This window comes from Microcoleus sp. A003_D6 (genome assembly GCF_036702825.1).
GTDB lineage: Bacteria > Cyanobacteriota > Cyanobacteriia > Cyanobacteriales > Microcoleaceae > Microcoleus.
Genome location: NZ_JAUBWA010000023.1, coordinates 1 through 45,910 on the forward strand (window position 1 = coordinate 1; position 45,910 = coordinate 45,910).

43 protein-coding genes, 1 tRNA gene and 1 pseudogene are annotated in these 45,910 nt (G+C 44.0%); 23 read left to right on the forward strand and 22 right to left on the reverse strand.

The window, feature by feature from the left end; all coding sequences use genetic code 11:
• Positions 1 to 428: pseudogene (locus QUB70_RS09090) on the reverse strand (photosystem II q(b) protein); the annotation flags it as partial.
• Positions 429 to 788: 360 nt separating this feature from the next.
• On the opposite strand from QUB70_RS09090, the gene cofG reads away from it, so the two are divergent.
• Positions 789 to 1,745 carry a 7,8-didemethyl-8-hydroxy-5-deazariboflavin synthase subunit CofG gene (cofG, locus tag QUB70_RS09095; RefSeq protein WP_332979773.1) on the forward strand — a complete coding sequence of 319 codons (957 nt, stop codon included), beginning with the start codon at positions 789 to 791 and terminating at the stop codon, positions 1,743 to 1,745.
• Positions 1,746 to 2,003: 258 nt separating this feature from the next.
• On the opposite strand, the gene QUB70_RS09100 is transcribed toward cofG, so the two are convergent.
• From QUB70_RS09100 to cpdA, 3 genes are all read right to left on the reverse strand, one after another.
• Positions 2,004 to 2,780 (reverse strand): SDR family oxidoreductase, encoded by a 777-nt coding sequence (locus tag QUB70_RS09100; protein WP_332979776.1) that lies wholly within the window; start codon positions 2,778 to 2,780, stop codon positions 2,004 to 2,006.
• Positions 2,781 to 2,979: 199 nt separating this feature from the next.
• Complete coding sequence (locus tag QUB70_RS09105; protein WP_332979777.1) at positions 2,980 to 4,458, reverse strand: alpha-amylase; 1,479 nt, start codon at positions 4,456 to 4,458, stop codon at positions 2,980 to 2,982.
• 190 nt (positions 4,459 to 4,648) lie between these two features.
• Positions 4,649 to 5,530 (reverse strand): 3',5'-cyclic-AMP phosphodiesterase, encoded by an 882-nt coding sequence (cpdA, locus tag QUB70_RS09110; protein ID WP_332979778.1) that lies wholly within the window; start codon positions 5,528 to 5,530, stop codon positions 4,649 to 4,651.
• 74 nt (positions 5,531 to 5,604) lie between these two features.
• Between cpdA and QUB70_RS09115 the strand changes: the two genes are divergently transcribed.
• From QUB70_RS09115 to QUB70_RS09135, 5 genes are all read left to right on the forward strand, one after another.
• Positions 5,605 to 5,675: transfer RNA gene (locus QUB70_RS09115), tRNA-Cys, on the forward strand.
• Positions 5,676 to 5,992: 317 nt separating this feature from the next.
• Positions 5,993 to 6,973, forward strand: coding sequence for an HNH endonuclease (locus QUB70_RS09120; protein ID WP_332979779.1), 981 nt, complete (start codon positions 5,993 to 5,995; stop codon positions 6,971 to 6,973).
• Positions 6,966 to 8,798 (forward strand): hypothetical protein, encoded by a 1,833-nt coding sequence (locus QUB70_RS09125; protein ID WP_332979781.1) that lies wholly within the window; start codon positions 6,966 to 6,968, stop codon positions 8,796 to 8,798. Before QUB70_RS09120 ends, QUB70_RS09125 begins: the two co-directional genes overlap by 8 nt.
• Complete coding sequence (locus tag QUB70_RS09130; protein WP_332979782.1) at positions 8,773 to 9,600, forward strand: hypothetical protein; 828 nt, start codon at positions 8,773 to 8,775, stop codon at positions 9,598 to 9,600. Before QUB70_RS09125 ends, QUB70_RS09130 begins: the two co-directional genes overlap by 26 nt.
• 153 nt (positions 9,601 to 9,753) lie before the next feature.
• Positions 9,754 to 11,643 (forward strand): RNA-binding domain-containing protein, encoded by a 1,890-nt coding sequence (locus QUB70_RS09135; protein WP_332979783.1) that lies wholly within the window; start codon positions 9,754 to 9,756, stop codon positions 11,641 to 11,643.
• A gap of 1 nt (position 11,644) precedes the next feature.
• Here the strand turns inward: QUB70_RS09135 and QUB70_RS09140 are convergent, their stop codons facing one another.
• Positions 11,645 to 12,181 carry a hypothetical protein gene (locus QUB70_RS09140; protein ID WP_332979784.1) on the reverse strand — a complete coding sequence of 179 codons (537 nt, stop codon included), beginning with the start codon at positions 12,179 to 12,181 and terminating at the stop codon, positions 11,645 to 11,647.
• A 116-nt stretch (positions 12,182 to 12,297) separates the two neighbouring features.
• Entirely contained in the window at positions 12,298 to 12,768 is a 471-nt protein-coding gene (locus tag QUB70_RS09145) for a DUF4079 domain-containing protein (protein WP_332979785.1), read from the reverse strand.
• 96 nt (positions 12,769 to 12,864) lie between these two features.
• On the opposite strand from QUB70_RS09145, the gene QUB70_RS09150 reads away from it, so the two are divergent.
• Entirely contained in the window at positions 12,865 to 14,346 is a 1,482-nt protein-coding gene (locus QUB70_RS09150) for an ankyrin repeat domain-containing protein (RefSeq protein WP_332979786.1), read from the forward strand.
• Between the two features lie 281 nt (positions 14,347 to 14,627).
• Here QUB70_RS09150 and QUB70_RS09155 read toward each other — a convergent pair whose 3' ends face one another.
• The gene (locus QUB70_RS09155) at positions 14,628 to 15,557 is read right to left on the reverse strand and encodes a 2OG-Fe(II) oxygenase (protein WP_332979787.1); all 930 of its coding nucleotides are present in this window, start codon (positions 15,555 to 15,557) and stop codon (positions 14,628 to 14,630) included.
• A 335-nt stretch (positions 15,558 to 15,892) separates the two neighbouring features.
• Complete coding sequence (purH, locus tag QUB70_RS09160) at positions 15,893 to 17,437, reverse strand: bifunctional phosphoribosylaminoimidazolecarboxamide formyltransferase/IMP cyclohydrolase (protein ID WP_332979788.1); 1,545 nt, start codon at positions 17,435 to 17,437, stop codon at positions 15,893 to 15,895.
• A 541-nt stretch (positions 17,438 to 17,978) separates the two neighbouring features.
• Here purH and QUB70_RS09165 point away from each other — a divergent pair.
• Positions 17,979 to 19,871, forward strand: coding sequence for a PAS domain S-box protein (locus tag QUB70_RS09165; protein ID WP_332979789.1), 1,893 nt, complete (start codon positions 17,979 to 17,981; stop codon positions 19,869 to 19,871).
• Positions 19,872 to 19,911: 40 nt separating this feature from the next.
• Here QUB70_RS09165 and glcD read toward each other — a convergent pair whose 3' ends face one another.
• The 3 genes from glcD to QUB70_RS09180 all read right to left on the reverse strand — a co-directional run bounded on the left by glcD (position 19,912) and on the right by QUB70_RS09180 (position 22,738).
• Positions 19,912 to 21,387 (reverse strand): glycolate oxidase subunit GlcD, encoded by a 1,476-nt coding sequence (gene glcD, locus QUB70_RS09170; RefSeq protein WP_332979790.1) that lies wholly within the window; start codon positions 21,385 to 21,387, stop codon positions 19,912 to 19,914.
• A 69-nt stretch (positions 21,388 to 21,456) separates the two neighbouring features.
• Positions 21,457 to 22,317 (reverse strand): DUF6671 family protein, encoded by an 861-nt coding sequence (locus QUB70_RS09175; protein ID WP_332979791.1) that lies wholly within the window; start codon positions 22,315 to 22,317, stop codon positions 21,457 to 21,459.
• A 28-nt stretch (positions 22,318 to 22,345) separates the two neighbouring features.
• Positions 22,346 to 22,738: a transporter gene (locus QUB70_RS09180; protein WP_332979792.1), complete on the reverse strand. Its 393-nt coding sequence runs from the start codon at positions 22,736 to 22,738 to the stop codon at positions 22,346 to 22,348.
• Between the two features lie 155 nt (positions 22,739 to 22,893).
• On the opposite strand from QUB70_RS09180, the gene QUB70_RS09185 reads away from it, so the two are divergent.
• A complete protein-coding gene (locus QUB70_RS09185) occupies positions 22,894 to 24,072 on the forward strand; it encodes a glycosyltransferase family 2 protein (protein ID WP_332979793.1) in 1,179 nt (392 codons plus the stop codon).
• 265 nt (positions 24,073 to 24,337) lie between these two features.
• Complete coding sequence (locus tag QUB70_RS09190) at positions 24,338 to 25,009, forward strand: class I SAM-dependent methyltransferase (RefSeq protein WP_332979794.1); 672 nt, start codon at positions 24,338 to 24,340, stop codon at positions 25,007 to 25,009.
• 139 nt (positions 25,010 to 25,148) lie between these two features.
• On the opposite strand, the gene QUB70_RS09195 is transcribed toward QUB70_RS09190, so the two are convergent.
• On the reverse strand, positions 25,149 to 27,104 hold the full coding sequence (locus QUB70_RS09195; protein ID WP_332979796.1) for a hypothetical protein: 1,956 nt from the start codon (positions 27,102 to 27,104) through the stop codon (positions 25,149 to 25,151).
• 490 nt (positions 27,105 to 27,594) lie between these two features.
• On the opposite strand from QUB70_RS09195, the gene QUB70_RS09200 reads away from it, so the two are divergent.
• The 4 genes from QUB70_RS09200 (at position 27,595) to QUB70_RS09215 (ending at position 28,979) form a co-directional block, all read left to right on the forward strand.
• Entirely contained in the window at positions 27,595 to 27,855 is a 261-nt protein-coding gene (locus QUB70_RS09200) for a hypothetical protein (RefSeq protein WP_332979798.1), read from the forward strand.
• 99 nt (positions 27,856 to 27,954) lie between these two features.
• Positions 27,955 to 28,305 (forward strand): hypothetical protein, encoded by a 351-nt coding sequence (locus tag QUB70_RS09205; RefSeq protein WP_332979800.1) that lies wholly within the window; start codon positions 27,955 to 27,957, stop codon positions 28,303 to 28,305.
• Between the two features lie 72 nt (positions 28,306 to 28,377).
• Positions 28,378 to 28,632: a hypothetical protein gene (locus tag QUB70_RS09210; RefSeq protein ID WP_332979801.1), complete on the forward strand. Its 255-nt coding sequence runs from the start codon at positions 28,378 to 28,380 to the stop codon at positions 28,630 to 28,632.
• Positions 28,629 to 28,979 (forward strand): type II toxin-antitoxin system PemK/MazF family toxin, encoded by a 351-nt coding sequence (locus tag QUB70_RS09215; protein ID WP_332979802.1) that lies wholly within the window; start codon positions 28,629 to 28,631, stop codon positions 28,977 to 28,979. Before QUB70_RS09210 ends, QUB70_RS09215 begins: the two co-directional genes overlap by 4 nt.
• A gap of 32 nt (positions 28,980 to 29,011) precedes the next feature.
• Here QUB70_RS09215 and QUB70_RS09220 read toward each other — a convergent pair whose 3' ends face one another.
• Together QUB70_RS09220 and QUB70_RS09225 are read right to left on the reverse strand one after the other, a co-directional pair.
• Positions 29,012 to 29,269 (reverse strand): BrnA antitoxin family protein, encoded by a 258-nt coding sequence (locus QUB70_RS09220; protein ID WP_332979803.1) that lies wholly within the window; start codon positions 29,267 to 29,269, stop codon positions 29,012 to 29,014.
• Positions 29,244 to 29,528, reverse strand: coding sequence for a BrnT family toxin (locus QUB70_RS09225; RefSeq protein ID WP_332979804.1), 285 nt, complete (start codon positions 29,526 to 29,528; stop codon positions 29,244 to 29,246). The genes QUB70_RS09220 and QUB70_RS09225 overlap by 26 nt, the downstream gene beginning before the upstream one ends.
• A 187-nt stretch (positions 29,529 to 29,715) precedes the next feature.
• On the opposite strand from QUB70_RS09225, the gene QUB70_RS09230 reads away from it, so the two are divergent.
• From QUB70_RS09230 to QUB70_RS09245, 4 genes are all read left to right on the forward strand, one after another.
• The gene (locus QUB70_RS09230; protein ID WP_332979805.1) at positions 29,716 to 29,931 is read left to right on the forward strand and encodes a hypothetical protein; all 216 of its coding nucleotides are present in this window, start codon (positions 29,716 to 29,718) and stop codon (positions 29,929 to 29,931) included.
• Positions 29,932 to 30,048: 117 nt separating this feature from the next.
• Positions 30,049 to 30,219 carry a hypothetical protein gene (locus QUB70_RS09235; protein ID WP_332979806.1) on the forward strand — a complete coding sequence of 57 codons (171 nt, stop codon included), beginning with the start codon at positions 30,049 to 30,051 and terminating at the stop codon, positions 30,217 to 30,219.
• Between the two features lie 86 nt (positions 30,220 to 30,305).
• The gene (locus tag QUB70_RS09240) at positions 30,306 to 30,587 is read left to right on the forward strand and encodes a hypothetical protein (protein ID WP_332979807.1); all 282 of its coding nucleotides are present in this window, start codon (positions 30,306 to 30,308) and stop codon (positions 30,585 to 30,587) included.
• Between the two features lie 103 nt (positions 30,588 to 30,690).
• Positions 30,691 to 30,933 (forward strand): hypothetical protein, encoded by a 243-nt coding sequence (locus tag QUB70_RS09245; protein WP_332979809.1) that lies wholly within the window; start codon positions 30,691 to 30,693, stop codon positions 30,931 to 30,933.
• 61 nt (positions 30,934 to 30,994) lie between these two features.
• Here the strand turns inward: QUB70_RS09245 and QUB70_RS09250 are convergent, their stop codons facing one another.
• Entirely contained in the window at positions 30,995 to 31,885 is an 891-nt protein-coding gene (locus tag QUB70_RS09250) for a GTPase (RefSeq protein WP_265236867.1), read from the reverse strand.
• A gap of 220 nt (positions 31,886 to 32,105) precedes the next feature.
• Between QUB70_RS09250 and QUB70_RS09255 the strand changes: the two genes are divergently transcribed.
• A complete protein-coding gene (locus tag QUB70_RS09255) occupies positions 32,106 to 33,482 on the forward strand; it encodes an NACHT domain-containing protein (RefSeq protein ID WP_332979810.1) in 1,377 nt (458 codons plus the stop codon).
• A 315-nt stretch (positions 33,483 to 33,797) separates the two neighbouring features.
• Here QUB70_RS09255 and QUB70_RS09260 read toward each other — a convergent pair whose 3' ends face one another.
• From QUB70_RS09260 to QUB70_RS09285, 6 genes are all read right to left on the reverse strand, one after another.
• Complete coding sequence (locus tag QUB70_RS09260) at positions 33,798 to 34,454, reverse strand: Uma2 family endonuclease (RefSeq protein WP_332979811.1); 657 nt, start codon at positions 34,452 to 34,454, stop codon at positions 33,798 to 33,800.
• Positions 34,455 to 34,524: 70 nt separating this feature from the next.
• Positions 34,525 to 34,731, reverse strand: coding sequence for a type II toxin-antitoxin system HicB family antitoxin (locus QUB70_RS09265; RefSeq protein ID WP_332979812.1), 207 nt, complete (start codon positions 34,729 to 34,731; stop codon positions 34,525 to 34,527).
• Complete coding sequence (locus tag QUB70_RS09270) at positions 34,731 to 34,946, reverse strand: type II toxin-antitoxin system HicB family antitoxin (RefSeq protein WP_332979813.1); 216 nt, start codon at positions 34,944 to 34,946, stop codon at positions 34,731 to 34,733. Before QUB70_RS09270 ends, QUB70_RS09265 begins: the two co-directional genes overlap by 1 nt.
• Positions 34,947 to 35,035: 89 nt before the next feature.
• Positions 35,036 to 35,239 carry a DUF6887 family protein gene (locus tag QUB70_RS09275; protein ID WP_332979814.1) on the reverse strand — a complete coding sequence of 68 codons (204 nt, stop codon included), beginning with the start codon at positions 35,237 to 35,239 and terminating at the stop codon, positions 35,036 to 35,038.
• 38 nt (positions 35,240 to 35,277) lie between these two features.
• Entirely contained in the window at positions 35,278 to 35,457 is a 180-nt protein-coding gene (locus tag QUB70_RS09280) for a DUF6888 family protein (protein WP_332979816.1), read from the reverse strand.
• A 64-nt stretch (positions 35,458 to 35,521) separates the two neighbouring features.
• Positions 35,522 to 39,544 (reverse strand): magnesium chelatase subunit H, encoded by a 4,023-nt coding sequence (locus tag QUB70_RS09285; protein WP_332979818.1) that lies wholly within the window; start codon positions 39,542 to 39,544, stop codon positions 35,522 to 35,524.
• A 531-nt stretch (positions 39,545 to 40,075) separates the two neighbouring features.
• Here QUB70_RS09285 and QUB70_RS09290 point away from each other — a divergent pair.
• The 3 genes from QUB70_RS09290 (at position 40,076) to QUB70_RS09300 (ending at position 43,897) form a co-directional block, all read left to right on the forward strand.
• Complete coding sequence (locus tag QUB70_RS09290) at positions 40,076 to 41,062, forward strand: calcium-binding protein (RefSeq protein ID WP_332979820.1); 987 nt, start codon at positions 40,076 to 40,078, stop codon at positions 41,060 to 41,062.
• 613 nt (positions 41,063 to 41,675) lie between these two features.
• Positions 41,676 to 42,728: a calcium-binding protein gene (locus QUB70_RS09295; RefSeq protein ID WP_332979821.1), complete on the forward strand. Its 1,053-nt coding sequence runs from the start codon at positions 41,676 to 41,678 to the stop codon at positions 42,726 to 42,728.
• 119 nt (positions 42,729 to 42,847) lie between these two features.
• On the forward strand, positions 42,848 to 43,897 hold the full coding sequence (locus QUB70_RS09300; protein WP_332979822.1) for a calcium-binding protein: 1,050 nt from the start codon (positions 42,848 to 42,850) through the stop codon (positions 43,895 to 43,897).
• A 145-nt stretch (positions 43,898 to 44,042) separates the two neighbouring features.
• On the opposite strand, the gene QUB70_RS09305 is transcribed toward QUB70_RS09300, so the two are convergent.
• Positions 44,043 to 44,516 carry an ankyrin repeat domain-containing protein gene (locus QUB70_RS09305; protein WP_332979824.1) on the reverse strand — a complete coding sequence of 158 codons (474 nt, stop codon included), beginning with the start codon at positions 44,514 to 44,516 and terminating at the stop codon, positions 44,043 to 44,045.
• 36 nt (positions 44,517 to 44,552) lie between these two features.
• Between QUB70_RS09305 and QUB70_RS09310 the strand changes: the two genes are divergently transcribed.
• On the forward strand, positions 44,553 to 45,818 hold the full coding sequence (locus tag QUB70_RS09310; RefSeq protein WP_332979825.1) for a lipid-A-disaccharide synthase: 1,266 nt from the start codon (positions 44,553 to 44,555) through the stop codon (positions 45,816 to 45,818).
• The last annotated feature ends 92 nt before the right edge of the window (positions 45,819 to 45,910 follow it).

The window sequence follows — 45,910 nt, forward strand, 5'->3', positions numbered from 1 at the left end:
ATCCAAGGACGCATACCTAAGCGGTAAGACAGTTCCCATTCACGTCCCATGTAGCAGAAAATGCCGATCAGGAAGTGGAAAATTACCAATTGGTAAGGGCCGCCGTTGTACAGCCACTCATCGAGGGAAGCTGCTTCCCAGATTGGGTAGAAGTGCAAGCCGATCGCGTTTGATGAAGGAACAACAGCACCTGTGATGATGTTGTTACCGTACATCAAGGAACCTGCTACTGGTTCGCGGATGCCGTCGATGTCCACTGGAGGGGCAGCGATGAAGGCGATGATGTAGCAGATGGTGGCGCTGAGCAAGGTAGGAATCATCAGGACGCCGAACCAACCTACATAAATGCGGTTGTCGGTGGATGTGACCCACTCACAGAACCGTTCCCAGACATTGGCGCTTTCGCGCTGCTGTAAGGTTGTTGTCATGTTTTTATGATTGCTTTATTTGGTTTTCAATGTTCTTGACGGCTTTGTGTTCCGCCATGTAAATAAACATAAACCTTTTATTTCAGTTTGTAAAGGGGTTTTAAGCGCAATTTTTGTAATGACTGTCATAAGCAGAGCTGATGAGAAGCTATAAAGCTTGCTGTCTGGGGATTTTGAAAGCAAAATGCGGAATTTGCGGGCGATCGCACGAGAAGCAGAATGCTCATAATTTAGCTGGACAACCAGATTCGGGACGGGCGTCAATGTTAAGATAGATGAAGGGTTGCGATCGCCAACCGCAAAACTCGTACTGACAGATATATGTTGTTGCCTAAGTCCGATCGATAAAAATCCCAAGGAATGTCCCGCACCGCCACCTACAGCCCTGCTTACACTCTGGTTCCTACTTACGAGTGTTTTAACCGCTGCACCTATTGCAATTTTCGGGCAGAACCCCTGCAAAGTCCTTGGCTGACACTCGCAGAAGCCGAAAAACAGCTCAAGTTGCTGCTTCCTCAAGGTGTAATTGAAATTCTCATCCTCAGCGGCGAGGTACATCCTCAAAGTAAACGGCGAAAAGCTTGGTTGCAGCGGATTTACGATTTGTGCGAACTGGCACTTGCTCTGGGATTTTTGCCGCATACTAATGTGGGGCCGCTCAGCTTTGAGGAGATGGCACTGTTAAAACAGGTGAATGTATCGATGGGGCTGATGCTAGAACAGCTTGCCCCAGATTTGTTGCAAACGGTTCACCGACACGCACCGAGTAAAGTGCCGGCGCTGCGGCTGCAACAGTTAGAATGGGCTGGGAAATTGAAGATTCCTTTCACAACTGGTTTGCTGCTGGGAATTGGGGAGAGTGAGGCAGATTGGATGGAGACATTAGAGGCGATCGCCCGGATTCATTCGCGCTACAATCACATTCAAGAAGTTATCCTCCAGCCTCACAGTCCGGGAAATCAACAAAGTTGGGACGGTCAAGTTTTTGATACTACAAAAATGCCAGAAGTAATTGCGATCGCCCGCAGCATTTTACCTCCTGAAATCAGGCTGCAAATTCCCCCCAATTTAGTTGCACAGCCAGAAATATTACTGGCTTGTTTAGAAGCAGGTGCTAGAGATTTAGGAGGAATTGGGCCGCGGGATGAAGTTAATCCCGATTATCCTCACCTGCAACACCACACTTTAACAAAAATTTTAGCAGCAGCGGGATGGCAACTCGTGCAGCGTTTGCCTGTTTATCCTCAGTACGATAAGTGGCTGCCCCAGACATTGCAAACTGCTGTCAAACAATGGAGACTTGGGAATATTTATTAAATAGACCTCTTGCAAAAATAACTAGGACGGGCTCTCCGGCCCATCCCACAAAATTTTTTTTCTTGTGGAATGGGCCGGAGAGCCCGTTCCAGAATTTGATTAAAAGGATTTTTGCAAGAGGTCTAATATGAATTGCGCGCGCCCGGTTAGAAACCGGGTTTCTTAGAAAAATTAGGGTTTAGTAGCGAATAATTCGGGAAGAAACCCGGTTTCTCGACACCCATGTGTAAGTCCTATAAACTTGCATACTATCAGATTTTAAATCAAAGAACCGCCACCATCAATCCACACTTCAGTACCTGTGATGAAGCTGGAGGAATGCGATACCAGAAATAACACTAATTGGGCGACTTCTTCGCTAGAACCTGCCGTATTATCCGTCAAAGGAATCATGTCTTGAATAGAATCAGGCGCGACTGGAATGCGATCGAGATGGCGCTTAACGGTGCTTTCTTCAATGGCAGTCAGCACCCCGCCCGGACAGATCACATTGACTCTAATTTGGCAGGCTGCGAGTTCTAGCGCCAGCATTTTTGCAAAGGCTACTTGGGCAGCTTTTGAACAAGCGTAGGCCGTGGCACCAACTTTCCTGAAACTTCTGGTGCCATTAATTGATGATGTAATGACAATCGAACCTCCTTGTTTTTTCAGATAAGGAATAGCATACTTAACAGTCAAAAATGTTCCTCTGAGGTTGGTGTTAATTGTCCGATCCCACTCCTCGGGTTCTATTTCTTCTACTGGCGACCAGACACCGTTAATCCCCGCATTGGCGAACACAATATCAATTCTTTGATATTTGTCAAAAATTGTTTCAAATGCCTGCTGCATATGCTCAGAATCAGCCACATCTGCGGCAATCGCCAGCCCGCAACCTCCTTCACTGATTAACTGGCGGACAGTTTCTTGTGCTGTTTCTAAAGTGCGATCGATAATAGCAACTTTGGCGCCTTCCTTGGCCATTAAAATTGCTGCTGCACGACCAATTCCCGACCCGCCGCCGGTAATAACGGCAACTTTTTCTGCAAGTTTCATATTTTTTTATGTAAATATTTTTGGGGGGACGCCTATAAATATAAGTATAAAGAGAGAGGACTGAAGTCATCACTACGAATAGGCTTGAGTCATCAAAAACAGCTAAGTAAAAATTTGTTTGATGCGATCATCATAGCGGTAAGGTGCGCCTCGCGCACCCTACTTTAGACAGAGGATTCCGTCAAGATTACGGTCATGCTTACGGCTGCGGAACCCAGACTGAAACTGAACCGGCGTTACACCGAAAATCACCCCAACCATCGTCATTAGTTGCGATCGGTTCTTTGATGTGTTCGGTGATGTCAATATAAGTTCGATTCGGTTGTCCTACTTCCATAAACTTAGTGCCATCGCCTCCGTTACTGAGTACCACAGCCATGCCGCCCGGATGTTCTTCATCTCCGAGTCGCGTCCAGCCAATAGTGTTGGCGTGGTCGAAGTAATCGTACTGATTGCCGTAGGAATAAGTTTGGCGCGCTAACAAGAATTTATCGAGAATAAACTGATGTTTGTCTAACCAAATCTCGTATTCGTTGCCATCGTTTGCTGTATCCTTATAGTTAGCGCCGTAATAATCCGGGTAAAAAATGCACGGATATCCTTCGCTTCGCAGCAAGATTAAAGCGTAGGCAAGGGGTTTAAACCAAGCCTCGACAACTGATTCTAGGGATTGCAAGGGTTGCGAATCGTGGTTGTCAACCAAAGTAACGGCAAGGGTTGGTTGGTCTTTAACCAGGGTGTTATCAAAAATTGTTCGTAAGTCGTAGCTGTTGCCGGCCTTGCTAGCAGCGTGGAAGTTGTAATGGAGAGGGGCATCAAATAAGGATACTTTACCGTCCGTTTCTTGGATGAAGTTGTGCAAAGCTTCCACTTCGTAAGACCAATATTCGCCGACGGCAAATAGCTCGCGTTTGGCATAGTTACGAACGTGTTCCAACCATTCTTGGAAAAATTCTGCTTTAACGTGTTTGACGGCATCGAAGCGAAAGCCGTCAACATTTGTTGTATCGACATACCACTCACCCCAGTATTTTAATTCGCCTGTGACTTCTGGGTTGTCCATATCTAAATCGCAACCCATGAGGTAGTCAAAATTACCTTTTTCTAGGTCTACTCCTTGATCGAATTCTTTGCCTTTCAGTAGGTAAATGGCATGGGTTTCGGTGTCGTAAACGTTGTAATCAATGGCGTCAAAATGCCACCAATGCCACTCCATGCTGGAATATTTTTTGTCGCGGCCTGGGAAAGTAAAATGCGTCCAAGCCTTGATTTTTTGATATTCGCCTACGGTGTCATTCCGGTTGTCGGGATTGAAGGGTGTGGCTTCAGCTTCTTCTTCTCCATCGGCCCCTAATTTGTGGTTGAAGACAACATCGGCATAAATCCGAATTCCTGCATCTTGGGCAGCTTTAATCGCGCGCAAATACTCATCTTTTGTGCCGTATTTAGTGCGTACCGACCCTTTTTGGTCGAATTCGCCTAAATCGAATAAGTCGTAGACGCCATAGCCGACATCCATACCGCCGCCCGTTCCTTTATAAGCGGGTGGCAACCAAAGAGATGTAACGCCAATTTTTGCTAAATCTTTTGCAGATTCCGCTAGCTGATTCCACAGGCTGCCGTCATCGGGATTGTACCAGTGGAAATACTGCATCATCACGCCATTGACTTCAGACATATATTTAGTTTTTCCTGTTTTGTAATGTTGCGATCGACATTTATGTTCGTAGCTTGCTACTTTACTTATGTCTGCAATCTATTGTCAATAAATATCATAAAAGATGGGGTTGCTAAAAAAAATCTATCTGTTGATGTATTGACAACCGAAGGTAAATTTGATATAAAAAATTGAGACCTACAGAAAAAAATTAATTGGGTGGCGATTGTGCGGCAACTCGCTCAACTCTGGTATTCCAAGTACCGTCGATCGCCAATTCAAGCAATCTAAATCCCGGGGGGATTTCGTCAAGGATAATCGGATGGCTTTTGGGTAAAAGTTGGATGCAGGTGCTGGGTGTCCCCAAGTAGGTAACTGAGCCCCGCTGTTGTTGAAATTCTTGGTGAATGTGACCGCAAAGAACGATTTTGATTTGAGGGTATCGATCGACAATTGCCAAAAATTCATCGGCATTGTGCAGCATCATTCCATCCATGATTTCACAGTCGATCGGCAGCGGATGATGGTGCAAAGCAATCATAACAGGTCGATCGCCCGTTTGTTGCAATTCAGAGTCCAGCCAATCCAAACTTTCTGGGGAAAGCCGCCCGCCGTCGCATCCGGCTTCCACACTCGAAAGCAATAGAAATTGCCAGTTTCCTTCCTTCCAGGATTTTTCTGGGGAAATCGGCGGCTTATCTAAGATTTGCTGCATTACTAATACGTTATCGTGATTTCCAGGTATCCAATAAGCTGGGATTTTGAGGGAGGAAATCAGGGAGGCTAGGAGCTCGTAGGATTCGGGTGTTTCGTCTTGAGACAAGTCGCCTGTCAGCAGCAGTAAGTCTGGCTGGGGCCGGATCTGTTGCAGGCGATCGAGAACTGCTTGCAGGGTGCGGGCTGTTGAGAGGCCTTTCCATTCTCGATCGAGCTCTGCAAACAAGTGTGTGTCGGTGATTTGGGCGACGAGTAGGGGAGAAGCTGGTGTCATGGCTGGTGTTGCGGGCGATCGAAGTATTTCTACAATAACCTCGGATGGGTTTTGGAGGTGTGGGAAAACAGGGCGATTCCCTAGGGGATAGCTGCGCTTCACGAAATTTTTGACAGGTATGTTAAAATTTTCGAGATTTGGTGTACTATAAGAAAACGTCAAATTTCAGACGTAACGGCGGCATAGCCAAGTGGTAAGGCAGAGGTCTGCAAAACCTCCACCCCCAGTTCAAATCTGGGTGCCGCCTTTTTTAATTTCTACCGTAACAAATTCTTTGTCACTGATGACAGATTTTTTTCCATTTAGGCGATCGCTATCTGGTAGAGTTTGATATGGGAAGGGCGATCGCTTCCTTAAAATCTGGCGAGCCTGTGATTCCGGTTTGGTGCGATCGGATAGATCAGCAGTTGGCGGGTAGGTTGAAGGGGTAAGTGCGATATCAACAGGAAGGAAATTAGTGAATGGGAAATGAGTGACAGGAAATTAGTAAATGAGTACAATTGAACTATTCACCTTTATCATCGGTTAGACCATTAACCTTAATCAATTTTTTGGTAAACGCTTATGTCAATAAAAAAACCAGCTTGGCTGAAACGGGAAAATTTTCTACGGATGCTAGAGCAGAATGATTTTCCAGAGTGTGCAGAGTGTAAGATACGCCTAGATTTAACTATTGATCATCGAACACCTCGCTCAAGAGGCGGATCTGATGAACTATCTAACTTACAGTTTCTCTGTTTTACTTGCAATAGAAAAAAATATACTAAACCCGATTCTTATTGGGCTAACACTCCATTTTATTGGGACAAAGAACCTGATGAGGTGAAGTTTAATACTGCTCAATTAGAAGAGGTTTATTTAAAACTACTAGATAATAAATTTGATAATCCCTACATTAAACTATTTACTCGTCCTTGGAGTTCTATATCAGGAGTGATATATTTACTTGCTTGGATAGTAGGGGCTGGCAAAACAATGGCTGTTCCTGCACTAGCTTTTGCTTTAAATCGGTTAATATTACGCGAATTAGGTAAAGGTTATCAAAGAGTAGACAGGGTGCTAGTTCTGACTAAAGAAAAAGGAATTCGCGACCAAATTGCCAGAGATTACGAGCAAAAAATCACAAAATTTGGTATATGTCAGGAGCCTCCCAGAGTCCAGATAATGGAAGATTTTTCTATGTTCTTAGATAAATCTATAGTAAGTTCGGCTGATATTTGTATTAGCTGTGTCCAATCTTTATGGGATAAGGAAGCAGATCCAAGATTGGCAAGTATACTCAAAGATTTTCCTTTGATAGTTTTTGATGAACCTCATTTTGGAAAAGATAGATATCTTCAAATTACTGAGTATGCTTACTCATCTTTATGTTTTGGTTTGTCTGGAACACCAATAGAGGCAGATGGCAGTTTAATGAATAAATTTGTCCTCTTTTCAGTTTGGGATTATAGGGACGCTGTTGTTAACGATCACCGTCTGAAGTTTATTGATAACGATTCTCAAGTTTTAGGAATTAATAACACAGAGGAGATACTAAATGCCTAATACCTACAATGGCTCGGTTGACTCACTCAACGATGTAGAGCCTATTAAAAGCGAGTCACCATTAATAGAACTGATTCATCCTGGAAAAATTGAAGCTGACATACAAGGAATTATATCGGATCTGAAACCGAGTGAAATCGATCGTATTAGTAATTATTCTAATAATTTACTACCACGGTTAGCGGTTGGCTGGGCTTTAATTAACAATCTTAAACTTCAAGATAGTCTCACTAATTCAGGAAACGCATTAGCTAGGCATCGTTTTCCAGAAATAGAAGTTAAAGGCAAGATTGTCAAAGTAGAACCTTCTTATATCTATCCTGTTCATGCACTTTTGGTAGTGGATGGGATCGAAATAGGAGTAATGATTCGAGATTTACTCAATCAGCTTTTGGAACAGCGGCGCCCTCAATTTCCTTTAGAACAAGGATATCGTGTTGTCTTGGCAGTCGGCCAAGGAGATAGACGTGGCGACTACCCAAATCTGACGCTAGGTGACTCTAAGCATCCTTGGATGTTAGCTAAGGAAAATGCTGGTAATCCAGTAGTTACTAAATTTTCAAAAGGGGTCAAAGCTGGCCGTATTGACTTGGATAAAACTTGGGCAAGGATTTGCATCGTTGATAATTTAGCTAAAGAAGGTATCGATAATCCCCTGTGTGGCGTTATTGGCTTTGCTGCAACTTGTAACTCTCAACAAGAAGCTGTCCAAAGAATAGGTAGGGTTCTAAGATCTTATATTGATGATTCTCAGGTTCAATCTTCTGGCTTACTTTTAGTTCCACCTAAGAGCCTAGATGAAATAAAAATATTTCTCCACAGTCAATTAACCCAAGAGGGTAAAACACTCAAAAGCATAGTTGCTGCTATAGATTATATGATTAATATGCGCCTACGCCTTGAGCAGCTTACAACAATCGACGATTTAATCGATAATCAAGGTGGTAACAGTGCAGGAGAAATGAATACTCCCGATGCTTTGAATACTGCCGAAAGGTTAGCTATTGCCTATGATTTGGGAGAATATATTATTGCCTCTCCGAAGATTTCAAGAGAAGAAGCGATTGAATTAGGCAGAGACAATATCTTAAGAACCCGTATAAATAACAACCCTAAAAAGAAAGACAAGGCTAACGATTGGATTGCTCAGATAAAACAAAATCCCGAGGCAGCTAGTTCCCAACTTCACTTAATTGGCACTATCACTACTCAAGATATCATCCGTCATGAGTCAAGAGATTTAAAAGAAGAAAATATAACCAATGAGCAGTTGGTTAATTGGCTAAAAGCTCACAAACCTGATCAGTTGGGAATGGTTAAGTATTTGCACCATCCAGAGTTTAGAAAGTATCTAGCAGCCGACTATGCGGAAACCTATCGATTGCTTGAAAGCTTACCAACAAAAAATAAAAATGAGATGCAGCAAGACTTAGATAATGCTCGCGAAGCTTTGTTAAAATTGGTTTGGTATAAAATCAAAGACCCTGATGGTAATCTTTATTATTCTTTGAACCAAATAGATCCTAAGAAATTAGCAGGGATTATTAAAAAAAGATTGAATACTGCGATTAAAATTAAACTCATAGGCTATAATAACAAAGAGGCTTCTGTCAGTAAGAAAAGCAGGTATATTCAGCCTCAGTATGTTGCTGTTTTGAGGTTAGAAAATGTACAAAGAGAGTTAGTTGGCTATACTGTCCGTTCCATCCTTTCGGAGTATTGCCCTCAACTTAAAGCATCAATGAATTGGTGTTATGTTCAAGATGAAAATGATGAAATAGAAACTATAGAACTAGATTATGGTGAAGCACCAGCGCAGAACTGAAGATTCAGTAAGACAAGGGATGGGTTTAGCTATGATCCGTTTTCACTCAGTTCATGGCGACATAAATGCTGTTGCCGAAATGATGAATAGTCTTAACTCACCAGGGGCTCAAGCAGCGTTTGCTGATACATGGCTGAGGAAAGCTGCTTATACCTTAACAACTTGTTGGCAGATAGTCTACGAGTTGTGTCGAGTAATTATAGAAGAAGAAATTCATCTCCATCCAGAATGGCTTCAAGGTCAATCTTTTTCGTCATTTAAGGAATATTTTTATTCCAGGCTTAACACATCTCTCGAAACATTGGTTGATTTAGAAGAAACTTATCATTTATTCCAAAAATACAAGCCAGATGTAATAGCAAAGCTAGCTTTATTGACAGAGGAAGAAGATGGCAACCAAAATATAGAACAGGAAAATTTAAAGTCTTGTAGTACAACAGAGATACAGCAGCAAAGGGAGGATAAAAAATCACATGATAACGAGATTTTAAAATTTCGCGATCAATTTATCGAGGAACTATGCCAAATAGCAAGAGACGAAATAGAAAAAAACAACCAACTGATGATTGTAAAAATGTCTGATTACGAAGAGCTGAAAGCAATACTACCCCAAATGAATTCACTAAAACATTGGGAAGAATTAGAGAAAGCCGTTGACAAAGAGTGGCTTTTATCTACTTCTGAAATTAAGCAACTAATAGGGGTAAAGCCCAGAAAATCGCCCTATATTAGGGGCGCTTTCAAATTCACAAAAGACGGTAAAATTGGTAATCAATCCGCTTGGCGTGTTGAAAAAAATTAGGTTCTCCTATTTATATTAACTGTTGTTAAAAAAGGCAGGAATAAATAAAAATCCAACCCCACAGATGGCGGGAATGAATAATCGAGGTAAAGCTAATCGAATTATGCTGACTTACATCACAGAGGTTTTGACATTTCGGAGGGTATAAAGGTAATGGATTTAGAAACATTACTTGAGCGCATAAGCCTTGGAGAAGACCAAGACATTGAATTTAAGTCTGCTGAGGGTGGTTTCCCCAATGAAGTTTGGAAAACTGTATCAGCATTTGCAAATACAGATGGTGGCTATATTGTTCTAGGTGTCACGGAAAATCGAAATCGGTTCGAAATTTCAGGTGTCCGCAATCCAAACGTTTTACTTAAAGAGTTTTGGAATAATCATAATAATCTGCAAAAACTGAGCTTCTCCATTTGCGGCAATTCTGACGTACAAACTTTGAAGATAGAAGATCGTAATTTAGTTATTATTAAAGTTCCCAGAGCAACAAGAACGCAACGCCCAGTTTATATTAATAAAAATCCCATGATGGGAACCTATAAACGTAACCATGATGGGGATTATCCTTGCACTGATGATGAAGTTCGCCAAATGTTGCGCGATGCCAGCAACGATCCTCAAGATATCCAAATTTTAGATAAATTTGACCTTGGCGACCTCGATCCAGAAACTTTAAAATCTTTTCGCCAACGGTTTAGTTCCAGAGAACCAGATCATCCTTGGCTCGGATTCGACGATCGCAATTTATTGATTCAGTTAGGCGGATGGAGGCGCGATAGAAATACTGATCGAGAAGGGTTAACTATAGCTGGTTTACTGATGTTTGGGAGAGGAAATAGTATTTTAGATGCACTTCCCCGCTATCAACTAGACTATCAAGAACGACTGTCTAACGATCCAGAAGTTCGCTGGACATATCGGCTGACACTTGATGGCAAGTGGGAGCCGAATCTTTTCAATTTTTATTATCGCGTCTATAGTCGTTTAGTTAATGATTTAGATATTCCCTTTAAACTAGATAAAGATGCCGTGAGACGAGGAGAAACTCATGTCCATGAAGCTGTTCGAGAGGCTCTGGTAAATACTTTAATTCATGCCGATCATTTATCTTCTCGTCCTGTTGTAGTAACTAAGTTTCCTAATGGTTTTTTATTCAATAATCCAGGTCGCTTAAGGATTTCTCTTTTGCAACTTTATGATGGGGGAATCAGCGATCCGCGCAATCCTAAACTGCAAACAATGTTTCAAATGCTTGGTTTAGGTGAAAAAGCCGGATCGGGTTTTAGAAAAATTCTACGAGCCTGGAAAGAACAGCAATGGTTTAGGCCACTCGTCTCTGAAAAATTTGATTTAGAAATGACATCAGTTGCCCTACCAATGCTTAGTTTAATTCCCGAAGACGTTGAGCAAGAACTAAAAGAAATAGTGGGAGATAATTACTGTGAACTAACAGAATTAGATCGGATTATTTTGGTACTAGCGCATCAATTTGGAGAAATTAGTAATAGTGACATTCAGTGTTACAGACAGGAACATCCTAGAGACATAGGAGAGTGCCTAAAGCACTTGGTCAATAACGGCTGGTTGGCGCAATCAGGACGTGGGCGTGGAACGCAGTACGCTCTACCAAATAAAGGTCAATCGGATTTGCTTTCACTGCTTCCAAGCTCCGTGCATAATGAGCCTAGCTCCGTGCATAATGAGCCTAGCTCCGTGCGTAACGCTCCTAACTCCGTGCATAATGAATCAAGCTCCGTGCATAAGGAGCCTAACTCTGTGCATAATGATGAAAACTTATTTTTACTAGAAATAGCTGCTCATATTCGAGAAAAGCAACGGGTAAGTCCTGAGTTGATGAGAAATACTATTCTGAAACTTTGCTCGGAAAGATATTTAACTGTCAAAAGATTAGCTGAACTATTGAATCGCAGTTCTGAAACAATTAGGACTCATTTTATTAATCCAATGTTGTCAGAAAAATTACTAGAACTCAAATATCCTGACGAACCAACTCATCCTCAGCAAGCATACAGAACCTTACTCTAGCTTACCACTCATAACCGTGTTCTTTGCCCCATTGTATCCAGGCTTCGGCCATAAGCTTCATTCGGCCGCGCTGTTCGGGTTTTACCGGATTGTCACCAGTAATTGCCCTCAACGCCCAAAACCAATGGTCTGGTTTTTGTTCGAGGTCACGCAAAATCAAGGGGATAGCTGGCTGTCCCATGCCGATAATTCTCTGATAAGCCTGGTGCATTGATTTCTGTGTAATTAATGATAGCATCCCCGTTTCGACGCGCCATTCTTCGGCGAACTTCTTAAACTCTGCTTCCAGTTCTACCTGCCTTTCTAAAACATTTTTTGCTTTTGATGGAGATTCTAAAAAATTAGGCATCAACAAATCATTCAGTCTTTGGCAAAAACGCTCTTTCTCTTCTTGTGATAAGTTAGAGAGTTCTTCAGATTCGTCAACAGCATTAATCAGCTCATTCGCTAATTCTTTGGGTGTTAAAGTCGAACTTTTATTTAAGGCATATATAGGAACAATACTCTCTAGTATCTTGACTAAATCATCATGGTTCATGTTTTTTACCGATAACTCAACGCTGGGCTAGTCAAACCTCTAAGAAATATGACAATTAAATTGCCAATCACTAACCGCTCCAAAGCAATTAGCAATTAGCAATATTACCCAAATCATCACATTTGACTGATAATTTTCTGCACGATTCCCACGCCTGTTACCGCTTGCCAGCCAAACAGCCCCAAGAGCACAACATTCAGAAAGATGTGGGTGTACCTCGCCAAATCATTGCCTTTTTGCATGAAAGGAGTCAGCGAGGCTGAAATGGCAATTATTGCCGTCATTCCCAACCCTGCTACTAAGTGCGGGGCGACAAATAGCTTGCCGTTGTTGATGTAGGTGACGGCCATTCCGCCGATCGCCCCCGTTACCATCAAGGCTAGCAGCAAAGAACCCATTTGGTGGTGCTTGATGTTGAATTTGCCCTTAATTAACTCTTTTTTGACTTCGCCTTCGGCGCTTCTGGTACGGCGGATTTGAACGCCGAGATACAAAGCATACAATGAGATGGCCAGCAGTACCCACATTAACACTGGGTGAAAGAATTGGCTCCAAACTTTAACTGACTGGGGAATTTCGAGATTCATAGTGTTCTGAGGATTAGCAAACATACTTCATAAAACTTAGCATACCAGTAAGTCCGTATCATGCGACGGTACAAATATATGAAATGAGACACTGTTATGCCTGCTACTAAACAAGACGCTGTATTGATTCAAGCCGCCAAGACTGGCAACATTATTCACGTACAAGCTTTGCTCGCTAAGGGCGTTAACGCTAATGCCAAAGACTCTGAGGGGACGACGGCTTTGATGTTTGCGGCCCAAAAAGGCTATGCGGAAATTGTGCGCATCTTACTAAACAATGGCGCTAATGTCAACCTCGCGAGCAGGCGTTTTGGGCTGACGGCTTTGATGCTGGCGGCGGCTCACAAGCAGGCTGACTCGGCGCGGCTGTTGCTGGCTGCGGGTGCTGATGTTAATGCTAAAAATGATGATGGAAGTACGGCTTTGATGGCGGCTTCACTCAAAGGCGATATCAATGTGGTGCGGCTGTTACTTGATGCTAATGCTGATGTGAATGTCCGAGATAAAGATGGAGATTCAGCTCTAAAAATAGCTGCTTTATCAGGTCATCAAGTTGTTGTCAAAGCTTTAGCCGATGCGGGAGCTGTTGCTGACAATTCTATGCTGTTTTTAGCTGTCAGTCAAGGTCGCGCTGAAATTATCCGAATTTTGCTTACTTGCGGCGCGGATGTTAATGTTAAAAATCTAGAGAGCAAAACTGCTTTGATGCAGGCACAGGTGGCGGGCAATTTGGCTGTTGTCGAAGCGCTGTTGGCTGCTGGTGCTGATGTCGAAATTCGGGATAAAGACGGCGAAACTGCTTTAACTTTGGCTGCGGATTTTGGCAATATTCATGCGGTGCAAGCTTTGTTGGGTGCGGGCGCTAATCCGAATGTGAAAAATGGAGATGGAGGCACGGCTTTGATGGCGGCTGCTGCTGGGGGAAATTTGCCGATCGCCAATATCTTACTCGATGCTGGCGCGGATATCAACGCTAAGGATAAAGATGATGAAACTGCTTTGAATTTTGCGGTTGTTGAAGGCTGCGAAGATGTGGTGGAATTGCTCTTAAACCGAGGTGCTAGTGTCGGTTCTAGAAATCGGTTGGGCGATACGCCTTTGCTGGTGGCGGCTGTTCACGGCCATAGTGCGATCGTATCGGCTTTGCTGCAAAAAGTAAACTCAAATCGCGCTGATTTTCTGAATGCTAAAAACTTTGGGGAGACGGCTTTGACGCTGGCTGCTTTTCACGGACATAGGGAGACGGTGAAGGCTTTGCTTGACGGCGGTGCAGATCCGAATGTCCCTGCGGATCTGGGGAAAACGGCTTTAATGAAGGCGTGCGATCGGGGTTATGCGGCGATCGTACAATTATTAGTCGAAAAAGGTGCGGATGTCAACTTGCTGGATGATTCGGGCGCAACTGCTGTAATGTGGGCCGCACATCGGGGTTATGCTGATTTAGTCAAGATTTTAATCGCTGCTGGTGCAGAACTAAACCACAAAAATCCGGGCAATTATACAGCTTTAATGCTGGCTGAGTTTAAGGGTTATTCGAGTGTGGTGAAATTGCTCAAAAGTGCTGGAGCACAGGAGTAAATATCGCATCATGGGAGATGCAGACGGCGGTTGAAACCGCGTCTATACAAACCAAGCAGACGGCGGTTGAAACCGCGTCTATACAAACCAAGTCCGCCTCCGCGGACTGAAGAAAATGCCCTGTCAAGAAAAAAAACGTAATGTTAACCGTCCATTCTTCAACCCGCGGAGGCGGGTTTTGTTTTTGTAGGCGCGGTTTCAACCGCCGTCTCATCTTAATCCACAAATCTTGTCTCAATTTGCTTTACTTTACGCACCCAGCTTAACCCGCAAATTTCGTCTCAATTTGCTTTGCGCACCCAGCCGTTAATAGTAAAGCGGCTATCAGCAAAAGCTTTCGAGGGACAACTAACTCGCAAAACTTCGTGCATATAACGACTCAGAAAAAATACGATGCTGTTATTGCGCGGCTCGACAGTTCTGAATGTCTCGGCGGCAACGTAGAAATTGTTCTCGACTTTGCTGTCGTAAATTTGCAATTCGCCACCTGAAAAAGCCTTGGGTTCTCGATAGAAATAATAAACGTAAGTAAAAAATCTGGTGGCGGTATCTGGGGAGCCGCTGTCGTTGTGAAGTTTGTAAAAGTTGTTATCGTTGTGCATGGTTAGCTGAGCTTCTATGTCACCAAGCGAAAATGAGGGAAGATTTAATTTTTGCAGCACGTCGGGGAGAATTGCTTTGATGCGATTAACCATCAGTTCGGAAAATTCGGGGAACGAGTGGAGTACCATCGAACGGCGGTAATCTTCGGCATTAGTTGAGGTGCTGGTAGTCACAAACTCTGATTCTTTTGCTAAAACATATTTGATGAGTTTATTCTTTTCTGCGGGTGTCAAAAAGTTGTCTATTTGGGCGTAGCGAGATATTAAATCGTCATTTACAGGCGGCGCTGGGGCGGGAATTTCGGCGGGAACTTCTACGGGAATTGCGGGCTGCTGCGGTTGCAGTTGCTGTAAGTAAATTGGGGGTTCTGTGACTAATCCGACTAGGTGTTCGCCGGGAAAAGAAAGAGCGGAACGCCCGTCGTCTATGGGGATTTGAAATAAGGTGGAAAAGCCGGGTGTTTGTTGCGTGCGATCGACTAATGTTTTGACAAGGCTGTGCAATAATGGTGTATCGGATTTGAGGGTGACGGTGCATTGATGTCCGCCGGTGAGCAGGATTTTGACTTTTACGTCTTGGGGTTTAATTTGCTGTTGAGTGTAATTCATAATTTTTTAAGGATGCAAGTGGAAACTTGGTAAGGACATAGCAGTTTTGATTGGTGTCATAGTCTTCCAGATCCCCCCTAACCCCCCTTAAGAAGGGGGGGACAAGAGTGTCAAAGTTCCCCTTGTTAAGTGGGGGGACAAGAGTGTCAAAGTCTCCCGTCTTAAGACGGGACAGGGGTTTTCTCAAAGTCCCCCTTCTTAAGGGGGATTTAGGGGGATCGAGACTTAGAGTAAAACCAGAGATACAAAGAATTTCCGACTTAAGTTAAGACCAACAAACACTATTGTATCCCTACAATATGGTACATAATTGAGAATTGCTTTAGGTATTATTCCTAATGCAAGAAGTGGCGGATGTCGGTGAAAACCATTGTGATTCCGAGTTGGTTGGCGGCTTCAATTGAATCTCGATCGCGCATACTTCCGCCGGGTTGGACGATCGCAATTATTCCAGCCTCAGCCGCAGTTTTGACTGAATCGTCGAAGGGGAAGAAACCGTCGCTGGCCAAAATCGCTCCTTTGCTCTTCTCTCCTGCTTGTTCTAATGCTAGTTTAACCGATCCCACGCGGTTCATTTGTCCGGCGCCGACACCGATTGTAGTGCGATCGCGCGTCACAACGATCGCATTAGACTTGACGTGTTTCGCTACTTTCCAAGCAAACAGCAATTCTTCCAACTCGTCAGCAGTCGGCTGTTTCTCAGTAACAGTCCGCCATTTGCTAGTTTCTTCTACTATATTATCAGAGTTTTGTACCAGCAAACCGCCTGCAATAATTTTAACAGTTTGTGGCGGCCCTTGAGTCAAATCCGGCAAAATTAATACTCGAACTTTCGCCTTCTTTTTGATAATTTCTTCCGCTTCAGGTTCGCACCCAGGCGCGACGATACATTCTAAAAATGTTTTAGTTAACGCCGTTGCGGTAGCAGCATCTATCGGGCGGTTGAGGGCGACAATTCCGCCGAAAGCCGAGACTGAATCGGTGTCGAAGGCTTTTTGATACGCTTCTGAAATAGTTGTTCCCAAGGCTGTGCCGCAAGGATTTGTATGCTTCAGAATAGCGGCGGCGGGTGTGTCGGGGAATTCTACGATCAGTCGCCTTGCTGCTTCTAAATCTACTAAATTATTGTAGCTTAATTCTTTGCCTTGCAGGATGGTGCTAGTCGTCCAGCCTGTCGGTGTAGTTCCGCTTTGATACCAGGTGGCGGCTTGATGGGGATTTTCGCCGTAGCGGAGAGTTTGCAACTCTTTTCCTGATAAATTAAACTGTTCTGGTAGCTTCGATGCTTCAGCGGATTGGCTGCTGAGATAATTTGCGATCGCGCGATCGTAGTTTGCTGTATGTTTGAAGGTTTCCAGGGCGCATTTTTGTCGAAACTCTAAGGATGCTTCGCTGCCATTTTGCCGCAGTTCTTCTAAATAAGTATTGTATTGGTCGGGATTGCACAAAACTGTCAGGTGAGCGTGGTTTTTGGCTGATGCTCTCAGCATGGCTGGCCCGCCGATATCTATCTGCTCAATTGCGTCTGCAAGCGTTACTCCAGGTTTGGCAATTGTCTGTTCAAATGGATACAGATTTACAACGACTAAATCGATCGCCCGAATTTGATTTGCGGTTAAATCTGCGAGGTCTTCCGGTACGTCGCGACGTGCTAAAATGCCGCCGTGGATGCGCGGGTGAAGTGTTTTGACTCGCCCGCCCAAAATTTCGGGAGAACCAGTATATTCCGCAACTTTGGTGACGGGGATTCCAGCTTCTTTCAGGGCGCTTGCTGTCCCGCCGCTGCTAATTATGTCAAATTCAAATTCTTCTACTAGACTGCGCGCTAAGTCAATTAGCCCGGTTTTATTGGATACGCTCAGAAGTGCTAGACGTGCCATTGGTTTGAAGTTGCGATCGCAAAAATAGACAGGTTATATTCTATATCAAATCTGTCTGCACTGGTACGATCGGGTAGCACGTAATTGGTAATTGTTAATTGATATTATTTTTTGATGCGTAAGGATGAGCTTGTTTAGGTCTGCGACATTTATATTAGACCTATTGCAAAAATAATTAGGACGGGCTCTCCGGCCCATCCCACAAGAAAAAATAACTCTTGTGGGACGGGCATCTTGCCCGTCCAATCAATTGATGAAAGGATTTTTGCAAGAGGTCTATTTACAAAAATCTTCTAATTTTTATTGAGCATTTGTTTCTAAGTAGTGTTGACATCACTTAGTAGAATGTAATAGATGACTCGCTGGCGATCCAATAGCTGCAAGCTTCGCTAACGCACTTTAATTTTAATAATATCTTAGGATTGTTGGTGGCAGCGGTGTGCTAGCATCGAGTGTAAATTGTTCTTTTCCTAAATAGGCTTGAGAAAAGAGCGATCGCAACAGCTTAATTAAATTAAGATTTTTATTGTAGGGATTAAATATGTTCGATCGAGATGCAGGCCCAGAAAGTAAGATCGGTAATATTAGCAGTTTACGGAACAAAACAGCTAAAAATAGTGGCGAGCCAGCCAACTATCAAGAGTCACCAAAAAGTTTAGCAAAGAATTCGGCAGACAGTCACATCTCAGAAGCTTATAGTATTAATCTGTGCGAATTGCAGCAGATGGAACTAGAAATGCAACAGCTAAAGCGGGATTTGAAAGCTAGCGAATCTCGATTTCGTAATGTAATCGTAAAAAATGCAGACGGCATCGCAATCGTCAACAAAAAAGGACTTGTTTGTTTTGTAAACCCCTCAGCAGAAGCACTGTTTAATTGCAAGGAAGAGGAACTTTTAGGTCGAGAGTTTTTTGGCAGTTTAGTAGTAGAAGGTTCCGCCTGCGACATTGACATGGATACGGATATTATTCCCCAAGTTGGAGAAACAGACGCAGCAGGAATTCGCGTCATACAAATAGAAGTTGAAGCTATTAGCAAGGGGAAAAAAAATGCTGTGGTAGAAATGCGGGTGGTGGAAACGGAATGGGAAGGAGAAATGGCTTATCTAGCTTCGCTGCGAGACATTACCGATCGCAAGCGCGCAGAAGAAATGCTTTGGTTGTACGATCGGGCTATGGCTGCTACTAGCAGCGGAATTATCATCTCTGACGCAACTAACCCCGAACATCCGATTATTTATTGCAATCCCGCATTTGAAAGCATGACAGGTTATCGGCGGGAAGAATTTTTAGGGAAAAACTGCCGATTTTTGCAGGGAAGCGATACCGATCCGGCGGCGGTAGAAACCATTCGTCAAGCCTTGAAAAGCGAAAGCGAATGTCAGGTAATATTGAAAAATTATCGGCTGGATGGAACGGCTTTTTGGAATGCTTTGTCCATATCTCCAGTGCGCGATCGCACTGGCAAATTAACTCATTTCATCGGCGTGCAGAGAGACATTACAGATCGCCAACAAGCGGAAGAAGCATTGCAGAATTCGTCAGCGCAAAGTAGAGAACAAGCAGCGAAGTTAGAAGCAGCACTTAACAAACTCAAAGACACCCATTCCCAACTGGTGCAGAGCGAAAAAATGTCCACTTTGGGATTGCTAATTGCCGGCGTCGCCCACGAAATAACCAACCCCGTCAGCTTCATCTACGGCAATCTCGCTCACCTCAAAAACTATACTCAAGACTTGTTGCACATGGTGGAACTTTACGAACATCACTATCCCGATCCCGTAACGGAAATTCTAGAGGAAAAAGAAACCCTCGAACTCGATTTTTTAGCTAAAGATTTACCTCAAGTCCTATCTTCAATGAGTGTGGGAGTTGAGCGGATTTCCCAGATTGTCAAATCCCTGCGAAACTTCTCGCGGCACGACAATTCCGAAATGAAACCCGTTAACCTTCACGAAGGTATTGATAGCACGCTGTTAATTCTCAATCACCGATTGAAAGGAAACGGCGAAACCCATCCTATTCAAATTGTGAAAGAATACGGCAATTTGCCACCTGTTAAGTGTTTTTCAGGGCCGATCAACCAAGTATTTATGAATATTATCAGCAATGCGATCGATGCTTTGGATGATTGGAACAGCAGGCAAACTTTTCAAGAAATTCGAGAGAATCCCAGCCTGATTAGGATTTGTACGGAAGTAGCAGGCAATTTTGTAGAAATCAAAATTGCTGACAACGGGCCGGGAATAACTGAGGAAGTCAAGCAGCGCATATTCGATACATTTTTTACTACCAAACCCATTGGTAAAGGCACGGGAATGGGTTTGTCAATTAGCTATCAAATTATTGTAGAAAGACACAAAGGCGAATTATATTGTACTTCGGAATTGGGCAAGGGCACGGAATTTACTATCAAACTGCCGATCGAACATTAGATGCAGACGGCGGTTGAAACCGCCGTCTGCATCCGTGGATTTAAAACACCTCCGCACCCTCCAACTTCTTAACTGTTTCAACCTTAGCCCTCGCCGCTTCCCCGCAAGTCTTAGGCGTCGGAAACATCTTCCCAGGATTAGCCAAACCTTTCGGATTAAACACCTGACGCACCCACTGCATCGTCTCCAAATCCACCTCCGAAAACATATCCGGCATAAAACACTTCTTATCAGCGCCGATGCCGTGTTCGCCCGAAAGACTTCCCCCAACTTTCACGCAAAGCCTGAGAATTTCTCCGCCCAATTCTTCCACCTTTTCCAGCGCACCTTTTACCGAGTTATCGTACAGAATCAGCGGGTGCAAATTCCCATCTCCCGCGTGAAATACATTAGCAATCCGATAGCCGTATTTCTCGCTCAAACCCTCAATTTCTTTGAGAACATAAGCCATTTGCGTACGGGGAATTACACCATCTTGCACGTAATAATCTGGACTCAAATGACCCGCCGCCGCAAAAGCAGCTTTCCGCCCTTTCCAAATTTTCATCCGCGTTTCTGGGTCATGAGCCGTCGTGATATTTCGCGCTCCATTCTGCTTGCAAATATCGGCAATCCGCTGTTTGTTTGTGGCCACTTCCACTTCTAAACCGTCGATTTCTACGAGCAGAATTGCCGCCGCATCGCGGGGATAACATCCAGTTGCCACCACATCTTCTACAGCATTGATGCTGATGTTGTCCATGATTTCCATCCCGCCGGGAATAATGCCAGCGCTGATAATATCGGAAACCGATTCGCCCGCTGCTTCTATACTGGCAAAATCCGCTAGGAGAACGCAAATCGATTCCGGCGCTTTGAGAATTCGCAGAGTAACTTCTGTGGCGATTCCTAAAGTGCCTTCGGAACCGACAAATACACCTGTTAAATCGTAACCGGGCATTTCGGGAATTTCGCCGCCCACATCGACAATTGAACCGTCGGGAAGTACCAATTTTAATCCTAAAACGTGATTCGTTGTGACTCCGTATTTGAGGCAGTGAACGCCGCCGGAATTTTCGGCAACGTTGCCGCCAATCGAACAAACAATTTGACTGGAAGGATCGGGGGCGTAGTAGAAACCCGCGCCGCTAACTGCTTGCGTTACCCAGTTATTAATTACTCCCGGTTGCACGATTACTTGCTGATTTTCTAAGTCTACTTTCAGGATTTTTCGCATCAGGGCAGTGACAATCAGCACGCAGTTTTCTACAGGTAAAGCGCCGCCGGAAAGGCCCGTACCAGCACCTCTAGCAACCCAGGGAATTGAGTTGCGATCGCATATTTTGACCGCTTGCGCCACTTCCTCGGTAGTTCGCGGCAATACCACCACGGCGGGGCGCTGCCGGTAGCTGGCGAGTCCGTCGCACTCGTAGACAATCAATTCTTCGCGGCGCTGTACGACGCCGTTTTTGCCGACTACAGCCTCGAATTCTTTAATAACGGGTTTCCAGTTGCGTTCTGTTTCTATGGCTATCATTAGTGAATTTAATTAGGGAACTATCAATAATATTGTTGCAAACTTTACTATTTTTGTGCAATTATTTTTCTAAGGGTTGCAATATTGACAAAGGGAAGGATCGGCAGTCTCTCGACCGTCGGGAAATAGTTTTTCTTTAGTATAACCGCACTTTTTGCATTTATAGATTGCCGATCGCGCTAGCTGAGTCGGAAAATAGCACAGTCCGCAGGGCAATCCGATTTTTGTCTCAGCAATATCGAATCCCGGCCAACCGCACTCCGGGCAGAATTGCATGAATTTTTTAACTAAATCGAGAGTGGCATTTTCGATGTTTTTCATCCGAGTTGGATTGTACATCGCCCGCATATCTGTTTCGATGTGAATTCTGCCGGTTGACGATTTTTTTAAGCCTGCTGTCACAGCGTCAAAAAATTGTTTTTCTGTCCTAATGCCCTTGACAATTTCGCCGTTACCGAGTGCAGCATCGCCAACTACAACCACCAGTGCGTGTTCGGGAAATCCAGCTTTTTTAGCAAAATCATCTGCTTCTTGTATACTGCAAACTAACTGGTGACTGTAGTTAGTGTCCGCAGACAAAGATTCGCCGATAAGTTCTAGATTGTTGGCTGTATCTAATAAAATTACTATTTCTCTATTTGCCGGCAGATACGGCATCATTGGGTGAGGGCCGAAAGTGCCTTCGCTGGCAAAGGCAAGAGTTTCGCCCGAACTTTCTAGAGCTTTTTCTGCTTTCTGGCGAGCCGCTTCTATTTGAGTTCCTAAGCGTTTAACTTCTCGGGTAAAAGTGCCGAATGCGTCAGTGTCAAACTCCGCAGGTACTAGGATATTTACGCCCAATTCTCGTTTCAAAATGGGAGCCATCACCCGTTCTTTTTGGTGCATCGTAGCAAGAACGGCGGTGCGATTTAATAATAGATGTGGATTCACAGACTCACAAACAAAAATTAGATATTTCCTAGTTGCCCCCAGTCACTCCCCCAGCTTGACCTCTGAGTACAAAAATTACTCCCGTCATAATCAGGCCCACGCCTACTAACCGCAGCGGCGGCAAAGGCTCGTTAAATACAATTTTGCCGCCCAAAACAGTAAACAAGTAACTTATTGACAGTAAAGGCGAGACTATGCTAATGTTGGCGCGAGACAAAACTACGATAAAGCCGATCGAAGAAACTGCATACAAACACAGACCTGCAACTATCAAAGGCTGAGTTGCCATTGCCATAACTTTTTCTACTAAATTAGCAGCGCCGATGGGCCCTAAGATTTTAGCTCCTGCCTTCAGACTAAATTGACCCACAACACTGCACAAAATAGCAGCAAGCAAAACTAGAAAAACGCCTCTATTCATTAGTTCACCAACATAATACTACGATATAGAATGGCTAGACAAAAACTCTCCTTAACAGCTTAGATTAAGTTTTATTGAGTTTTGTTCGCCACCCATATTTTAAACATACATACTGGAAATGCAAGTATTGTCGCCAACAAGAGTGAAACAAACATATGGCAGAAGAGACCAACGCAAGCGGGGAATACACTCTCGAACTCTCGATACTCATGCCTTGCCTGAACGAGGCAGAAACTTTAGAAGTCTGCATAGAGAAGGCGCTGAAATCGCTGCGCGAACTTGATATTGCCGGTGAGGTCATCATAGCAGACAACGGCAGCACTGACGGTTCTCAAGATATCGCTACGAGAATGGGAGCCCGAGTCGTACCCGTAGCAGCCAAAGGCTACGGCAGCGCCCTGATGGGGGGCATCATAGCCGCGCGCGGAGTGTATATTATCATGGGAGACGCTGACGACAGCTACGACTTTTCCAACCTCGGCGCCTTTGTCGAAAAATTGCGGGGAGGGTGCGATTTAGTGATGGGAAACCGCTTTCAAGGGGGCATCAAACCGGGGGCAATGCCGCCGCTGCACAAATATTTAGGAAATCCGGTGCTGACGTGGGTTGGGCAGCTATTCTTCTCAAGTCCCGCCGGCGACTTTCACTGCGGGTTGCGCGGTTTCAGGAGAGACTCAATTTTGAAACTGGACTTGCAAACAACGGGGATGGAATTTGCTAGCGAAATGGTCGTCAAAGCCTCTCTGTACAAGTTGGCGATCGCTCAAGTCCCAACGGTACTTTCTCCCGACGGCCGCAGTCGCCCGCCGCACCTGCGAACTTGGCGAGATGGCTGGCGGCACCTCCGATTTTTGCTGCTTTACAGTCCCCGGTGGCTGTTTCTGTATCCCGGTACTGCGCTGATGATTTTGGGCTTAATTGTGAGCATTTGGCTGTTGCCCGGTACTCAAAAAATCGGAGGAATCAGCTTTGACGTACACACGCTGCTTTATAGTTCGATCGCAATTATCGTCGGTTTTCAAGCAGTAACTTTCGCTTTCTTCACCAAAGTTTTCGCCATCAGCGAGAAACTGCTGCCCGAAGACCCCAAACTCAACAAAATATTTCGCTATGTCACCCTAGAGACAGGATTGCTTGTCGGAGTCACGCTGATATTAATCGGAATAGTTGGCTCGTTCTTGTCATTAACTATATGGAGGGAAACAGCTTTCGGTCCTCTAGACTCTTCTAAAACTCTGCGTTTGGTTATTCCCTCGCTCACTTGCCTCACCGTCGGTTTGCAGATGGTTCTTTCCAGCTTTTTTCTCAGCGTCCTGAGCTTAAAACGCAGGTAATAAAAATCCACATAAAATTTCGTTCTACCACCTAAATTAGGGTAGCACAATTGCTCTGCTTATCAAAATAGTTCCCACTGCCCATTAAGCTATGTTAGATTTTTGTATGTTTGGTGCGATCGAGTCCGGTTAACTAATTAGAGATAAGTTTGCAGTCAAGACTTGATTCCTCAAAGGTTTCAAGGACTGACTCCCAACATTTTGAGCGTAGCTGATTAGCCGGAATTAATATCATTCCATTCTCAATATAAAATCTCAAATCTATATGACAGTAACTGAAGACAAATCGAGCGAGTATATTGGCCCAAAATTAGGCGGTTTCGCAACTCGACTATCTTGGTACGCTCGCCAAAAAATGTTTGATTTGCTCGTGGCATTAGCCAATCCAAACGCCGACACAACAGTGCTCGATGTAGGAGTCACTTCCGACCGCCGCGAAGATTGCAACTTCTTTGAAAAACTCTATCCATATCCCCACAAAATCACCGCAGTCGGTATGGAAGATGCTGCGTTTTTAGAAGAAGAATATCCAGGTTTAAAATACGTCCGTTCTGATGGATTAAGCTTGCCATTTCCCGACAAAAGTTTTGATTTAGTCGTGAGTTTTGCCGTAATCGAACACGTCGGCAGTCGGACTCAGCAACAAGCTTTTGTTCGGGAACTTTGCCGTGTCGGCAAAACTTGCTGCATCACAACTCCCAACCGCTGGTATCCCGTAGAATTCCACACTGCTGTTCCCCTAATACACTGGCTTCCCCCCTCTTGGTTTCGAGCTTTGCTGAGAGCGATCGGCAAGAACTTTTTTGCTAAAGAGGAAAATCTCAACCTTTTATCCGAGAAAGATGTGTTAAAGATGCTGCCAGCAGATGCTGAAGTTTCTACCAGACATTTTCGGCTGCTGGGTTTGATATCTAATCTCCTTTTTTATGTCATGTAAATAGTTGCTAAGCTGTTACGCATTTAAACCACCGGGCGGGGCCTGTAGGGTGCGTCAGAAGCGAACACTTACGCTTACAAGGGAAACGAGAAAGGGCTGACGCACCCTACAATACTTTTTTATGTCATGTAAATAGTTGCTACTTACTCTGAACTCCCAAATCCAGCACAAAATTTTCTCCGTCTTCATAAAGTTTTTTTCGGGTTTTTGCAAGTTGCTGCACGTTATCCCGAAAGTCGTGAGAGAGTTGTGATTGCAGTCGAAACCAAGATGACAATCCAGGCCCTGAAGTATCTACATCTGCGGGATGATTGAGACTCCAAGACGAATAAGCTATGTATCTAATCGATTGTGAAACTAGATAAGTTGCTAAAGCTTCAGGGCCTTTGAATACAGGCATTCCGGGAGGTAAACTCGCTCCTCCCGGCCAGTCTGCGAGGAAAATTTGATTGCGTTTAAAATCGAGGATAAAAGGTGCATCTAGCCTGGTTAAAACTGTTTCTCCCTGTGGAATAGACTGTTGCAGTGCTGCATACTGCGACTTTTGCTTAGCTGAAAGTAAAGATGGATTCGTGAGTCCGAATTGAATGTTTTTTACATAAGCCGAATAAGTTTGTTTGGTGATATCCCAATCGTAGCTGATTGCGAGACCTGCACAAAATACAGCAGCAATAAAAAAGTTGGCTACTTTGTTTTTATTGAATGCTCCTGTATCAGTCATGGCGATCGTAATTAATATGATAATTGCCGGGAACAGGTGAGAGAATGAATAGCGAAAAGGGTCGGCATTTTCGGTAAGTACGCCTACAGCAACTGTTGCCAATCCCGCTGCAACTGTCATAGATAAAGCTGCTTGGCGGTTCGAGAACGAACGTTCTTCGGGTAAATTGCCAAACTTCAGAGGTCGGACGCTCAAGCTCAAACAGCCGAGCAATATCAGTACAAAAATGTAGATGCCTCTGAATGCTGCGAGGGCTGTTTTAACAGTTCCCAAAAGTGACGAGCCTGATTTGAAAGTAATGCCGTAGGCGGAGGCGTGATAGCCTTTTCCCAAAAGAGGATACAGTAAAGTGCCTGACGATTGATACAAAGAAATCATCCAAGGTAGGAGAAATATTCCCACTAATACTGTCGCCAGCCCGAATTCCCATACAACTTTGAGTTTTGTATGGGAACTGATAAAATAGCAAAGGTAGCTAACTGCAAATACAATGGCAGAGGCGGGAATTAGGGAAGATTTTAAAGTACAAAGTGCTGCCGAGATTAAAGCGATAATACAAGCATTGGAAACCCAAGAGTTGCGTTCTATTTCTTTACTGTCAAGCGTCCTGAACAAACTTACAAATAAAGCGACTGGCAGCATCATACTTGTACTGTTTGCCTTGGGTACAGCAATCAAGAGTACAAATAAGATTGTAAAGATTACTCGTCTTGTCGAGGCTGGATTTTTGTGAAAAAAGCCAATAATTAGTCCAACAGTAATTATCAGCGCCAAACCAGGGTCTATGATGTTTAAATTAGTGTCAGAAAGTACGCTGACAATGAAAGTATGGAGAAATGACTGTCCCCCCAAAGATATCATTCTTCTTTCACTAAAAGGCTCTAGACCCATCGAGCCGAGTTGCAACATTTTGTGGGGAAATACTAAGTAAGCGTGGTAGTCATCGCTGGTATTAAACCCGTCAGCATAAACCATGTTTGCAAAGTTGACTCTGCCTGTATAAATCCATCCCGCGTATTGGATTAAAATCAGTATACTGACTGTGGCAAGACCTGCTAAGATGATTTTATCTTTGCGACTTTCTTGAAATAGCTGTGAGAGATTGGTGGCGATTGATTGTCTGTGATTTACCAAATCTACTAGACAATAAATGAGTCCCAAACCTAAAAAAAATAAAATTGTGGTTTGGGAAATAGTCCGCGTGGCATTTAAAATGCCGCCAATTAGAACGCTAAAGGCTAGACCCCAAGCGGCCCTTTGTCCCCAGTCTATTCGCTGGTTGGGAAACAGGATGTGGTTGAGGACTTTTCCCCAGCCTGTGAGGGATAGTAGCAGGCATATTCCCCAGGAGAATGATATTAGGTAGGAAATCATTGGTGTCAAGGTGCGATCTATTCAATAGTTAACTTCTGAGGTGATTATTTGTCAAGTGCTTGGTTTTTTTTTGAAGGGTTTTTGATTGTGGGCGATCGCAGGAGCCTATTTTCGCACTATCGGGTATAATTGAATAGGTAGATATAATAATTTTCAATAGCTATGAACTATGAAAACTCAAGAAATTCGCGAGAAATTCAAGTGATATCTCGATTGCTTATCTCCTGAACGGCTACTCGTTGCTGCTGATTTATGAGCTTATTTAACAGAACGTGAAAGCAATGAAGCTACGACGAAAAAAATATTGAATTTTTCCAGTTTTTTTGAAACATTTAATAAAGGCTAAAAAGATGTAGCAGCGGCTAAGCTGACTTCAGTTAAGCAACTAAACCGAAAATAGTGATAAAAATCTAAAGTTTTCTTCACTTGTTCTTAGCTTAGATGCTCAAAATGGTTATAATAGTAAAATAAACAATAGTTGATATTAGCTATGCAGCGAATATTTGAGGCTATATTAAAGGGAAATCTTTTAGAATGGGCTAATGAGTTTCCAAGACAAGGCGATCGCCCTGTCAGAGTTTACGTTACTTTACAAGAAGAGCGCTCGACTTTAAGTGCGGAGTTTCGCCGTCAGAGAATAGTTGAAATATTGGAAAAAATTGCAGCAAATAATGTCTTTGCTGATATTAGCAATCCAGTGGAATGGCAGCGAGATTTGCGTCAAGATCGTCCACTTCTAGGTAGGGATTAATAATAGAATATCGCGCTTGGGGAAGAAAAGGGCGATCGCACTTCCAGCCCAAATCAGTATATATTAGAGTTAGAGCTAAAAAATACCAGTAAAAAGTCTATGCCGACTTATAATGAGGTACTGACTCAAGTTCAACGTCTCGCCCTGTCTGACCAACTCCGATTATTAGAGGAATTGAGAAAGATCGTTCATCAGGGGGTTGAAGTTGAAGGCGATGATGAGGTGGTTTCAGCCCAAGAGATAGCGGAAAGTCAAGCAGCATTGGCAGATTATGTCGCGGGGCGCGATCGGGGCATATCCTCAAAAGAATTTAAATTGAAGCTGCGTCAATCGGTGATTCCTAAGCCCAACCGCAGTATTTTAGAACTGGAAGGTTTGGGTAAGGAAATTTGGAATGGGATTGATGCTGGAGAATATGTGAATCAGGAACGAGATTCATGGAATGGATAGCTTAGCGACATAACTCATAACTAGAAATTGTTATATAATAGCTTCAGATTCAAAAATCTCAACATAAAGCCTATGTCTACTTATAGCGAGGTACTGAGTCAGGCTCAAAGTCTCACTCCTGACGAGCAACAACAACTTTTAGAAGTATTGTCAGAATTAATTCGTCAGCGGGAAATAACCCAAACTCAGGGTAAACGATCGGAAATTGATGCAGCACTGATTGAAATGGTACAAGATCCAGAGTATCAAGCTCAAGTGCTACAGATGGAGGCTGAGTTTGCGGTAGCGAGTTGGGAAGCGTTGCAATTGGGAGAATCTCCTGTATGAACCGGGGAGAAGTCTATGATGCTAGACTTGAACCTGTTGAGGGTTCTGAACAAGGAGGAACCCGTCCTGTTATCATCGTTAGTCGAGCTACAATCAATACATATAGCCCTGTAGTTTTGGCTATTCCCTGCACTACTTATCAAACTGGTAAGCGAGTTTATCCCACTCAGGTATTAATTAAAGCTCCCGACGGTGGGTTAACCAACGATTCTATCGCTATGGCAGATCGAGTACGGGTGTTATCTAAATCTCGTTTATTGAGTTTACGAGGAATGCTTAGTGATGAAGCAATACTTCTGCTGAATCAAGCTTTATTAATTGCCTTGGATTTGCCTGGTCAAGTTTAATTGCACTTTGGGAAGAAAGGGCGATCGCATATTTATTGACCGTTCTTTACATGATGTTCAACATAAGAACGCAGCACAGCATTCATCAGAGATTGATAGCCTTTTCCTTGGTTTTTAAACCAATCTAATACATCGCTATCAACTCTTAAAGAAATAGCTTGTTTTGTGAGGGGTTCTACCAATTTTGCTTGTTCCCAAAAACTCGCATCTAACTCAGGAATATCAGAGGTATCGATCGCAGATTCTGGAATATTTTCTAATTCTTCAAGTCGTTTGGGCGAGATAGTCATAGTAGGTATTTTTTTCTTGACGAGTGGCTTTTCTTGCAGAGATGATGCGGATAGATCCATTTCTTTCAGTATGCGCTACAGTGACGATAACGACACCTTGTATGGCACCAATACTGATTTCTCGGATTTCTCCGTAGTCGAAACGCTCATCAATGGCATTAAAAACGATTCCGTCAAAGATTTCTTGAGCTTCTTCAAAGCTAATGCCATGTTTTTTGAGATTTTGGGCGTTTTTATTTTCATCCCATTCAAACTGCATAGTGTATATACAAAACGTATCTACTTATAATATAGCAGAATGGCGATCGCACTTCGGGAAGAAACGGGCGATCGCACTTTGGGGAAAATAAGGGCGATCGCGCTTGGGGAAGATAAGGGCGATCGCACTTCCTTCGATCCTAAATTGCTATAATAACAATCAGCAAAAAAATCTTAATGCAGAGTCTATGTCTACTTACAGCACGGTACTGACTCAGGTTCTAAAACTTGCACCAGATGAGCAACTACGATTCATCTCTGAATTGTTTGCACATATTCGTCAACGGGTGATTCTATCACCCAAGCGCAGTATTTTAGAATTGGAAGGTTTGGGTAAGGAAATTTGGCATGGGATTGAAGCTCAAGAATATGTGAATCAGGAAAGAGATTCATGGAATGGATAGCTCAGCTACAAGGACAAGTTGTCGGATTGGATACTGCGCCGCTGATTTATTTCATCGAGCAAAATCCTACCTAATTTGCTATTATTTATTGATAATCCCACAAACTAGGAGATTAAGATGCAAGTCAAAGATATGACAGTTGAGCAACTGCGAGACTTGATTCGACATACCGTTGAACAGTGCTTAGAAGAGTATTTTGGCGATCCTGATTCGGGTTTAGAAGTTAAGGAAGAAGTCAAACAGAAATTGCTAGAGTCACGCTCAGCGCTGTCCAAGCAGGAGAAGTAGTATCCCGCTAGGAGAAGTTTATAAAAAACTTGGCGTAAAATTGTTATAGAATAGGTTGGGGAAAGTAGAGTAAAGGAGAAAAATATATGAGTACGCAGCGCTGGGATGATGATAGGCTAGACCGTCTCGCTGACAGAATAGAGAGTATAGCTAGCATAGCGGAGAGTAATGCTCGCGTGATTCAAGCTTTAGCTAATGTGGCAGCAGAGGCAAGGGAAGAAAGGCAGCAGTTATTTCAAAGGATGGATCAACAGCAGGCTAATATTGACCGACAACAGGCTGAAATTGTGGGTTTGAGAACTGAGACGGTGCGGATGCTTGATATCCTCTTAAATCAGCGCAATCAGGGGGATAATCCAACTGCTTAATCAAGGTCGATCGCACTTTGGGAAGAAATGGGCGATCGCTTAATGTACGCCAAGGAACTAAAATTGAACTTATCCTAAAAAGTAGAGTACAGGAGAAAAAATTATGAGTACAGAGCGTTGGGATGATGATAAGCTAGATCGTTTGGCTAGCATGGTAGAGAGTAACGCCCGCGTCATTCAAGCTTTAGCTAATGTGGCAGCAGAGGCAAGAGAAGAACGGGAGCAGTTATTTCAAAGGATGGATCGACAGCAAGAAGAAATTGTGGGTTTGAGGATTGAGACGAGACGGATGCTTGATATCCTCTTAAATCAGCGCAATCAAGATGATAATCCAACTGCTGAATAAAGCGCGATCGCACTTTGGGAAGAAAAGGGCGATCGCACTTTGGGATATAAGGGCGATTTATTTACTCATCATCATACTTAGACAACCACATTGCGATGAGAATTCCTGCTATTCCACCGGCAGAAAAACCTATGGTTAATGGAACATTTAGAAAGCCGGCTACAGCAACTCCAATTCCCATAGCCGATCCTCCTGACTGAAGAACTGCATCTACAAATTTTCTCCTAATAATTGCTTTTTGTTTTTTATTAAGAATAGCTCGATTTTTTATACTTTTAGTTAACATACCTAGGAGCGCAATAGTAGCTTCTCTAGATACTCGATCTACGATGGCTGTAAAAAGATTTCCCAGCCATTGCTTCCCGTCAGGTGTGGTTTTACTTGTATTATCTATTGCAACTACTGGAATCCGGTATGACATCTTACCATTATTTATCTCCTCTGCTATTAATTTTCGGATAATTTGTGTTTTTTTGGTCAATTTTGTTTGATATTCCGAGGCTTTAACGTTATTGGCAAAAGTAAAAACAATCACAGCATATTGCCAAACTATAGGTCCCAAAGCCTCTGAAATAATCTTAATCGATCGCCTATCGTTTTCCGGTCTCGTTTCATCAAGCCTGCTAACATATAACATAGAGTCAGGATATGGAACTTTAGAACGGATGAGGTTTATATAAGCTTGCTCGTTTCCACTTCCATCACATAGACCAGGAGTGTCAAAAACAGTAGCTTTAATTTCATTTATTTCAAAATTAAATCCAACAACATCTGCTGTTTCTGACTCATAATCATTAACTTTAGATACTTCTTTACCTACCAATGAGTTGACAGTGCTAGACTTGCCCCATCCTGTGCGACCTACTACAAAGAATACCAGCCGTTTTTTTGTATTATTAGCCAGCATTCTTTCAATAGCTTGAACAAAATTTCTGCCGATTTCGTCAGTCATGATACTTATTGAATTTAATAATAAAGTTAAGAATTGTTTTCCTGTAGAGTAACTACAGTCATTAAAGTATATTTTATGACTAAATATAAGCCCGATCAGTCAGAAATGTCGGGACTTTCCCCGACAACCCGATCGCAAATGTCGGAATTATGTCGGAATTATGTCGGAAATGTCGGAAATGTCGGATATAATATGACAAATCCCAGCACACGACTGACCTATGGACATCGCCGAAGTCTTGAAACTCGCAGACGAACTAATCTTCGCCAAGACGGGAGAACACATAGACTATCTGCAAAAGGCTATCCTCGAAGGGACATTCCAAGGTCGAACATACCCACAAATTGCTGACGCGACTCATTCCAGTGAAGGTCATACTAGGGATATCGGTTCGGAATTATGGCAAATATTTTCAGAGGGATTCGGAAAAGAGATTACTAAAAGAAATTTTCGAGCAATAATAGAAAAGGTAGAGTTTAACAATTTTTCATCGGCTACCGTTAAAGGAGATGTGACAGTTAATAACGTCAACTTTTGTCATGAAAAAGCGAGGAATCCAAATCCTCCCCCAAACCCCCAACAAACCCCAACTCAACCCCACATCGACTTAGGCGACGCACCAGAAATCTTCAGGTTTTTTCATCGCACAACCGAACTTTCCACCCTCGAAAACTGGATAACACAGGATCGCACTCGCCTCATCGCACTCCTTGGAATCAGCGGCATCGGCAAAACAACCCTCTCCCTCGGCCTCGTCAACCAAATCAAAACCGGCTTCGATTACGTCATCTATCGCAGCCTCCGCTTTTCCCCAACCCTAGAAGCAACCCTCACCAACCTGCTGCAAATCTTTCCCCAACCAACAGAAACTCCCCAAAACATAGACACCAAAATTTCCCAACTCCTCAACCACCTACGCAACAATCGCTGTCTGATAGTCCTCGATGACGTGCAAATGCTTTTTTGTAGCGGACAACCCCCAGGAGAATACAAATCTAAATGTGAAAATTATCAGTTATTTTTTAAACTTATTGCCGAAGTTTGTCATCAGAGTTGTTTCATGTTAAATAGTTCCGAAAAACCTAGAGAATTTGTCCGTTTAGAAAAAGCATATCATCCCGTTCGCTCCTTAGAATTGGGAAGTTTAGGAATAGCAGCTAAAGATATTTTGCAGTCAGAAAAGTTATCCGATGAGGAAACATGGGAAACATTGATTGATATTTATCAAGGCAATCCCCTGTGGTTGGAGTTGACTGCAACCCTGATTCGAGAGTTATTTGGGGGTAGGGTGGCTGAGTTTTTGCAGTGCGAAATGCCGATTTTAGATGAAGGGTTGCAATTTCAGTTATCTCAACAATTTCAGCGCTTGACTCCGCCGGAATTGGCTGTGGTGACTCACTTTGCCAGTCAAGCTGAACCTGTTGCTGTGTCATATTTTATTAACAAAATACCCTTGTCGTCGTCTGAGTTAGTCAATGCAGTGCGATCTCTTAGAAATCGGTTTTTATTGGATGCAATAGAAGAGGAACAGATAATTTTGTTTAGTTTGAATCCCGTGTTGAAACAGTATGTGCAAAGTCGGTATCTTTCTAATTGATATCAAATTAATTAGATGAAACGGCGGTTGAAACCGCGTCTACACAAACGAAGTCCGCCTCCGCGGACTGAAGAAAATAAGATAATTTCAAAGCCCCGGTCTCAATACGGTTTACTTAACACTATTTATGCCCGGAGATCCCCCTAAATCCCCCTTAAGAAGGGGAGTAGGGGTTGACTTTGAGAGCTTTCTTGTCCCCCCCTTTTTAAGGGGGGTTAGGGGGGATCGGTCTTAATTGAACCGTATTGGGCCCGGTCTTATTCAACCCGCGGAGGCGGGTTTTGTCTGTATAGACGCGGTTTCAACCGCCGGGTATTATGCCTGATTCTGTAAGTGCGATCGCACCCACTCTCTAAACTCTCTAATTCTCGCATTCTCCCCTTTGTCCAAATCTAGCTGCATAAACCGTGCGAGTTCTTTCACAGGAAATGAGCCAAATGCCACACTCGTTTCCGACTCGACATAACCCGTATCAGTTAAAATATTAACTGTCAGTTTTCCTTTTTTCCAAATCCAAATCTCCGGTACTTTTAACTCGGCATAAACAGCCACTTTGTTGATAGATGAACTTGTCAAATCCATTTCCACTACTAAGTCTGGTGGCGGGTCATTTTTGAGATCAATAGTTAATTTACCCCGCATAAAAGCTTCATTTTGGATATAGAAACATTCATCAGCTTCGTTGCCAGCTTTTTTCGGTTCCGAACGCCAAGTAGATGATTTTAATCCGATAATTTCAATCCCAATTTCCTCAGAAAGCGCTACAATTAGTCGTCCGAGAGTCCAGCTATACCTTTCATGTTCTGGTAAAGGTACTATTAGTTCTAAAGTCCCCTGATAGTAAGTCATGCGCGGGGTTGAACGTTCCGCAAATATTTCTAACAACTGTTCGTAGGTTTCCCAACTGATATCGTGTAAAACCAGGCAAGAACCTGCAATATCTTCTTTAGTATCTCTCAGAGTTTGAAGCATTGAAAATACTCCTGCGAAATCGCCTTGATTTGTTTTGATACTTAACTTTTTTATCCTTTCAATCCGGCATTTATGCAAACAGAAATCTACCTTTAGGTTGAGGGACAATTCGCCATAATTGCTGAGCAGTCTCAATCCACTCCTGCATAATCACCTCTACATTTTGCAATGCTTCTTGATAAGTTTCACCATCGGCGGCGCAGCCAGGTAATTCAGGCACTTCGGCAATAAATGATCGAGCGTCATTACTCCAGTAAATGATGATTTCGTACTTCATTATCCCAAGCTAATTAAAGGTTTATCTGGTTTTTGTCCTAATTCTTTGCAAAACTCTAGATAATCATCGATCGAACTTTGCAATTCTTGGCGAACTTCCTCGATAGTTTGTGCTTGAAAGGTCACTACATCATTAATATCGAGGACTCGCCCGAAAATAATTTCCGCTTCTAAATCTATTTCAATGCTAGCACTGTAACCCTTGTAAATTATCATGGCTGTAATACTTCTTCCTGTTTCAATAGCGGAGGGGCGATCGCCTGTTATTCTATTTCAACATCGATCGGCTTGAGCTTTTGACTTAATTAATTAGCAGACTTTAACTGCACCCGAATAGCTGATATTATCTTCTCTTGCCAAGCTGGGTCATCAAGTTTTATAGTAACTTTGCGGGGGCGGGAACGCCGCCGATCCATATAGGCATAGAAAGCTTCGCGATCGTCTCGGTGGGTGAGAATGTATCGCTTTAGTTCGCGATCGCTCATTGCAGCATAATTGACATTACTCATGGTTCAATACTCCCATCAGGTTGAATCTCAAACTCAATTTATTCGATTTGTCCTGCCAAGATAAATAGATTGAGAGTTCGTTCATCTAAACGCACTATGTGAATTGGGTGGAACATCACGTTGGTAAGTAGATGACACAGCCGATATAAACTCCGCAACTGTTCTGTTGTTGGTTCCCTCATGCACTTATTATCATAGAATTCAATAGTTGTAAACACTCATTTTCTCCATCCCAAATAAAAGGTAGAGCAGGCAAAATGCCTGCTCTACTATATCATAACCCTATTCTACCCCTTCAATCCGGTCTTCCACCTCCTGATAAAGTTCACGCAACCTGTCCAAATTACTCTCGCTAGTCTCCCAATAACCCCGGCCATTCACCTCAAGCAAAGTGCTGACAATCTTGCGGAAAGAATGAGGATTCAGATTCAGCAAACGCTTCTGCATCTCCTCATCTTGGATAAACGTACCGTTCACATCCTCATACACCCAATTATCCACCGCGCCCGCAGTCGCACTCCATCCAGTAGTGTTCACCAGACGCTTAGAAATCTCCCGCACACCTTCATAACCGTGCGACAACATCCCCTCGTACCACTTCGGATTCAGCAGCTTAGTCCGCGAATCTAAACGCACGGTTTCTGATAGCGTCCGCACCTGCGCGTTGGCTGTTGTTGTATCAGCAACAAAGGATGTTGGTTTCTTCCCATCTGCGCGCAAACTGCCGATTAATTTAGTCGGATCTGAGTCGAAATAGTGCGACACGTCGGTTAGGGAAATCTCGGCAGAATCCAAGTTTTGGAATGTCACTTCCGCAGTTTTCAAGGATGATTCAAAAATCTGCCTGTCTTGTTCCATTGTTCCCGGATTGTCGGAAGAAAAGGCGAAGGATTTGCGAGTTAAGTACATTTCCTGCAACTCGGCTTCGCTTTCCCAGGTGCTGTTTTCCACCGCCAAGTTGACGTTAGATGAATAGGAACCAGAAGCATTGGAAAACACGCGGGTTGCTGCTTGTCGCAGGTTGATTCCCATTTCTTCCGCTTGCTTCAGGGCGTGTTTGCGGACAAAGTTCATCTCTAACGGTTCGTCGGCTTCCGCTGCCATTTTCACGGCTTTATCTAACAAGTTCATTTGGTTGATGAACAAGTCGCGGAATACGCCGGAACAGTTAATTACTACGTCGATCCGAGGGCGTCCCAACTCTTCTAAAGAAAGCAATTCGAGTTTGTTTACCCGGCCCAATGCGTCGGGAACTGGCTTCACTCCCACCATCCACATTACTTGGGCGAGGGATTCGCCGTAAGTCTTGATGTTGTCGGTTCCCCAGAGCACAACGGCGATCGTTTCTGGGTAATTTCCGCCGTTATCAACGCGCTGTCTTTCTAATAGCCGATCGACTACAACCTTAGCAGACTTAATCGCCCCCGTGGTGGGGATTGACTGCGGGTCCAAAGCGTGCATATTCTTCCCAGTCGGCAAAACATCCGGGTTGCGAATCGGATCGCCGCCCGGGCCGGGGACAATGTATTCGCCTTCTAGGGCGCGCAACAGTGCGCCCAATTCGTTGTCGGCGCAAACTTGCTGCAAGCAGAATTCCAGATACTCAAACAGCGGTTTAATCAAATCTGGATCGACTTTTTTGTAACCGGCTGCGTGCAAGGATTCAATCCAAGGTGTTTTTTTGCCCATGTTGAAGAAATTCAACTTGGAAACCAGGGAAACTCGACCCTCAGCATCGGTTTGTTCTTTCACTAAAGCGCTAACGGCATCGCGACAGGCTAAGGTGATGTTTTGCAGCAATTCAACATCTGCTAAAATGCCTTTGTCGTTGTTGGTGTAGATATCGTCAATATTCCGATCGCAACTTAGAGCAATAATCCGCGACAAACTGACTAATCCGTCTTCTTCCCGGTCTAAATTAGCAATGTTAACCAAAGTTGCGATCGCCTCTTCCGCAGTCGGCGGCTTACCGATCACGTGCAAACCGCAAGGTAACAACCGCGACTCAATCTCCATCAACTTGCGGTAAACCAAGCCAACTAAATTATCCCGTTCTTCCGCAGTCATGCCCGCAGCAACCCCCCCTGGCCCCCCCTTGGTAAGGGGGGGTTGGGGGGGGTCAGGAGGTAGGGCGATATCCTTATCCAAATTCACCAAACGGCACTTCTCGACGATCGCATCCACGATCGGCACACCGCGCCCCGTATCTTTCAAACTTTGATAAGAAGCAATCAACTCGCTGAGTTCCTGCAAACCTTTGTACAACCCAGCATTTTCAGCCGGAGGAGTCAGATAGCTGATAGTTTCAGCATAACTGCGGCGCTTAGCAATTGTTGCCTCGCTGGGATTATTAGCAGCGTAATAATAGAGGTTAGGAATCTTGCCGATCAAACTGTCGGGATAACAATCCACAGACATTCCCATCTGCTTACCCGGCATGAATTCCAGCGAACCGTGAGTGCCAAAGTGCAGCACCGCATCCGCACCCCAAATGCGCTCTAAATACGTGTAGTAAGCAGCAAAACCGTGGTGCGGACTAGCAGAACGAGAGAATAACAACCGCATCGGATCGCCTTCGTATCCAAAAGTCGGTTGCACTCCGATAAACACGTTGCCGAAATGTTTCCCAAAAATCAGCAAATTTTGTCCGTCGCTGTTCAAATTCCCCGGAGGTGGCCCCCAATTTTCTTCCAAACGTTCCGAGTAAGGAGTGAATTCTTCATACTCAGCTACGGACATCCGGTAAGCAATATTTAATTCCGGGCTTTGGTATTGGGCTGTTGCGTCGTGGATGACTTCTTGCATCAGTTTTTCGGCGGAATCCGGCAGTTCTGGCAAGTCGTAGCCGTTGCCTTTTAAGGCTTTCATTACTTCGTAAATCGAGCCGAAAACGTCCAAGTAAGCGGCTGTTCCGACGTTGCCTTTGTCGGGTGGGAAACTGAAAACTGTAATCGCAACTTTCTTATCTAATTTTGGTTTGCGGCGCAGCATTGCCCATTTCATGGCGCGCTGGGAAATCGCTTCGATTCTATCTTGCAGCGCGATCGCCTTGCCAGTTGCACCGTCTCTTCCCGACACAATAATCGGTTCGATCGCACCATCCAACTCAGGAATCGCCACTTGCAAAGCAACTTGAATCGGGTGCAAACCTAAATCGCTATCTTCCCATTCTTCTGTTGTTTGGAAAACCAGCGGCAAAGCCACCATGTAAGGGCAGTTTAGCTTTTTCAAAGTCTCGATCGCCTTTGGGTGATCTTGTTTCGCCGGGCCGCCCACCAAAGCAAAACCAGTCAGAGAAACCACCGCATCAACGATCGGCAGAGGCGTCACACCTTTCGCCCCAACTTCCAAGAAAAAAGTTTCCACAGGTTTCGAGAAGTCCAAACCGCCGGCAAAAATCGGAATCACCCGCGCGCCCATTGCCTCCAATTCCTGCACCATTGCTACATAGTGCGCGTCATCTCCTGTTACTAAGTGAGTGCGCTGCAACACTAAACCAATGCAAGGTGCGAGGGGATCTTTGAGGTCAGCAGAAATATCTTTGCGGGCATTAAACCAAGTTAGATATCCTTTTACATCCTCAAACATGGACGGTGCTAAAGGATGCCAAATCCCCATGTCTAGGTAAACAACCGGTTCTTGGAAAGTTGCCTTTGACAAATCTTTGAAGACATATTTCTGCGACAGCATCAGCAAGAAGTTTTCCAAGTTTTCTTGGGAACCTCCCAGCCAATATTGGAAACTCAGCATGAAATTGCGGGCGTCTTGGGCTTTGTCAAGAGGCAAATATTTCAGAACTTTCGGCAAAGTTTGCAGCAGTTTCAGCATTCCGTCTTGGAAGGAACTGCCGGATTTTTCCTTCCGTTTTTTCATGAATTCGCCGATCGCACTTTTGCTTTGTCCCAACTGTGCCATCGAGAAACTGCCCATTTTATTCAGCCGCATCACCCCCGGCATCGACGGGAAGACGACGGCGACATCCAATTTGTCGCGCACCGGTTCTACCGCCGCTACCACTTTTTCGGCCAAATCTTCGATAAAAATTAGAGAAGCTATAAATACGTTGGCATCAGCGACATCCCGCTTGAAAGCTTCGTAGTTTTCCGGGCTGCGGAGTTCTTCGATCAGGTAGCCGCTGATTTCGATCGCCAAATTCTGATTTTTGTTGTTGATCGATCGAACCGCTGCCGACAGGGCGCTTTGATACTGCGGTTCCAGTACGACATAGACCACCTTGAGGAGCGATCGCCCCTGCAAGTTTTCCGGCACGATGTGGCGAATAGTGGGCTTGACGTGAGTGAACATCCGGTTAGGCTCCTTTAAGATGCTGTTTTCGGCAATCGGGAATTTTTTATCCCATAAGCATTTTTACCAGAAAACGCTTGCCATTAGGTGATTTGAGCCTGCACATGACACAATTCGACAAATTTAGGCCAACTTTTCGTTACATTTTTTTATAAATTCCTTGAGCAAATACTCCAATTTTTATTTACAAAAATTTACTTGACAAAATTTATTTTGTGTGTTTAATTATTTGGTTGAGTAAAAATAATTAAAAATTAACCAACCATTGAGGAAGAAATCCGGAAAAAAGTTCCAAGTTTTGTAGAATTGATAGCACTTGCTATAGAGCAATTAACTGAGGGGAAAAAGGCATAATTTGTGAAGGCAGAATGTAGCCTTCGGATAATTGCTGAGTCACAAAAAGTGATATTATACCAGGAACTTAAAACCATTTCATAACGTCTGTTTTTTGTAAATTCCCGATCGGCGATCGAATTCAGGGAAAACTAATGGGTATTCACGATCGAACTCATCAAAACCTTAGAGGGAAACATGGCTAACTACGCAATTTTCGACGAACAATTCTACCTCGCCTCATATCCTTGGGTCAAACCAGCGATTGATGCAGGAGTAATTCAATCCGGGAGAGAACACTTTGAAAAATTCGGTCAAGCCGGCGGTTTAACCAAAGTATCGCGTTATTTTGACGAAAATGCTTACCTTGCTGGGAATCCAGACCTAGCACCCTTTGTCCGCACAGTCAATCCAAACGCACCTTTTGCGACCGGCCTCGATCACTTTATCCAGTTCGGTTACGATGAAGGACAGCGCCGCGCCCAAGTATCGCCCGAATACAACGAAAGCTTTTATTTAGCAAACAACTCTGAACTCCAACCGTTCATTCAGAACGGAACTTTCAAATCAGGCTACCAGCATTTCATTCAATTCGGCTCAAAAGAAGGTCGGTTTGGGACTTCATTTTTTGAACCGGAATACTTAAAAGAAAACCCCGATATCGTGCCGTTTGTCAACTCTGGAAACTTGAGAACCGGTCGGGAACACTACTTCAATTTCGGGAAAAACGAGCCAAGCCGCAACGCAACTTTTGTCGGCAGCCGCAGCAACGATATTCTCACAGGAGTTGGGGTGGGGAATACCGAACTCGTGGGAGTTGAAGTAGGTATCGATCCCCGAGGAAACCGGCAGTATGAAAGCTTTGGAAGTAATGAGTTTGATGTCCTGATCGGCAGTCCGGGAGTTGATACATTCGTACTGGGAGTTCCTGCTACAGCCGGGAATGTAACTGCGAACCCGCTGTATTTGGGTAACGGTCAAGCTACTATTCGGAACTTCAACGTAGCAGACGATTTTATCCAACTGCAAGGAACTTCTTTAGACAGCTACAGCCTGACTCCCGTTGGCAGCAATTTGTCAATCCAGACACGTGCCGGAGACGTGCTGGGCGTGATTGAAGGAGGAGCAAACTTGGGTTTGATCTTCCAATCGCCTAATGGTAACGGTACTTTCTTGATTGGATAGTCATTAGTCATTGGTCATTAGTCATTAGTCATTAGTCATTAGTCATTAGTCATTAGTCATTAGTCATTAGTCATTGGTCATTAGTCATTCGCTAATACTGATGATTGATGACTTTTGAGTTTTGGTGGGCGATCGTGGTTTTGTGTCTGCTAGCAAAACAATTAAACGCCCTTGACAATAGTTAAATTGAGATAAGCTGTGGAGCATTTAAACCACTAACGAGGCCTGTAGGGTGCGTCAGCTAGAACACTTACTAAGCAAGGGAAACAAGATAGGGCTGACGCACCCTACAATACTATTTTAAATACATAACAACTTACTGATACCATTTTTTTAAAGTTATGACAGACTTTTGCAAACTAAGGAAAGCAGATAACTACAACGTCTTGTCGTCCTTTATCTCTATCGGATCTTTAGAAAAATGGTATGAGTTAGTATAGTTAGTAAGAGTGGGCCCAATACGGTTCACTTAAGATTGTCCGAAGAGAGGAACGAAGCAATCGCAGTATTTGTTTTTCATAATTTTTGACCGCCTGGATCGTCTTAAGTAAACCGTATTGAGAGTGGGTCAATTTTAACGAACAATTAAGCAAAGTAAGATTGAGGCAAAACAATGGCAAACTATGACATCTTTGACGAACAATACTACCTTTCGCAATATCCGTGGATTAAACCAGCTATTGACGCAGGAATCATCAAATCTGGGAAAGAACACTTTGAAAAGTTCGGTCAAGCTGGTGGACTCACAAAAATATCGCGATATTTTGACGAAGATACATATCTAGCTCAAAATCAAGATATTGCACCCTTTGTTCGCACTGCCAACAACCAAAACCGACCCTTTGCTTCAGGTTTAGACCACTTTATTCAGTTTGGTTACGAACAAGGTCGCACGCGCGTATCGCCTGAATACGACGAAGTTTTTTATTTAAAGCGCCACCCGGAGATAACTCCCTTCGTGCAGAACGGAATTTTTAAATCCGGCTTTCAACACTTTATCAAATTCGGAAAAACAGAAGGTAGGTACGGGACAAGTTTCTTTGAACCGCGTTACTTGTCAGACAACCCAGATGTGGCAGCGGTTGTGAATGCTGGAGGTTTAAAAACCGGTCGAGAACACTATCTAAATTTTGGGCAATTTGAGTCAAATCGATACGGATTTTTTACAGGAACCAACGGTAATGATATCGTCACGGGATTTACAGCGGGAAAAAATCAAATTATCGGACTGCAAGTAGCTTTCGCCGGCCAAAATCCACCCTTGGGCATTAATAAGAATAAGTATGACGCTTTGAACTCGGATGACATCACGAGAGAGCCTTTCCTGACTACCACTGAATTCGATACATTGATTGGCACTTCTGGCATTGATTACTTCGTGCTCGGAGATGCTGTTCCCAACAACCGACGTAGTTTTATCAGCCGGGTAGATTTCTATACGGGCAGTGGGGAGGCCAGGATTGTCAATTTTGAAAAAGGAAAAGATTTTATTCAATTGGTGGAAAGCTTTAATGAACTGAGTATATTTCCATCAGGGGCGGACTTATTAATTCAAAAATCGGGAGATACACTTGCCCGAATTCAGGGGGGATCAAATCTAACTCTGCAACCGATTGGGATGATAAATCCGTTTAGTCCTCCAGTCGGTCTCACTTTCCTCGGCTAGAAAGCATAGAGGTTAAGTGAGATTTGACACTTGGAAAAAATCACCCGATCGGGTATTGTGTAAGTTCCTGATGATTGATAAATTGCATAAACATCTCATTAAAGCCGCAGGAGGAAAACATGGCTAATTACGCAATTTTTGACGAACAATACTACCTTTCACAATATCCTTGGCTGAAACCTGCCATTGATTCAGGAGTTCTCCAATCTGGAAGAGAACACTTTGAAAAGTTCGGTCAAGCCGGCGGCTTAACTAAAATATCGCGGTATTTTGACGAAGATACTTACCTCGCTGGCAACCCAGACATCGCTGCCTTAGTCCGCACCCCCAACAACCCAACTGCACCTTTTACGACCGGGCTAGACCACTTCATCCAATACGGTTACGAAGAGGGTCGCACTCGGGTATCACCTGAGTATAACGAAGCGTTTTATCTCGCAAATAACCGACAGTTGCAACCGTTTATTCAGAATGGAAGTTTTAAAAACGGCTACCAGCATTTCATTGAATTTGGCATCAAAGACGGTCAGTTTGGCACTTCATTTTTTGAAACAGAATACTTACAAAAAAATCCCGATGTTCGGCCTTTTGTCGAATCGGGAGCCTTGAAAACTGGTCGGGAACACTACTTCAATTTCGGCAAAAACGATCCAAGCCGCTCTGCCACTTTTATCGGAACTTCCGGGAATGACATCATTACCGGTGCTGGGGTGGGAAATACCGAATTAATTGGAGTTGAAGTAGGTTTACTTACAGGTAATGGCTTTGGCGAAGGCCGAGTGTATGAAGGTGACGGCAGCAATGAATTCGATACTCTCCTTGGCGGTAGCGGCCGCGATACATTTGTACTCGGTGACCTTATAGAAGGCGGTAAAAGTTCTGCGCCCGGAACCGAAATATTCTATATCGGGCCGGGTTTTGCGACAATTCGCAACTTTACGAAAGGTCAGGATAGCATCGTGCTAGGAGATGCGTTTTTACCTTTCTCAGATCAATACTTGATATTGCCCATCAACAACAATCGAGATTTAGCTATCCAATACAATGCTTCACTCTTCGCTGTTCCCGGAACGGCTCCGTTTGACACGATCGCTGTTATTGAAGGTGGCGGAAATCTCACGTTGAATTTATTACCAGAATCTAGAGTTACTAGGTTTTCACTTGGGTAGAACTCTTGAAGCTATTGGGGATTTGTCTGATTGGTACTGGGAGTGCGATCGCACTTTCCTATTCCTGCAACTCGCCAAATCGATACCCCTAAATCCCCCTTAAAAAGGGGGACTTTGAAGACTCTTCCATGCGCGCCTTATCGAGTTAACGATCGCGCGCTAGCTTCAAAACCTCAACAGCATCTTTATGCCCCTCAGAAGACGCCCAAATTAACGCAGTCCAAGTATTATTATCTTTAGCTTTAATATCAGCTCCTTTTTCGATCAACAATTCCACAACTTCAGTGCGCCCGCTACCAGCCGCACTCATCAAAGCCGTCAAACCAAAATTAGTTTTAGCATTCACATCCGCCCCTGCCTCCAGCAAAAGCTGTACAATCTCCCTATGTCCGGCAGCAGCGGCACTCATTAACGTCGTCCACCCGTCATTATCGTGACTGTTGACATCCGCACCAGCAGCGAGCAATTTTTTGACGATCGCCGAATTGCCAGCCTCAGCCGCCGCCGTCAAAGCTGTCGCGCCTTCCTCATCTTTGGCATTGATATCTGCACGCTGTTCGATCGCACTTTCTACAGCCGCAACATCACCCGTCTTGACGGCATCAATTAAATCTGTCATAAAATCTCCGTTGCATCCTTTCAAATCTTAAATCCTATGGCAGTAGATATTTTAATCCTCTCCAACGGCCCCGGAGAATTGGCAACTTGGGTGCGCCCCGCCGTGCAAGCTTTGCGCGAGCAATTGGGAAACGCGGGCACTCAAGCGCGAATCTCTGTGGTGCTGTCCCCCTGTCCGCACGCCACCGGAAAAGAAGCACAAATCGCAGCCTCCTACCCAGAAGTGGACAGAGTGCAAGCACCGGAGCATTTTTTTCCATTCCTATTATCTGGCAAAACTGCTGAAAATTGGGATTGGTATGAAACAGGAGTTGTTTTATTTTTAGGCGGCGATCAATTTTTTACAGTTGTTATTGGCAAAAGGCTAAAATATCGCACTGTTATTTATGCTGAATGGGACGCGCGGTGGTATCGCTGGATTGACAAATTTGCGGCGATGAAACCAGAAGTTTTTGCTAAAATTCCCCAAAAATATGCTAATAAATTTACAGTTGTCGGAGATTTGATAGCGGAAGTAGGGAATCGAAAATCGGACGCCAAAGACGGGGCACCGCCCCTACGGAAAATAGAACTAATTGGATTGTTGCCCGGTTCTAAAGCCGCCAAATTAGCTTTAGGTGTACCGTTATGTTTGTCGATCGCCCAATCCATCCACCGCATCCGCCCTGAAACTCGCTTTGTAATTCCCGTTGCTCCTACCATAGATGTGCAAACTCTAGCACGTTTTGCCGACCCCAAACAAAATCCTTGCCTGCATTTATTTGAGAACGCTAGCGCCGAACTTCAGTTAACAGAACCGCCGTTTTTGCAGACAGCCAATAAGTTGCAAGTAGAACTTTGGACGCAGACGCCCGCCTACGATTTGCTATCAGAATGCAGCCTGTGTTTAACTACTGTGGGAGCGAATACTGCCGAATTGGGTTCGTTAGCTGTACCGATGATTGTTTTGATTCCGACGCAGCAATTGGATGCGATGAAAGCTTGGGACGGTTTGCCGGGATTGCTGGCCAATTTACCGTTAGTCGGTTCTGTTTTTGCGACGGCGATTAATTGGCTAATCTGGCAGTTGGGAAAGGGAAAGCTTTATGCTTGGCCGAATATTTGGGCACAGGAAGAGATTGTGCCGGAGTTAATTGGGAAGCTGGAACCGGATGCTGTGGCTCAATTGGCGATCGACTATTTGAGCCATCCTGATAAATTAACACAAATGGGCGATCGTTTGCGTGCGGTTCGAGGAGAATCGGGGGCGGCGAAAAAAATTGCTGAATTGGTTTGTGAAGAAATTGATTTCATCAGTCATTAATTGTCGTAGGGGCGGGTTCACCAACAATATCCAACACCAACAAACAATTTACATAAACCCGCCCCCACCCCACAGACAATATCAATCTGGAT

What these genes read in the sequence shown, in the direction of transcription:
- cofG (WP_332979773.1), top strand. Translation starts at nt 789, where the DNA reads ATGTCCCGCACCGCCACCTACAGCCCTGCTTACACTCTGGTTCCTACT.
- QUB70_RS09100 (WP_332979776.1), bottom strand. Translation starts at nt 2,780, where the DNA reads ATGAAACTTGCAGAAAAAGTTGCCGTTATTACCGGCGGCGGGTCGGGA.
- QUB70_RS09105 (WP_332979777.1), bottom strand. Translation starts at nt 4,458, where the DNA reads ATGTCTGAAGTCAATGGCGTGATGATGCAGTATTTCCACTGGTACAAT.
- QUB70_RS09120 (WP_332979779.1), top strand. Translation starts at nt 5,993, where the DNA reads ATGTCAATAAAAAAACCAGCTTGGCTGAAACGGGAAAATTTTCTACGG.
- QUB70_RS09125 (WP_332979781.1), top strand. Translation starts at nt 6,966, where the DNA reads ATGCCTAATACCTACAATGGCTCGGTTGACTCACTCAACGATGTAGAG.
- QUB70_RS09130 (WP_332979782.1), top strand. Translation starts at nt 8,773, where the DNA reads ATGGTGAAGCACCAGCGCAGAACTGAAGATTCAGTAAGACAAGGGATG.
- QUB70_RS09135 (WP_332979783.1), top strand. Translation starts at nt 9,754, where the DNA reads ATGGATTTAGAAACATTACTTGAGCGCATAAGCCTTGGAGAAGACCAA.
- QUB70_RS09140 (WP_332979784.1), bottom strand. Translation starts at nt 12,181, where the DNA reads ATGAACCATGATGATTTAGTCAAGATACTAGAGAGTATTGTTCCTATA.
- QUB70_RS09145 (WP_332979785.1), bottom strand. Translation starts at nt 12,768, where the DNA reads ATGAATCTCGAAATTCCCCAGTCAGTTAAAGTTTGGAGCCAATTCTTT.
- QUB70_RS09150 (WP_332979786.1), top strand. Translation starts at nt 12,865, where the DNA reads ATGCCTGCTACTAAACAAGACGCTGTATTGATTCAAGCCGCCAAGACT.
- QUB70_RS09155 (WP_332979787.1), bottom strand. Translation starts at nt 15,557, where the DNA reads ATGAATTACACTCAACAGCAAATTAAACCCCAAGACGTAAAAGTCAAA.
- purH (WP_332979788.1), bottom strand. Translation starts at nt 17,437, where the DNA reads ATGGCACGTCTAGCACTTCTGAGCGTATCCAATAAAACCGGGCTAATT.
- QUB70_RS09165 (WP_332979789.1), top strand. Translation starts at nt 17,979, where the DNA reads ATGTTCGATCGAGATGCAGGCCCAGAAAGTAAGATCGGTAATATTAGC.
- glcD (WP_332979790.1), bottom strand. Translation starts at nt 21,387, where the DNA reads ATGATAGCCATAGAAACAGAACGCAACTGGAAACCCGTTATTAAAGAA.
- QUB70_RS09180 (WP_332979792.1), bottom strand. Translation starts at nt 22,738, where the DNA reads ATGAATAGAGGCGTTTTTCTAGTTTTGCTTGCTGCTATTTTGTGCAGT.
- QUB70_RS09185 (WP_332979793.1), top strand. Translation starts at nt 22,894, where the DNA reads ATGGCAGAAGAGACCAACGCAAGCGGGGAATACACTCTCGAACTCTCG.
- QUB70_RS09190 (WP_332979794.1), top strand. Translation starts at nt 24,338, where the DNA reads ATGACAGTAACTGAAGACAAATCGAGCGAGTATATTGGCCCAAAATTA.
- QUB70_RS09195 (WP_332979796.1), bottom strand. Translation starts at nt 27,104, where the DNA reads ATGATTTCCTACCTAATATCATTCTCCTGGGGAATATGCCTGCTACTA.
- QUB70_RS09200 (WP_332979798.1), top strand. Translation starts at nt 27,595, where the DNA reads ATGCAGCGAATATTTGAGGCTATATTAAAGGGAAATCTTTTAGAATGG.
- QUB70_RS09205 (WP_332979800.1), top strand. Translation starts at nt 27,955, where the DNA reads ATGCCGACTTATAATGAGGTACTGACTCAAGTTCAACGTCTCGCCCTG.
- QUB70_RS09210 (WP_332979801.1), top strand. Translation starts at nt 28,378, where the DNA reads ATGTCTACTTATAGCGAGGTACTGAGTCAGGCTCAAAGTCTCACTCCT.
- QUB70_RS09215 (WP_332979802.1), top strand. Translation starts at nt 28,629, where the DNA reads ATGAACCGGGGAGAAGTCTATGATGCTAGACTTGAACCTGTTGAGGGT.
- QUB70_RS09220 (WP_332979803.1), bottom strand. Translation starts at nt 29,269, where the DNA reads ATGACTATCTCGCCCAAACGACTTGAAGAATTAGAAAATATTCCAGAA.
- QUB70_RS09225 (WP_332979804.1), bottom strand. Translation starts at nt 29,528, where the DNA reads ATGCAGTTTGAATGGGATGAAAATAAAAACGCCCAAAATCTCAAAAAA.
- QUB70_RS09230 (WP_332979805.1), top strand. Translation starts at nt 29,716, where the DNA reads ATGTCTACTTACAGCACGGTACTGACTCAGGTTCTAAAACTTGCACCA.
- QUB70_RS09235 (WP_332979806.1), top strand. Translation starts at nt 30,049, where the DNA reads ATGCAAGTCAAAGATATGACAGTTGAGCAACTGCGAGACTTGATTCGA.
- QUB70_RS09240 (WP_332979807.1), top strand. Translation starts at nt 30,306, where the DNA reads ATGAGTACGCAGCGCTGGGATGATGATAGGCTAGACCGTCTCGCTGAC.
- QUB70_RS09245 (WP_332979809.1), top strand. Translation starts at nt 30,691, where the DNA reads ATGAGTACAGAGCGTTGGGATGATGATAAGCTAGATCGTTTGGCTAGC.
- QUB70_RS09250 (WP_265236867.1), bottom strand. Translation starts at nt 31,885, where the DNA reads ATGACTGACGAAATCGGCAGAAATTTTGTTCAAGCTATTGAAAGAATG.
- QUB70_RS09255 (WP_332979810.1), top strand. Translation starts at nt 32,106, where the DNA reads ATGGACATCGCCGAAGTCTTGAAACTCGCAGACGAACTAATCTTCGCC.
- QUB70_RS09260 (WP_332979811.1), bottom strand. Translation starts at nt 34,454, where the DNA reads ATGCTTCAAACTCTGAGAGATACTAAAGAAGATATTGCAGGTTCTTGC.
- QUB70_RS09265 (WP_332979812.1), bottom strand. Translation starts at nt 34,731, where the DNA reads ATGAAGTACGAAATCATCATTTACTGGAGTAATGACGCTCGATCATTT.
- QUB70_RS09270 (WP_332979813.1), bottom strand. Translation starts at nt 34,946, where the DNA reads ATGATAATTTACAAGGGTTACAGTGCTAGCATTGAAATAGATTTAGAA.
- QUB70_RS09275 (WP_332979814.1), bottom strand. Translation starts at nt 35,239, where the DNA reads ATGAGTAATGTCAATTATGCTGCAATGAGCGATCGCGAACTAAAGCGA.
- QUB70_RS09285 (WP_332979818.1), bottom strand. Translation starts at nt 39,544, where the DNA reads ATGTTCACTCACGTCAAGCCCACTATTCGCCACATCGTGCCGGAAAAC.
- QUB70_RS09290 (WP_332979820.1), top strand. Translation starts at nt 40,076, where the DNA reads ATGGCTAACTACGCAATTTTCGACGAACAATTCTACCTCGCCTCATAT.
- QUB70_RS09295 (WP_332979821.1), top strand. Translation starts at nt 41,676, where the DNA reads ATGGCAAACTATGACATCTTTGACGAACAATACTACCTTTCGCAATAT.
- QUB70_RS09300 (WP_332979822.1), top strand. Translation starts at nt 42,848, where the DNA reads ATGGCTAATTACGCAATTTTTGACGAACAATACTACCTTTCACAATAT.
- QUB70_RS09305 (WP_332979824.1), bottom strand. Translation starts at nt 44,516, where the DNA reads ATGACAGATTTAATTGATGCCGTCAAGACGGGTGATGTTGCGGCTGTA.
- QUB70_RS09310 (WP_332979825.1), top strand. Translation starts at nt 44,553, where the DNA reads ATGGCAGTAGATATTTTAATCCTCTCCAACGGCCCCGGAGAATTGGCA.